Origin of the sequence: Pararhizobium sp. DWP3-4 (assembly GCF_049898205.1) — a bacterium.
In the GTDB taxonomy this organism is placed as follows: domain Bacteria; phylum Pseudomonadota; class Alphaproteobacteria; order Rhizobiales; family Rhizobiaceae; genus Pararhizobium.
The window spans coordinates 281,010-338,457 of record NZ_JAFCXF010000007.1 but is presented as its reverse complement, the minus strand read 5'-3'; the positions used below and the strand labels follow the sequence as shown (position 1 = coordinate 338,457).

Annotated in this window: 53 protein-coding genes (2 of these 53 only partly in view); 21 read left to right on the top strand and 32 right to left on the bottom strand. The window is 59.6% G+C overall.

Features of this window, described 5'->3' with window-relative positions; translation table 11 throughout:
- From addB to trxA, 3 genes are all read left to right on the top strand, one after another.
- Positions 1-2,597 carry the 3' portion of a double-strand break repair protein AddB gene (gene addB, locus ACP7E6_RS20020; protein WP_426231459.1) on the top strand. The gene continues 595 nt to the left of window position 1, outside the view, so the window shows 2,597 of its 3,192 coding nt (coding positions 596-3,192); its start codon lies beyond the left edge, outside the window; its stop codon occupies positions 2,595-2,597.
- The gene (gene addA / locus ACP7E6_RS20015) at positions 2,587-6,153 is read left to right on the top strand and encodes a double-strand break repair helicase AddA (protein WP_426231458.1); all 3,567 of its coding nucleotides are present in this window, start codon (positions 2,587-2,589) and stop codon (positions 6,151-6,153) included. Before addB ends, addA begins: the two co-directional genes overlap by 11 nt.
- 90 nt (positions 6,154-6,243) lie before the next feature.
- A complete protein-coding gene (gene trxA / locus ACP7E6_RS20010; RefSeq protein WP_060640366.1) occupies positions 6,244-6,567 on the top strand; it encodes a thioredoxin in 324 nt (107 codons plus the stop codon).
- Between the two features lie 59 nt (positions 6,568-6,626).
- On the opposite strand, the gene ACP7E6_RS20005 is transcribed toward trxA, so the two are convergent.
- The 6 genes from ACP7E6_RS20005 to ACP7E6_RS19980 form a co-directional block, all read right to left on the bottom strand.
- Positions 6,627-7,256 (bottom strand): GNAT family N-acetyltransferase, encoded by a 630-nt coding sequence (locus ACP7E6_RS20005; RefSeq protein ID WP_426231457.1) that lies wholly within the window; start codon positions 7,254-7,256, stop codon positions 6,627-6,629.
- A gap of 44 nt (positions 7,257-7,300) precedes the next feature.
- On the bottom strand, positions 7,301-8,644 hold the full coding sequence (locus tag ACP7E6_RS20000; RefSeq protein WP_426231456.1) for a bifunctional folylpolyglutamate synthase/dihydrofolate synthase: 1,344 nt from the start codon (positions 8,642-8,644) through the stop codon (positions 7,301-7,303).
- Between the two features lie 129 nt (positions 8,645-8,773).
- A complete protein-coding gene (accD, locus tag ACP7E6_RS19995; protein WP_113247428.1) occupies positions 8,774-9,688 on the bottom strand; it encodes an acetyl-CoA carboxylase, carboxyltransferase subunit beta in 915 nt (304 codons plus the stop codon).
- Positions 9,689-9,738: 50 nt separating this feature from the next.
- Complete coding sequence (gene trpA, locus ACP7E6_RS19990) at positions 9,739-10,578, bottom strand: tryptophan synthase subunit alpha (protein ID WP_426231455.1); 840 nt, start codon at positions 10,576-10,578, stop codon at positions 9,739-9,741.
- 4 nt (positions 10,579-10,582) lie between these two features.
- Positions 10,583-11,803, bottom strand: a complete 1,221-nt coding sequence (gene trpB, locus ACP7E6_RS19985; protein ID WP_426231454.1) for a tryptophan synthase subunit beta — start codon at positions 11,801-11,803, stop codon at positions 10,583-10,585.
- Positions 11,800-12,486, bottom strand: coding sequence for a phosphoribosylanthranilate isomerase (locus ACP7E6_RS19980; RefSeq protein ID WP_426231453.1), 687 nt, complete (start codon positions 12,484-12,486; stop codon positions 11,800-11,802). The genes trpB and ACP7E6_RS19980 overlap by 4 nt, the downstream gene beginning before the upstream one ends.
- 128 nt (positions 12,487-12,614) lie before the next feature.
- Here ACP7E6_RS19980 and ACP7E6_RS19975 point away from each other — a divergent pair, with 128 nt between their 5' ends.
- From ACP7E6_RS19975 to ACP7E6_RS19965, 3 genes are read left to right on the top strand one after another with little or no spacing between them, the layout of a single operon-like run.
- Positions 12,615-12,830: a CopG family transcriptional regulator gene (locus ACP7E6_RS19975; protein ID WP_426231452.1), complete on the top strand. Its 216-nt coding sequence runs from the start codon at positions 12,615-12,617 to the stop codon at positions 12,828-12,830.
- On the top strand, positions 12,824-13,189 hold the full coding sequence (locus tag ACP7E6_RS19970) for a type II toxin-antitoxin system VapC family toxin (RefSeq protein ID WP_426231451.1): 366 nt from the start codon (positions 12,824-12,826) through the stop codon (positions 13,187-13,189). Before ACP7E6_RS19975 ends, ACP7E6_RS19970 begins: the two co-directional genes overlap by 7 nt.
- A gap of 56 nt (positions 13,190-13,245) precedes the next feature.
- Positions 13,246-13,446 carry a YqaE/Pmp3 family membrane protein gene (locus ACP7E6_RS19965; protein WP_426231450.1) on the top strand — a complete coding sequence of 67 codons (201 nt, stop codon included), beginning with the start codon at positions 13,246-13,248 and terminating at the stop codon, positions 13,444-13,446.
- Positions 13,447-13,482: 36 nt separating this feature from the next.
- Here ACP7E6_RS19965 and ACP7E6_RS19960 read toward each other — a convergent pair whose 3' ends face one another.
- The 10 genes from ACP7E6_RS19960 to ACP7E6_RS19915 all read right to left on the bottom strand — a co-directional run bounded on the left by ACP7E6_RS19960 (position 13,483) and on the right by ACP7E6_RS19915 (position 24,538).
- The gene (locus tag ACP7E6_RS19960; RefSeq protein ID WP_426231449.1) at positions 13,483-14,241 is read right to left on the bottom strand and encodes a M48 family metallopeptidase; all 759 of its coding nucleotides are present in this window, start codon (positions 14,239-14,241) and stop codon (positions 13,483-13,485) included.
- A 131-nt stretch (positions 14,242-14,372) separates the two neighbouring features.
- Positions 14,373-14,801, bottom strand: a complete 429-nt coding sequence (locus ACP7E6_RS19955; RefSeq protein WP_426231448.1) for a DUF2852 domain-containing protein — start codon at positions 14,799-14,801, stop codon at positions 14,373-14,375.
- Positions 14,802-14,946: 145 nt separating this feature from the next.
- Complete coding sequence (phaZ, locus tag ACP7E6_RS19950) at positions 14,947-16,221, bottom strand: polyhydroxyalkanoate depolymerase (protein WP_426231447.1); 1,275 nt, start codon at positions 16,219-16,221, stop codon at positions 14,947-14,949.
- Between the two features lie 254 nt (positions 16,222-16,475).
- Complete coding sequence (locus ACP7E6_RS19945) at positions 16,476-17,495, bottom strand: zinc-binding alcohol dehydrogenase family protein (protein ID WP_426231446.1); 1,020 nt, start codon at positions 17,493-17,495, stop codon at positions 16,476-16,478.
- Between the two features lie 88 nt (positions 17,496-17,583).
- Entirely contained in the window at positions 17,584-18,558 is a 975-nt protein-coding gene (locus tag ACP7E6_RS19940) for an ABC transporter permease (RefSeq protein WP_426231445.1), read from the bottom strand.
- Between the two features lie 42 nt (positions 18,559-18,600).
- On the bottom strand, positions 18,601-20,151 hold the full coding sequence (locus ACP7E6_RS19935) for a sugar ABC transporter ATP-binding protein (protein WP_426231444.1): 1,551 nt from the start codon (positions 20,149-20,151) through the stop codon (positions 18,601-18,603).
- Between the two features lie 122 nt (positions 20,152-20,273).
- Complete coding sequence (locus ACP7E6_RS19930; protein WP_426231443.1) at positions 20,274-21,263, bottom strand: ABC transporter substrate-binding protein; 990 nt, start codon at positions 21,261-21,263, stop codon at positions 20,274-20,276.
- 241 nt (positions 21,264-21,504) lie between these two features.
- Positions 21,505-21,951, bottom strand: a complete 447-nt coding sequence (locus ACP7E6_RS19925) for an RbsD/FucU family protein (protein ID WP_426231442.1) — start codon at positions 21,949-21,951, stop codon at positions 21,505-21,507.
- A 30-nt stretch (positions 21,952-21,981) separates the two neighbouring features.
- Positions 21,982-23,001 (bottom strand): aldo/keto reductase, encoded by a 1,020-nt coding sequence (locus tag ACP7E6_RS19920; protein WP_426231441.1) that lies wholly within the window; start codon positions 22,999-23,001, stop codon positions 21,982-21,984.
- 31 nt (positions 23,002-23,032) lie between these two features.
- Entirely contained in the window at positions 23,033-24,538 is a 1,506-nt protein-coding gene (locus tag ACP7E6_RS19915) for a UxaA family hydrolase (RefSeq protein ID WP_426231440.1), read from the bottom strand.
- A 269-nt stretch (positions 24,539-24,807) separates the two neighbouring features.
- Between ACP7E6_RS19915 and ACP7E6_RS19910 the strand changes: the two genes are divergently transcribed.
- Positions 24,808-25,686: an FCD domain-containing protein gene (locus tag ACP7E6_RS19910; RefSeq protein ID WP_426231439.1), complete on the top strand. Its 879-nt coding sequence runs from the start codon at positions 24,808-24,810 to the stop codon at positions 25,684-25,686.
- Positions 25,687-25,702: 16 nt separating this feature from the next.
- Positions 25,703-26,794, top strand: coding sequence for a mannitol dehydrogenase family protein (locus ACP7E6_RS19905; protein WP_426231438.1), 1,092 nt, complete (start codon positions 25,703-25,705; stop codon positions 26,792-26,794).
- Here ACP7E6_RS19905 and ACP7E6_RS19900 read toward each other — a convergent pair whose 3' ends face one another.
- Positions 26,795-27,598, bottom strand: coding sequence for an aldolase/citrate lyase family protein (locus ACP7E6_RS19900; RefSeq protein ID WP_426231437.1), 804 nt, complete (start codon positions 27,596-27,598; stop codon positions 26,795-26,797). It abuts the gene before it with no gap.
- 93 nt (positions 27,599-27,691) lie between these two features.
- The gene (gene gabD / locus ACP7E6_RS19895; protein ID WP_426231503.1) at positions 27,692-29,146 is read right to left on the bottom strand and encodes an NADP-dependent succinate-semialdehyde dehydrogenase; all 1,455 of its coding nucleotides are present in this window, start codon (positions 29,144-29,146) and stop codon (positions 27,692-27,694) included.
- 259 nt (positions 29,147-29,405) lie between these two features.
- Between gabD and ACP7E6_RS19890 the strand changes: the two genes are divergently transcribed.
- A complete protein-coding gene (locus tag ACP7E6_RS19890; protein WP_426231436.1) occupies positions 29,406-30,008 on the top strand; it encodes a nitroreductase family protein in 603 nt (200 codons plus the stop codon).
- Positions 30,009-30,092: 84 nt separating this feature from the next.
- Here ACP7E6_RS19890 and gyrB read toward each other — a convergent pair whose 3' ends face one another.
- From gyrB to ACP7E6_RS19865, 5 genes are all read right to left on the bottom strand, one after another.
- On the bottom strand, positions 30,093-32,528 hold the full coding sequence (gene gyrB, locus ACP7E6_RS19885; protein WP_426231435.1) for a DNA topoisomerase (ATP-hydrolyzing) subunit B: 2,436 nt from the start codon (positions 32,526-32,528) through the stop codon (positions 30,093-30,095).
- A gap of 150 nt (positions 32,529-32,678) precedes the next feature.
- Positions 32,679-33,053, bottom strand: coding sequence for a helix-turn-helix domain-containing protein (locus ACP7E6_RS19880; RefSeq protein ID WP_426231434.1), 375 nt, complete (start codon positions 33,051-33,053; stop codon positions 32,679-32,681).
- Positions 33,050-33,628 (bottom strand): Smr/MutS family protein, encoded by a 579-nt coding sequence (locus ACP7E6_RS19875; RefSeq protein ID WP_426231433.1) that lies wholly within the window; start codon positions 33,626-33,628, stop codon positions 33,050-33,052. The genes ACP7E6_RS19880 and ACP7E6_RS19875 overlap by 4 nt, the downstream gene beginning before the upstream one ends.
- On the bottom strand, positions 33,621-34,730 hold the full coding sequence (gene mltA / locus ACP7E6_RS19870; RefSeq protein WP_426231432.1) for a murein transglycosylase A: 1,110 nt from the start codon (positions 34,728-34,730) through the stop codon (positions 33,621-33,623). Before mltA ends, ACP7E6_RS19875 begins: the two co-directional genes overlap by 8 nt.
- 29 nt (positions 34,731-34,759) lie before the next feature.
- Positions 34,760-35,458 carry a Tim44/TimA family putative adaptor protein gene (locus ACP7E6_RS19865; RefSeq protein ID WP_426231431.1) on the bottom strand — a complete coding sequence of 233 codons (699 nt, stop codon included), beginning with the start codon at positions 35,456-35,458 and terminating at the stop codon, positions 34,760-34,762.
- Between the two features lie 138 nt (positions 35,459-35,596).
- Here ACP7E6_RS19865 and ACP7E6_RS19860 point away from each other — a divergent pair, with 138 nt between their 5' ends.
- Positions 35,597-36,124, top strand: coding sequence for an FxsA family protein (locus ACP7E6_RS19860; protein WP_426231430.1), 528 nt, complete (start codon positions 35,597-35,599; stop codon positions 36,122-36,124).
- Positions 36,125-36,202: 78 nt separating this feature from the next.
- Positions 36,203-36,691: a protein-export chaperone SecB gene (gene secB / locus ACP7E6_RS19855; RefSeq protein WP_426231429.1), complete on the top strand. Its 489-nt coding sequence runs from the start codon at positions 36,203-36,205 to the stop codon at positions 36,689-36,691.
- A gap of 54 nt (positions 36,692-36,745) precedes the next feature.
- Here secB and dnaQ read toward each other — a convergent pair whose 3' ends face one another.
- Genes dnaQ through ACP7E6_RS19830 form a run of 5 tightly spaced genes read right to left on the bottom strand, consistent with a single transcriptional unit; the run spans position 36,746 to position 40,347 of the window.
- Positions 36,746-37,450, bottom strand: a complete 705-nt coding sequence (dnaQ, locus tag ACP7E6_RS19850; RefSeq protein ID WP_426231502.1) for a DNA polymerase III subunit epsilon — start codon at positions 37,448-37,450, stop codon at positions 36,746-36,748.
- Entirely contained in the window at positions 37,450-38,043 is a 594-nt protein-coding gene (gene coaE / locus ACP7E6_RS19845) for a dephospho-CoA kinase (RefSeq protein ID WP_426231428.1), read from the bottom strand. The genes dnaQ and coaE overlap by 1 nt, the downstream gene beginning before the upstream one ends.
- Positions 38,040-38,900 (bottom strand): shikimate dehydrogenase, encoded by an 861-nt coding sequence (locus ACP7E6_RS19840; protein ID WP_426231427.1) that lies wholly within the window; start codon positions 38,898-38,900, stop codon positions 38,040-38,042. The genes coaE and ACP7E6_RS19840 overlap by 4 nt, the downstream gene beginning before the upstream one ends.
- Positions 38,893-39,492 carry a Maf-like protein gene (locus ACP7E6_RS19835; protein WP_426231426.1) on the bottom strand — a complete coding sequence of 200 codons (600 nt, stop codon included), beginning with the start codon at positions 39,490-39,492 and terminating at the stop codon, positions 38,893-38,895. Before ACP7E6_RS19835 ends, ACP7E6_RS19840 begins: the two co-directional genes overlap by 8 nt.
- A 30-nt stretch (positions 39,493-39,522) precedes the next feature.
- Entirely contained in the window at positions 39,523-40,347 is an 825-nt protein-coding gene (locus ACP7E6_RS19830) for a pyruvate, water dikinase regulatory protein (RefSeq protein WP_426231425.1), read from the bottom strand.
- A 404-nt stretch (positions 40,348-40,751) separates the two neighbouring features.
- Here ACP7E6_RS19830 and hemE point away from each other — a divergent pair, with 404 nt between their 5' ends.
- The 8 genes from hemE to ACP7E6_RS19790 all read left to right on the top strand — a co-directional run bounded on the left by hemE (position 40,752) and on the right by ACP7E6_RS19790 (position 49,602).
- Entirely contained in the window at positions 40,752-41,786 is a 1,035-nt protein-coding gene (gene hemE / locus ACP7E6_RS19825) for a uroporphyrinogen decarboxylase (RefSeq protein ID WP_426231424.1), read from the top strand.
- On the top strand, positions 41,783-42,322 hold the full coding sequence (hemJ, locus tag ACP7E6_RS19820; protein ID WP_426231423.1) for a protoporphyrinogen oxidase HemJ: 540 nt from the start codon (positions 41,783-41,785) through the stop codon (positions 42,320-42,322). The genes hemE and hemJ overlap by 4 nt, the downstream gene beginning before the upstream one ends.
- 194 nt (positions 42,323-42,516) lie before the next feature.
- A complete protein-coding gene (gene rho, locus ACP7E6_RS19815; protein WP_112408863.1) occupies positions 42,517-43,782 on the top strand; it encodes a transcription termination factor Rho in 1,266 nt (421 codons plus the stop codon).
- Positions 43,783-43,932: 150 nt separating this feature from the next.
- Positions 43,933-45,252 (top strand): tRNA uridine-5-carboxymethylaminomethyl(34) synthesis GTPase MnmE, encoded by a 1,320-nt coding sequence (mnmE, locus tag ACP7E6_RS19810; protein ID WP_426231422.1) that lies wholly within the window; start codon positions 43,933-43,935, stop codon positions 45,250-45,252.
- A 91-nt stretch (positions 45,253-45,343) separates the two neighbouring features.
- Positions 45,344-47,227, top strand: coding sequence for a tRNA uridine-5-carboxymethylaminomethyl(34) synthesis enzyme MnmG (gene mnmG, locus ACP7E6_RS19805; RefSeq protein WP_426231421.1), 1,884 nt, complete (start codon positions 45,344-45,346; stop codon positions 47,225-47,227).
- Complete coding sequence (gene rsmG, locus ACP7E6_RS19800) at positions 47,224-47,862, top strand: 16S rRNA (guanine(527)-N(7))-methyltransferase RsmG (protein WP_426231420.1); 639 nt, start codon at positions 47,224-47,226, stop codon at positions 47,860-47,862. Before mnmG ends, rsmG begins: the two co-directional genes overlap by 4 nt.
- Before the next feature lie 14 nt (positions 47,863-47,876).
- A complete protein-coding gene (locus ACP7E6_RS19795; RefSeq protein WP_426231419.1) occupies positions 47,877-48,671 on the top strand; it encodes a ParA family protein in 795 nt (264 codons plus the stop codon).
- A 43-nt stretch (positions 48,672-48,714) separates the two neighbouring features.
- Positions 48,715-49,602 carry a ParB/RepB/Spo0J family partition protein gene (locus ACP7E6_RS19790; protein ID WP_426231418.1) on the top strand — a complete coding sequence of 296 codons (888 nt, stop codon included), beginning with the start codon at positions 48,715-48,717 and terminating at the stop codon, positions 49,600-49,602.
- Between the two features lie 55 nt (positions 49,603-49,657).
- Here the strand turns inward: ACP7E6_RS19790 and holA are convergent, their stop codons facing one another.
- Genes holA through leuS form a run of 3 tightly spaced genes read right to left on the bottom strand, consistent with a single transcriptional unit; the run spans position 49,658 to position 53,868 of the window.
- Positions 49,658-50,692, bottom strand: coding sequence for a DNA polymerase III subunit delta (holA, locus tag ACP7E6_RS19785; protein ID WP_426231417.1), 1,035 nt, complete (start codon positions 50,690-50,692; stop codon positions 49,658-49,660).
- A gap of 25 nt (positions 50,693-50,717) precedes the next feature.
- Positions 50,718-51,251: an LPS assembly lipoprotein LptE gene (gene lptE / locus ACP7E6_RS19780; RefSeq protein ID WP_426231416.1), complete on the bottom strand. Its 534-nt coding sequence runs from the start codon at positions 51,249-51,251 to the stop codon at positions 50,718-50,720.
- On the bottom strand, positions 51,238-53,868 hold the full coding sequence (gene leuS / locus ACP7E6_RS19775; protein WP_426231415.1) for a leucine--tRNA ligase: 2,631 nt from the start codon (positions 53,866-53,868) through the stop codon (positions 51,238-51,240). The genes lptE and leuS overlap by 14 nt, the downstream gene beginning before the upstream one ends.
- A gap of 212 nt (positions 53,869-54,080) precedes the next feature.
- On the opposite strand from leuS, the gene ACP7E6_RS19770 reads away from it, so the two are divergent.
- Both ACP7E6_RS19770 and ACP7E6_RS19765 read left to right on the top strand, forming a co-directional pair.
- Positions 54,081-54,740, top strand: coding sequence for a YggS family pyridoxal phosphate-dependent enzyme (locus ACP7E6_RS19770; RefSeq protein ID WP_426231414.1), 660 nt, complete (start codon positions 54,081-54,083; stop codon positions 54,738-54,740).
- A 115-nt stretch (positions 54,741-54,855) separates the two neighbouring features.
- Positions 54,856-56,763, top strand: a complete 1,908-nt coding sequence (locus ACP7E6_RS19765; protein WP_426231413.1) for a propionyl-CoA synthetase — start codon at positions 54,856-54,858, stop codon at positions 56,761-56,763.
- A gap of 140 nt (positions 56,764-56,903) precedes the next feature.
- Here ACP7E6_RS19765 and ACP7E6_RS19760 read toward each other — a convergent pair whose 3' ends face one another.
- Positions 56,904-57,448, bottom strand: partial view of a DUF1013 domain-containing protein gene (locus ACP7E6_RS19760; protein WP_426231412.1) — the 3' portion only. 154 nt of this gene lie beyond the right edge of the window; 545 of the gene's 699 nt are visible here — the last part of the coding sequence; its start codon lies beyond the right edge, outside the window — the gene reads right to left on this strand; its stop codon occupies positions 56,904-56,906.

Below are 57,448 nucleotides of genomic sequence, written 5' to 3'. Positions count from 1 at the left end.
CCCGGCTGGAGGAGCTAAAACAATCCTCGCCGGCCCGCCACCGCAACGCCATCCTTGAAGCCGAGGCCATGCGCATCGCCAACGGCAAGGTGACCGGCCCGATCATTATTGCCGGCTCAACCGGCTCGATCCCGGCAACCGCCAAGCTGATCGCTGCGGTCCAGAAGCTTTCGAACGGCACGATCGTCCTGCCCGGCCTCGACCAGACGATGAGCGATGCCGAGTGGATGATGATCGCCCCGGAATCCGGAACGCTGACCGGCCGGCCGGATCCGGCAAGCCGCAGCCATCCGCAATACGGGTTCTTCCGCCTGCTGAAGCGCATGGAGGTCTCCCGGCAGGAGGTTGCGGTACTCGGCGCTCCGGACCCTGATCTCGATTACCGGGCAGAGCTGATCTCCCATGCCCTTCTGCCGGTCCAGGCGACCAGCAGCTGGACGGCCTTGCGCGGCGGGGTCGATCCCACCCGGCTGACCGCAGCGTTCTCCGACGCGGCGCTGATCGAAACGGCCAATGAGCGCGAGGAGGCAACGGCGATCGCCATTGCGCTTCGTCTGGCGCTGCACGGCAATGAGGAAAGCCAGGCAGCCCTTATCACCCCCGACCGTGACCTTGCCCGCCGGGTGGCGGCAGAACTGATGCGCTTCGGCATCGAGGCCGACGATTCCGCCGGCACGCCGCTCTCGTCCACCGGACCCGGCAGCCTGACGCGTCTGCTGCTCGAAGCATCGTTGCGGCCGGGCGATCCCGTCTCCATCGTGGCGCTTCTCAAACATCCGCTCGCCCGTTTCGGCCTTTCATCCGAAGCGATGAACGCGGCGGCCACGACGCTGGAGCTGATGGCGCTGCGCGGCGGCACCGGCAGCGCCGATATTTCCGAGCTTGAAACCCTTCTCGACCAGACGCTGCAGCATGAGATCGGCAAAAAGCATCTGCCGGAATGGCGCGGCCGGATCGATGACGAGGCCATCGAGCAGGCCCGCGATCTTGCCCGGCGCATTGCAGCAGCAGCCGAGCCTCTGGCGGGAACCCTGGTGCGCCACCACCGAAGCGGCCGGGGGCTGACGGCAGCCTTGCCGCTCTCGCAATGGGCAGAGAAAACCGGAGCCGCGCTGGAAGCGGTCGCCATCGATGAGCAAGGCAGCCTTGCCGGGCTGTGGTCGGGTGAAGCCGGCGAAGCACTGGCGACGCAGCTGCGCTCCGTCATCGACACCGAAGGCCAGCTGACGGCGCATGGGCCGCAATGGAGCGATATCGTCGAAGCCTTGTCGGCGAGTGAATCGATCAAGCCGCGCTCGATGCGCCATCCCCGCGTGTTCATTTTCGGTGCACTCGAATCCCGCCTGCAAAGCGTCGATCTGGTGGTTCTCGGCGGCATGAACGAAGGCACCTGGCCCGGCCAGACGGCCAATGATCCATTCCTGTCGCGCACGATGAAGACGACGATGGGGCTTGAGCCGCCGGAGCGGCGGATCGGCCAGCTGGCGCATGATTTCCAGATGGCCTGCGGCACGCGCAAACTCATTCTGACCCGCGCCATGCGCAAGGGCGCAACCCCGACCGTCGCTTCCCGCTGGCTGCAGCGGCTTCTGGCAGTCGGTGGCAAGCCCTTTGCGGCAACGTTGCGCGACAATGGCAGGGATTATCAGCAATGGGCTGGCATGCTGGATCAGGGTGTCACCCAGCCGCTGGCCAAAAGGCCGGAGCCGAAACCATCGGCGGAACACCAGCCGCGCAGTTATTCCTTCAGCGAGGTGAGCCGGCTGCGCCGTGACCCCTATGCCGTCTATGCGCGGCGTATCCTGCGCCTGCAGCCGATCGATCCCTTCAACCGCGATCCGGGCGCTGCCGAGCGCGGCACGCTGTACCACAAGATCGCCGAGCGTTTCGTGCGCGCCGGCCTGGATGCGGCATCGCCGCAGGCGCAAGTGGAGATGAGCCGGATTCTCAACGAGGCTTTTGACGAGCAGGCCCTGCCTTCCCATATCGATATCGTCTGGCGGCCGCGCTTTGCCGCTGTCGGCAAGGCTTTCATCGATTGGGAAATCAGCCGCCAGGGCGATGTCCGCAAGAGTTTCACAGAACTCTACGCCTCGATGGAACTTGGGGTTTCCGACATCAGGCTGACCGGCATTGCCGACCGGATCGATATTCTCGGCGATGGAAGCGCCGTGATCGTCGATTACAAGACGGGATCGAACCCCTCGATCAACGAGGCCCGCGCCCTGCTCGATCCACAACTGGCGCTGGAGGCGGCAGCGCTCAAGGCCGGCGCCTTCCAGAAAGCTGGGGCAAAACACCCGCAATCGCTGCTGTATGTCCGCCTGAAACCCGGCGAACGGTTTGCCGTTCAGGAGGTCAACAACGAGCATGCCAAACCGCGCGCCAATGTCGAAAACAAGTCGGCCGAGCAATTGGCCGAGGATTCGCTGAAGGAGCTCACCGGGCTTCTCGCCGCCCTGATGAGCGGCAAATACGGTTTTGCCTCCCGGTTGATCGTGCAGAAGGAACGCGATTACGGCGGCGAATACGACCATCTGGCCCGCGTTGCCGAATGGGCAACGGCGGAAGGCGAGGATGACAGCAATGAAGGATGACGATTTCGGCCCGCTAGAGCCGACGCCGCAGGCCTGGCTCGACTGGACCTCGGCCAAGCAGGCACTTGCCTCCGACCCCGCCCGCTCCGCCTGGGTTTCCGCCAATGCCGGCTCCGGCAAGACGCATGTGCTGACACAGCGCGTTATCCGGCTTCTTTTGTCCGGTTGCCGGCCCTCGGCGATCCTTTGCCTCACCTATACCAAGGCCGCGGCATCGGAAATGTCCAACCGCGTGTTCGAGCGGCTGGCCGAATGGGTGACCCTGGATGACGACGCCCTGGATGACCGGATCGCGGCGATCGAGGGCGAGAGGCCTGACCTGTTGAAACGCCAGGAGGCCCGCCGCCTGTTTGCGCGGGCGCTGGAAACGCCCGGCGGCTTGAAGATCCAGACGATCCACGCCTTCTGCGAAGCGCTGCTGCACCAGTTTCCGCTCGAGGCCAATGTCGCCGGTCATTTCTCCGTGCTCGACGACCGCGCCTCCGCCACGCTTCTGGCCGATGCACGGCGGGCGCTATTGACCGCCACTGCAAGCGAGGACGACCGCGAACTGACCGAGGCGTTTGCGACGGTGCTCGACCTCGCCGACGATACCGGGCTTGAAAAACTGCTGTCTGCCATCGTTGCCCAGCGCACGCCGATCCAGCTTTTTCTCGATGAAGCCTCCATTAAGGGGGGTATCAATCCGGCGCTTCGCCTGGCCCTGGGGCTCGGCCCAGATGAGACGACCCAAACAGCATTAGCCGGATTCTGGCCTTTGAAGGGACTGAACGGTGCGGCGCTGGAACGCTATATCGGCATGGCGCTTTCAGCCGGGGGAGCCAAGGTTACGGAATTTGCCGATGGCCTGCGCACGGTCGGCAAACTCGCCGATCCGCTGCAGCGCTACAATGCGCTGAATGGGCTGTTCTTCACCCAGGCTGGCAAGCCGAAAGCCGATTCCGCCTTCCTGTCCAAGGGCATGCGCGACAAGGCGCCGGATCTGGAAGATCTCGTCAACGCTGCCCGTGACCATATCGCTGCCGCCACCGACCGGCTCAACCTGATTGCGATGTTCGAGGCCACCAAGGCGGCACTGGTGCTCGCCGACCGGCTGAACGACGACTACGAGGACATCAAGAAAAGCCGCAGCCAGCTGGATTTCGATGACCTGATCAACCGCACGGCGATGCTTTTGTCACGGGGCGATGTCAGCCGCTGGATTCACTACAAGCTTGACCAGGGCATCGACCATATCCTTGTCGATGAGGCGCAGGACACCAGCCCGGTGCAATGGACGATCATCCAGTCTCTCGCCGAGGATTTCTTCTCCGGCGAAACGGCGCGCGGTGGCAACCGGACGATGTTTGCCGTCGGCGATGAGAAACAGTCGATCTATTCGTTCCAGGGCGCCCGGCCCGAGCGGTTTTCCAACGAGAGTATCGAGACCGAACGGCGGGTCCGCGATGGCGGCAAGGCCTTCAGCCCGATCCGGCTGCAGCTGTCGTTCCGCTCTACCGAGGACGTGCTTTCGGCCGTCGATACCGTGTTTGAAAATCCGCTCCACGCCCGCGGCCTCAGCGCCCGCAACGATGCCGTGGTGCACGCGTCCAACCGCATCGGCCATCCCGGTGTCGTCGAGGTCTGGGATGCGATCGCGCCGGCCGACAGCATCCAGGAGGACGACTGGACGGCCGCCTTCGACGCGACGCCGGAGGATGCGCCGGCCAATATCCTGGCACAGCGCATCGCCTCTATCCTGGCCGACTGGATAGGCCAGGAAACGGTGATCGAAAAGGGCGTTAAAAGGCCAATGCAGCCGGGCGATATCATCGTTCTCGTTCGCAAGCGCGATGCCTTCGTCAACGCGCTGACCCGGGCCTTGAAGACAAGGCAGAACATTCCCGTTGCCGGCGCCGACCGGCTGGTGCTGACCAATCATATCGCCGTGCAGGACCTGATGGCGCTTGGCCGTTTCGTGCTTCTGCCGCCGGATGACTTGTCGCTGGCTGCGGTTTTGAAAAGCCCGCTGTTCAACCTTGGCGAAGACGATATCGCCGCTTTGGCCGTGGGCAGGCCGGCATCCGTCAGCGTCTGGAAAAACCTTCTGGATTTCGGCGCCGACGAGACGAGCCGCTACCATTCCATCCTGAGAAAGCTGCAGCGCTACAGATCGCTGTCACGTACCCTGCCCGTGCATGATTTCTACGCGCAGATTCTTGGCCAGGACGGCGGACGCGCGGCCTATCTTGGACGGCTCGGCACCGAGGTCAGCGACATCCTCGACGAATTTCTAACCTTTGCGCTCGACCACGAAAAAAACGGCCTACCCGGCCTGCAGGCGTTCATTTCCGGGCTGGAAATGGAAGCGCCGACGGTCAAGCGCGAGCAGGACAAGGAGCGCAACGAGGTCCGCATCATGACGGTCCACGCGGCGAAGGGCCTGGAAGCGCCGGTGGTCTTTCTGGTCGATGGCGGCGGCAAGGCATTTAACTCCCAGCACGTGTCGGGCCTGCGCATGATCAAGCAGGACGATCATCCAGGCACGATGCCGCTGCCCGTCTGGCGCCCGCCGGGTGCTGCATCCACCATCCTGGTCGATGCGGATACGGACCGGCTGAAGACGGCAGCCGAGGAAGAATACCGCCGCCTGCTCTATGTCGGCATGACGCGTGCCGCCGACCGGCTGATCGTCTGCGGCTATCAGGGCAAACGCGGCAATCCTGAAAGCTGGCATGCAATGGTCACCGCCAGCCTGTCCGTCGATGAGCGCGGCCGCAGCGCGCCGATGACATTTGCCGCCGGAGATCAGGAGTGGACCGGCTATCGCTGGCAGGTTTCTGTGGTTGGCCGCGATCTGCAGACGCAGCAACGGGGTGAGGATACGGCGGAAGCGCAACGCGTGGGCCTGCCGCCGGCACTGCTGCAGCCTCTGCCGCCGCAGAAACATCTGCCCCGGCCTCTCAGCCCTTCCGGCGCGGGTGCCGTGATCGATGAGGAAGAGAGCGGCTCCATCATGGGCTCCGCCCTGTTCTCGCAAAAGCCAGGTGCCGATACGTCGCTGCTGCGCGGTGCGATCCTGCACCGGTTCCTGCAGGTGCTGCCTTCGATCGCACCGGAGGAACGACGGACTGCGGCCGAGCGTTATCTGCTTCGCTCCGTTCCGCGCTGGTCTCCTGGCCAACGGCAGGCACTGACCGAATCAGTCCTGAAAGTGATCGAGCATCCCGAGCTCTCAACGCTGTTTTCCGAAGGCAGCCGGGCGGAAGTGTCCGTCATGGGTACGCTCAAGCTCGGCGCCAAGGACTTTGCGGTGTCCGGCCGGATCGACCGGCTGGCCGTATCGGAAAAGACCGTCATCATTGCCGACTTCAAGACCAATCGTGATATCCCTGCGTCCGCTGAAGCGGTCCCCTTCGTCTACCGGGCGCAGCTGGCCATTTATCGCGCCCTGCTGCAGCCGCTTTACCCGGATCACTACATCCAGTGTGCGCTGATTTACACCGGCGGACCCACCGTTCTTACCCTGCCGCAGGCGATGCTGGACAGCAGTCTTGTGGAGCTCGCGACAAAGTGAGATAGGAATGGGATTGAAAAGCTGACGCTCAACCATCACATGATGGACAACCGTTCGAAGAACGCCGATTTCGAAACCAAGGAGCAGCCTATGGCTACCGTAAAAGTCGATACTTCCAATTTTCAGGACGAAGTCCTGAACTCCGTCGAGCCAGTCATCGTCGATTTCTGGGCCGAATGGTGCGGCCCGTGCAAGATGATTGCTCCGAGCCTGGAAGAAATTTCCGTTGAAATGGCCGGCAAGGTCAAGGTCGCCAAGGTCAATATCGACGAGAACCCGGAAATCGCCGCCCAGTATGGCGTGCGTTCGATTCCGACACTCGCCATGTTCAAGGCCGGTGAAGTCGCCGACATCAAGGTCGGTGCTGCGCCGAAGACGGCTCTCACTTCCTGGATTTCCAACGCTGCCGCGTAAGTGGCGTTCAGATTGACTTAAAAAGCCCGGGAAACCGGGCTTTTTTCGTTTCTGTCCAATCATTCAGCCCCGGATACAGGTTCCAGCAATGGAACATGCGGGGCGGCGGTTTTCGGCATCAGGCCGATCACACGCGGGTCGTCATGAACCTCGACCATCAGCTTGTAAGGCTTGAAGCCGGAACGCTGGTAGAAGCCGACGGCGGCCGGGTGATCGAATGTGCAGGTGTGCAGCCAGAACCGTTCGATCGGCTGCGCCCAGGCCTTGGCGATCGCCTGGTTCATCAGGAAGCGGCCGGTTCCCTTACCGATCGCGTCCTTGACGATGCCGAAATAGACCACTTCGCATTCACCGGAAATGCGGAAATCGAGCTCCAGCAAGCCGATATCGCGGTCACCGTCGCACAGCGCATAGGTTTCCATCGACGGATTGGACAGGATGTCCCGCACCTCGTCATCACCCGCACCGAGCATCGACCCCCACAGCCAGTCCTCGCCGACATCGCGAAACAGACGCCGGTAGACATCGAGGTTCTGCGGACCGAGGCGTTTCAAGGTGAACGGCAATTCCGGCAATCCAGCCGTTTCCGGCGGGCGCTTTCGCATTTCCAGAAACGTCACGACATTGGCAACCTTGCCGGCCGGGACGGGCGAATAGCCCTCTGGCAATTCAGGATTATTGTCGTACATGGGCTCTCTCTGATCAGGAATGCACTTGGCCACGCCGTAGCGCTTTACTTCGGCGGCGTACCGTTGTCGGCCAGAACATCGCCGACCAGATAGAGCGAGCCGCCGATCAGGATACGCGGTGCCACCGGATCATCGTCGAACATCGCCGTGATCGCTCCGAGCGCTTCGGCAACCGTTGCCATCGCGCCGGCCTCGAAGCCTGCCGAAGCTGCATCGTCTGCCAGCGCCACCGCATCTATCCCCGCGTCCGAGCCACGGATCGGCACGGTGAACACCTGTTCGGCCAGCCCCTTGAAGGCCTGAAAATAGCCGACCGGATCCTTCGTGTTGATCATGCCGATGATCATGAACAGCGGTCGCGGGTCACGCTCTTCCAGATTGGCCATGGTTTCGGCAATAACCTGACCGGCGCCTGGATTATGCCCGCCATCAACCCAGATTTCCGATCGCGCCGGCGCCAGGCGCGCCAGATTGCCTTCGGTCAGTCTCTGAAGGCGGCCCGGCCATTCGACGGTAACCAGCCCCTTGTCGATGACGGCATCGGATATATCGAAACCAGCGGCCTTTACCGCGCGGATGGCGGCGGCGGCATTGGCATATTGATGGCGGCCGGGCAGGCGCGGAACCGCCAGGTCGGCAAGGCCAAATTCATCCTGATAGACCAAACGGCCGAATTCCTCATGCGCCATGAAGTCTTGTCCATAGACCGAAAGCGGGCACTTCAGCCGTTCCGCGATAGAGATCAGCACGTCGCGCGCCGTGTCTTCCTCCTGGTGGCCAATCACCACCGGGCAGCCGCGCTTCATGATCCCGGCCTTCTCGGCTGCGATCAGTTCAACGCGATCGCCGAGATAGGCCTGATGATCGAGCGAGATCGGCATGATGACGGAAACGGCGGGGGTCTTGATGACATTGGTGGCATCGAACCGTCCGCCGAGGCCAACTTCGATGATGACGACATCGGCCGGGTGCTCTGAAAACAGCACGAAGGTGACCGCTGTCAGGATTTCGAAGACGGTGATCTTCTGGCCGGCATTGGCCTCGCCGACGCGGCGAACGGCATCGGCCAGCACGGCATCGCTGACCAGCGCGCCGCGTTCGCCCTTTTTGCCGAGGCGATAACGCTCGTGCCAATTGACCAGGTGCGGAGACGTATGGACATGGACGGCGAGGCCGGCGGCCTCGAGGATGGCGCGGGAAAAAGCGGTGACCGAGCCCTTGCCGTTGGTGCCGGCCACATGGATGACGGGTGGCAGCCTGTCCTGCGGGTTGCCAAGCACAGCGAGAAGCCGCGTGATCCTGTCCAGCGAAAGGTCGAAGCCCTTCGGGTGAAGTGCGAGCAGCTTGTCGATTTCCTGCCCAGCTTCGGACACCTGCACCGTGCTCATCACCGCTCCTCCAACTGCCGCCGGAGCGCCGGGCGCTCATTCAAGCGCGCTCAAGACGCGCCAATCCCAAATGATCTCATCGCTTGCGGGCGACCGGGGCAATCCCGAGCGCCCTTCGTATTTTTAAGCTCAGGCGCTGGCGGCCATGGGGACCGCAGCGATCGCGGTGCTGCCATTCAGCTTGGCGGCATCGACGGGCTTCTTCATCAGGATCTTCAGGACACGGGCCAGCGTGTCTGGAATATCGTGACGCTTGATGACCATGTCGATCATGCCGTGTTCCATCAGGTATTCCGACGTCTGGAAACCCTCCGGCAGCTTTTCGCGAATGGTCTGCTCAATGACGCGCTTGCCGGCAAAGCAGATCTCGGCACCGGGCTCGGCCAGATGCAGGTCACCCAGCATGGCATAGGACGCGGTCACGCCACCCGTGGTCGGGTTGGTCAGCACGACGATATAGGGAAGTCCTGCTTCCTTGAGCATCTGCACGGCAACAGTGGTGCGCGGCAGCTGCATCAGCGACAGGATGCCTTCCTGCATGCGGGCGCCGCCCGAAGCCGGGAAAATCACCAGCGGGCATTTTTCCGCGATTGCCTTTTCGAACGCCTTGACGATCGCCTCTCCGGCGGCCATGCCGAGCGAGCCGCCCATGAAGTTGAATTCATGCACGACGCCGACCAGCTTGACGCCACGGCAGCGGCCGACACCGGCGACGATCGTGTCTTCAAGATCGGTCTTGATGCGGCTGTCGCGCAGGCGATCGACATATTTCTTCGAATCGCGGAACTTCAGCGGGTCCTGCGCCACCTTCGGCTGCGGCAGAGCTTCGTAGACGCCGTCATCGAACAGATCCTTCAACCGCGCCTTGGCCGGCATCTTCATATGGAAGCCGGATGCGGGGATGACCCATTTGTTTTCCTCGAGATCGCGGTGAAACACCATCTCGCCGGTTTCCGGGCATTTGATCCAGAGATTTTCCGGAACTTCCCGGCGACCGAGCATCGAGTTGATCTTCGGTCGAACGTAATTTGTGATCCAGTTCAAATCCAAACTCCTGAATAGTCAAAACCGGTCGTGGCCCAGAATATGGGCATTTATTCGGCCGCGACAAGTTTCGCGGAACGAACGCCGGCCGCGAGGCCGCGAACCAGCGTTTCCACGCCCGGTACCGTTGCCCCTGTTGATTGTCCGTCTTCTGTCAGGCTGGACGCCACCTGGTTGATGATAGCGGTGCCAACGACCACACCATCCGCCGATGCGCCGATGGCACGGGCATGCTCAGCCGTCTTGACGCCGAAGCCGACGCAGACCGGAAGTTTCGTATGGCCCTTGATCCGCTGTACGGCACCGCCGATAACAGTGGGATCAGGCAGAGCCGAGCCGGTGATGCCGTTCATCGAAACATAATAGACGAAACCGGACGTATTTTCGAGAACCTTCGGCAACCGCTTGTCGTCCGTGGTCGGCGTCGCCAGGCGAATGAAGTTGATATCCTTCTTCAACGCTGGAATGCACAGCTCATCATCCATTTCGGGCGGCAGATCGACAACGATCAGGCCGTCGATACCGCACGCCAAAGCGTCGTCGAGAAAACGCTCGACGCCATGGATATAGATCGGGTTGTAATACCCCATCAGAACGATCGGCGTGTGCTGATCGCCTTCGCGGAAAAGTCGGGCGATTTCCAAGGTCTTTGCCAAAGTCTGGCCGCCCTTCAGCGCGCGCTGACCTGCCAGCTGGATTGCCGGACCATCGGCCATCGGGTCGGAAAAGGGCATGCCGAGCTCGATGATATCGGAACCGGCAGACGGCAGGGCCTTCATGATTGCCAGCGATGTGTCGAAATCCGGATCGCCAGCCATGAAATAGGTGACCAGCGCCGGCCGGCCTTCGGCAGCCAGATCGGCAAATCGTTTGTCCATGCGTGCGGTCATGCTGTTACAGCCCCATTCCAAGCAATTTGCCGACAGTGAAGATATCCTTGTCGCCGCGGCCCGACAGGTTCATCAGGATGATCTCGTCCTTGCCCATCGTCGGCGCCCGCTTGATCACTTCGGCAATCGCGTGGCTCGGCTCCAGTGCCGGAATGATCCCCTCAAGCCGTGTGAGCAGCTGGAACGCTTCCAGCGCCTCATGGTCCATGATCGGCACATAATCGACACGGCCGATGTCGGCGAGCCAGGAATGTTCGGGACCGATGCCGGGATAATCGAGGCCGGCCGATATCGAATGGCCTTCCTTGATCTGGCCATCGCTGTCCTGCAGCAGGTAAGTACGGTTTCCGTGCAGCACGCCCGGCGAGCCCGCCGTGATCGACGCACAGTGCTCGTCGCCTTCCAGGCCCTTGCCGCCGGCTTCGACGCCGACGATCTTGACCGATTCGTCGTCAAGGAACGGATGGAAGATGCCGATCGCATTCGATCCGCCACCGACGGCAGCAATGACCAGATCCGGCAGGCGGCCTTCGGCCTCGAGCATCTGCTGCTTGGCTTCGATGCCGATCACCGACTGGAAGTCGCGGACCATTTCCGGATAGGGGTGCGGACCGGCAGCGGTGCCGATCAGGTAATAGGTATCGTCGACATTGGTGACCCAGTCACGCAGGGCCTCGTTCATCGCATCCTTCAGCGTCCCGGATCCGGCCGTGACCGGCTTGACCTCGGCACCGAGCAGCTTCATGCGGAACACGTTCGGCGCCTGGCGCTCGACATCGGTCGCGCCCATATAGACGACGCAGGGAAGACCGAAGCGGGCGGCAACGGTGGCGGACGCCACGCCATGCTGGCCGGCACCGGTTTCGGCGATGATGCGGGTCTTGCCCATGCGCTTGGCCAGAAGGATCTGGCCGATGCAATTGTTGATCTTGTGCGAACCGGTATGGTTCAGCTCTTCGCGCTTGAAGTAGATCTTGGCGCCGCCAAGATGCTCCGTCAGGCGTTCGGCGAAATAGAGCGGGCTGGGGCGGCCGATATAATGGGCACCGAGATGTTTCAGCTCGGCCTGGAATTCCGGATCGGTCTTGGCCTTGTCCCACTCGGCCTGCAGGTCGAGGATAAGCGGCATTAAAGTTTCGGCGACGAAACGGCCACCGAAAATACCGAAGCGGCCATCTTCGTCGGGTCCGGTCTTGAACGAATTCAGGTTTGGCTTCTCGTTCACTTGCTTCTCCCTGCCAATGTTCTGGCTCCGGCCATATCCGCTTGCGCGCGGGAAACAGCCTCGAAAAACTCTTCCATACGCGCCAGATTCTTGACACCCGGCGCGCTTTCCACACCTGAGGACGTATCGATGGCCTTGGCGCCGGTCAGAGCCAGGGCTTCACCGATATTCTCCGCATTCAAACCACCGGAAAGCATGTAATCGACGCTTTCGTCAAGCGCATGCAAGAGCTTCCAGTCGAAAGACACGCCGTTGCCACCCGGCAGCTCCGAGCCCTTCGGGGGCTTGGCGTCGAACAGGAAGCGGTCGGCTATTCCTATATAGGGTTCGATCCGCCGGAGATCATCAGCCTCACGAATCGAGAGCGCCTTGATGACCGGCAATCCGTAGACCGCCTTGACGTTCAGGACACGCTCGGGGCTCTCATTGCCGTGAAGCTGGAGAATGTCGGGCGACAGCGCCGAGACGATCTCGTCGAGATCATCATTATCGGCATCGACGGTGACGGCGACGATCTTCGCCTTGCCACGAATGCGCTCGGCCAGCCGGCCGGCATCATCGGGCTCGATATTGCGTGGGCTCTTGGGAAAGAAGATGAAACCCGTATAGCCCGCACCAAGCGCCACGGCCCGATCCACGGCCTCTTCAGTCTTCAGCCCGCAAATTTTGACTTCCGTTTTCATGCACAGCGACCTGACATGAAATATCGTCTGAGTCGAGCTTAAAACCGACAAATGCGGGCTTTCGAGGGCATGCAGATGACAAGGTTTCGATGAAATGATATCATATATCGATATATAGGATATCGATTATGAGAACCTTGATCGACATTACCGAGCTTCAAGTTCAGGCACTTGAAGACATTGCAAGGACGGAAAAGCTGTCGCGCGCAGCGGTGATCCGGGCGGCGATCGATGATTACATCCAGCGCCGCCAGCGCATCGACATCAACGACGCCTTCGGGCTCTGGGGTGAAAGCGCAGTGGACGGCTTGTCTTATCAGGAGAAAGTTCGCAGCGAATGGTGAAGGCACTGTTCGATACCAATATCCTGATCGACTATCTCAATGGTATTGCAAAGGCTCGCGACGAGCTTGCTCTCTATGAGGAAAAGGCCATCAGCATCATTTCATGGATGGAGGTGATGGCCGGCGCACGCGAGGAGGCTGAGGCGGGAACGCGCGCTTTTCTCAATGGTTTTAACCTGGTCGGGCTGACCGCACCGATTGCCGATCTTGCTGTGACGCTTCGCCGCAAGCGGCGCATCAAGCTGCCGGACGCGATTATCGAGGCTTCGGCACAGGCAAACGGCATGTTGCTCATTACGCGAAACACCAAGGATTTCGCGGCCGATTCGCCCTTCGTGCGCATGCCCTATACGATATAGACCCGTTGCATGGCTCCTGAGGCTTCCTATATCCCAGCAGACACACGGAGAACATCATGCGCCTCCTGCTTGCCATCATCCTGCCCTGGCTTCAGTTTTTCACCATCGGCCGGCCCATTGCGGGCATCATCTGCCTTATCCTGCAGGTGACTCTGATCGGCTGGATTCCCGCCGCGATCTGGTCGGTCTACGCTCTTAGCCAGTATAAGACCGACGAGAAAATCAGGGATGCGCTGGGCAATCAATACCGGCGTTGAGCCGCAGACCGTAAACGAGCGATAAGCTCGACAGACTCAATCAAAATCGATTGCGTGGAGCATGGTGCCATTGCGCTTGAGCCAGCGCTTGGCATCGTCCATTGCCGGGCAGAGCTCTTCGCACAGGTCCCAGAAATCCGGCCCGTGATTCATCTCGCGCAGATGTGAAACCTCGTGGGCGGCGAGATAGTCGATCACTTTTGGCGGCGCCATGACGATCCGCCAGGAAAAGCTTAAGGCACCATCAGCAGCGCAGGAGCCCCAGCGGCTGCGCGTATCCTTGAAACTCAGCGACTTCACCTTGCGGCCGACCATCCGGGCGTAGATCGACACCAGCTGTTCCAGGTCCTTGCGGGCCTCCTTCTTGAGGAAATCCGCAATCCGCCGGCGCAGATGTTCCTCGGCACCGCTGACAAGCAGCACCGGCTCGTCATCGATGATTACCGCCTCCGTCAGGCCGCGCAGCTTGCCGGTGCGTTCGATCCGGTGCGCCACGCCGCGCAAAAGAATGGTGCCCCCCTCCTCCAGCACGCTCTCGCCGGAAAACCGGGCGAGCTTAGTCATCAGCCATCCCTGATGGCGATCGAGGAAGGCAGTGATCTCGCGCTCGGGCAATCCGGCTGGAATGGTCATCTTCAGCGCGCGGCCGCCCGGTTCGATGCGCAGCGTCATCCGTGTTGCCCGGGCATTCTGGCGAATGGTCAGCGGCATGACCTTGCCCGCAACGTCGATCGTCCGCGTCACTGGTGGTGGCGGAGATTTGGGCTGACGCGTCTTTCGAAGCAGGGAGAACATGAGTGTCTTGATAACCGATTCGTTTGAAGGACGCATGATCCCGAACGCGCGGAACCCTGTTGAAAAGAAAAACCGGCATCTGGTGGGATGCCGGTTTTATCGTTTGGGTGACCTTATCGATCAGCGCTAGATCAGTTGGCCGGAAAGCCCGGGACCGAACCGGCACCACCGGGATTGCGATCGCGCATGAAACGGTCAAAATCTTCCTGGTCCTTGGCGCGGCGCAGTTCGCGGGCATAGTCGTCGAACTGTTCGCGCATTTCATCAAGCTTGCGGCGTTCCTCGTCGAGGCGGGACAATTCGGCATCGCGCCAGTCGTCGAAAGCAACATTGCCGGTGCCGAAGCTTGAACGGCCATACCGCTGGCTCTTGCGCTTGAACGACGAGCAGAAGCCGTCAACGGTGTTGTTGGCATCCTTCTTGAAGCTTTTCAGCCGTTCGCCGAAAATAATATAGGCAAGCATGGCAAGCCCAAGCGGCCAGAAAATCACGAAACCGAGCACCATCATGGCAATGGTCGCTGGCGTCCAGTCCGGACGGATCAATGCAGATTGGTTCATGTTCAGAAGTCCTCGCTAAAAGTGGGCCTCTCCTTCGGGCCCGCTTATTACGAGATGGGAAGAGGCCTGCCGGTCTGCAAGACAATTGTCCGCAAATTCCTGCAAGCCTCTGATATCGATCGATGAAATCGATATGTTTTGGGGATCAGGCGGTCTTGCCGCCTTTGATCACCCGGCGCACCGGCTTGGCGCTGCGGGCATGCTCGCGTTGGAACGCGGCAATGCGCGGAGCGATTTCGCGGCGGAAACGCGAGCCGTTGAAAACACCGTAATGGCCGACATCCGGCTGCATGTAGTGCAGGCGCATGTTGTCGGGGATGTTGGTACAGATCGTTTGGGCCGCCTGTGTCTGGCCAACGCCGGAAATATCGTCGTTTTCACCTTCCACCGTCAAAAGCGCCACCTTGCGGATCGCAGTCGTGTCCACCTTCTGGCCGCGATGCATCATTTCGCCCTTTGGAAGCGCATGCTTCATGAAGACCACATCGACGGTCTGCAGGTAGAATTCCGCCGTCAGGTCCATCACCGCCATATATTCATCATAGAAATCGCGGTGTTTTTCGGCCGCATCGCCGTCGTTTTTGACGAGATGCTCGAAAAAATCCTTAGTGGCTGTGACATGGCGGTCGAGATTCATCGACATGAAGCCGGACAGTTGAAGAAAGCCTGGATAGACCGGCCGCAGGAATCCGGACTGCGGAAATGGAACCGGCATGACGACGTTGTCACGGAACCAGCTGAGCGGTTTTTCCTTGGCAAGCTTGTTCACCGCTGTCGGATTAATGCGCGTATCGATCGGACCACCCATCAGTGTCATCGACGATGGCGATAGCGGATCGTCATTGGCTTCCATGACGGCAACGGCGGCCAACACAGGCACGGCGGGCTGACAGACGGCGATCACATGCGTGTCGGGGCCAAGGAAATGCAGGATATTGATGATGTAATCGACATAATCCTCGAGGTCGAAGGTACCCTCCGTCAGGGGCACCGTGCGCGCATCAATCCAATCTGTGATGTAGATATCCGACTGCGGCAACAGCGCCTCGACGGTGCCGCGCAACAACGTGGCATAATGGCCGGACATCGGTGCAACGATCAGTACCTTCGGATCGGATGCCCTGCCCTTAGGCAAATCACGCTGGAAATGGATGAGATTGCAGAACGGTTCGCGCCAGACGATGCGCTCCCGGACTGCAACCGGAACACCATCGATAACGGTTTCAGGCAGGCCGAACTCCGGCTTGCCGTAACGGCGCGTGGTGCGTTCAAAGACTTCGAGGCCGGCAGCGGCGGCCCTGCCCATATAGGTATGCGCAATCGGATTGAGCGGATTGGCATAGGCGAGCCGCATCGCATCGGCGGCCGCCCGCCAGGGGGCCATCATCGCATGATTGAGCTCGTAAAGCTGGTAGAACATCGGAAGCGTTCTCCTTGTTACCGTAAACGACAACGCCGCTCCCAACCGGACGCAACCTTGCAATTGTTGTTCTTTGCGTCCGCAAGTGAGGCCAACACTAGCACTTTTCTTGTGCGACGCAATAAATATGCCTCAACGCCTCTGTGACAAGACCTTCACAAGCGTGCCACAGAGGGCTTGATAGTAGGTAAAGGCGCTTGCGCGAAGCTGCTTGCGGACAGCGATGCCGGAGACTGCACCGCCGAGCTATCCGGCTACCGGGAGACCTTGACCACGGCCTTGATCAACCCGGTCTTTTCATGCGCCCAGCGTGGCAGATCGACGACGACGGCGTCCAGCGTCGTGCGGTGCGTGATCAGCGACGACACCGGGACATGCCCGGCGCGGATCGATGCCGCCACATGCTCGAAATCCTGCCGCGTCGCATTGCGGCTGCCGACCAGCATCATTTCCCGCTTGTGGAATTCGGGATCGGAGAAACGGATATCGTCCTTCACGACGCTGACGAAGACCAGGCAGCCCCCATGGGCAACAAAGGAAAAGGATTTCTCCATCGAACCACCAAAGCCGGTGGCATCGAAGACCACATCGAAACCATCGCCGCCCGTCGCCGATAAGACGGCCTCCAAGGCGCCGTCCCCGGCCAATATTCCTGCATCAAAATCGAGCCGTTCGGCCGCCATCTGCAGGCGTTCGGCACTTGTATCGAGCAGCGTCACCTGATGGCCGCCGATGCGCGAAAAGAGCGCGGTCCCGAGGCCGATCGGTCCGGCGCCGATGACCAGAGCCCTCGACCCAGCAGGCGCTTGCGAGCGGCGCACCGCATGGGCGCCGATGGCCAGGAATTCGACTGTTGCCGCCGCCTCCAGCGAAAGATCGCCGGCCGGATGGAGATTTTCCTCGGGCACGAGGATTTCCTCGCACAGCGCGCCGTCGGTATGAACCCCCAGAACCTTGATCGCCGTGCAGCAGTTCGGCTTGTCCTTGCGGCACGCGACGCAGATTCCGCAGGACAGATACGGATTGACGATGACCGGCGTGCCCGGAGCCAAGGACACCCCTTCGCCGGGCTCGATTACCGTCGCCGAGATTTCGTGTCCCATGATTCTTGGATATTCGAGATAAGGGTGTTTGCCCTCGAAAATATGATAGTCGGTGCCGCAGATGCCGACATGGCTGACCGCCAGCCGCGCCCAGCCTTTTGGCGGCGAACCCGGGGCTGGTCTGTCGATGATATCCAGGCGCCCGGGCTCGGGGCAGATGGCCGCTTTCATGGCAGGCGTTCCTTGCAGTCTCAATTCGCAGAGGGGTTAATGGCAAAGGCATCCGGCCGGCTTAGAACCGGCAGGACATCCGCGATGATCAGCGCGAACCGCGGCGGCGCAGCTGGTCGAAATAGACGATGACGATGATCAGCACGCCGGTGATGATGCGCTGCACGAAGGCATCGACGTTGAGCAGGTTGGCGCCGTTGTTGATGGTCGCCAGGATGAAGGCGCCGAGCAGCGGCCCATGCACCGACCCGACAGCGCCGAACAGACTGGTGCCGCCGATGACCGACGACGCGATCGCCTGAAGTTCCCATCCTTCCGCTTGAGTCGCATTGCCGATGCCGATGCGCGAGGCGAGCAGCAGGCCAACAAAGGCGGCGCAGGTGGAAGACAGGATATAGGCAAGATAGATCGTACGGTTGACGTTGACGCCGGACAGGCGTGCCGCCTCGCTATTGGAACCGACGGCAAAAAGATAGCGGCCCCAGCGGCTCAGATGCAGAAAGATATAGGCCGGTATGGCAACAACAATGACCATCCAGAACAAGCTGGGAATGCCAATGAACTCGGCACGGGAAAAGTTGGTGAAGCTTTCATCGCTGATGGAAATCGTCGAACCGTGAGTGACGAGCAGGCCTATGCCACGCAACGAGGTCAGTGTTGCCAGCGTGATGATGAAAGGGGGCAGTCCCATGCGGACGATGGCGAAACCGTGAAAGGCGCCGATCAGAACTCCAATCAAAAGTGTAATTGCCATGGCCGGCCAGAGCGGCACGCCATGCTGCAAAAGCCAGGCGACGGTGACGCTGGAGAAACCGACCACGGCACCGACAGAGAGGTCGATACCGGCGGTGATGATGACGAAGGTCTGTCCGACAGCGAGGATCGCCGTCATCGACCCCTGACGCAGCAGGTTGCTGATATTATTGGAGGTCCAGAAACTCGTCGTCGATATGCCGAGCAGCAGCCAGAGGAACAGCAACAGCCCGAGCAAGGTCAGGCCGAACAGGATGTTCATACCCTTCTTCGGCACCGGGGCGGTTTCCGTTGTGGTCTCTACGCTCATGATTGTCCTCCACGCATTTTCTTATCCGGTCTTTTCATCATGCTAGACGCCGATCGCCTGGGTCAGCACTTCCTCATGAGAGGCACTGCGATAGGTGTGGCTGGCGACAAGCTTCCCCTGGCGGAACACGTGCAGCCGGTCCGAAAGCTCGTAGACTTCAGGCAGATAGGACGAGATCAGGATGATGCCGGCCCCCTGTTCCAGAAGCCTGGCAAACAGCCGGTAGATTTCCGCCTTGGTGCCGACATCGACGCCGACGGTCGGTTCGTCGAAGATGAACAGCTTGGCGCCATGGCTCAGCCATTTGCCGATGACGATCTTCTGCTGGTTGCCGCCGGACATGGCCGAAGCCAAAACACGCCGCGTCGGCGTCTTGATCTTCAGGTCGTTGATCTGCCGATCGGCATTGTCGATTTCACTGCGCCGATTGATCGTCAGGCCGCGTGACAGCCGGTCGAACACCGGCAGATTGATGTTAAGACCGATCGGCAGGTTGAGGCAGAGCCCCTGGTCGCGGCGGCTTTCCGGCGCAAGCGCAATGCCGAGGTCCATGGCATCGCGCTCGTTGCGGATCTTGACCTTGCTGCCCTGCCAATGGACTTCTCCGGCGCTCAATGGCTGGCGGCCATAGAGACCGAGCGCGAATTCGCTGCGTCCGGCACCGATCAGCCCGTAGAGCCCGACGATTTCCCCGGCCCGCACCGACAGCGAAACATCCAAGAAGCCGGGGCCTGACAGACCGCGCGTCTCGACGATGGTGGCGCCGATCGGCAGCGTTTCCTTGTGATAGATTTGCTCGATGGTGCGGTTGATCATCATCGAAATCAGCTCTGCATCATTGGTCTCGGCGATCTTGCGCGTGCCGATATGGGTGCCGTCGCGCAGCACCGAAACCCGGTCGGCCAGCTCGAAAACCTCTTCCATGCGATGGCTGATATAGACGATGGTGACGCCTTCGGCCTGTAGCCGGCGAATGAGCCGGAAGAGCTGTGCCGATTCCTGGCGGGTCAGGTAAGCGGTCGGCTCATCGAAAATCAGGAACTGGGTGCCGCGCATCGCCGCACGCGCCGTCGCCACCAGCTGCTGCTGGCCGATCGTCAGGTCGCTGAGAAGGACGGCGGCCGGTAGATTGAAGCCGAGGTCGTTGAGCACGGCCTGGGCTGCATCGGTCATGGCGCGCTTGCGCATCAGGCCGTTCTTGTTGATCTCGTCGCCCAAAAACATATTGGCCGCGACGGACAGGTGGCGGCACAGCACGACCTCCTGATGCACCGCATTGATGCCGCGCGAAATCGCCTCGTTCGGCGTGGCTAGCTGCACCGCATCGCCGCACCAGAAGACCTCGCCAGACGTTCGCCGGATAACCCCGGTTAGAAGCTTGATCAGCGTCGATTTACCGGCGCCATTTTCGCCGACGATCGCGTGGACTTCGCCTGAAAGAAAGGTGATGTTTGCCGGCTTCAGGGCCTCGACGGCACCGTATTTTTTCTGCAGGCCGCGCAGTTCCAGGATCGGTTCGCCCTTGGGAACGGGGTGTTTGGCAATCGTCGCCGCGCCCTCGTGCCGGTGGCTGACATCGTGAAGTCCGGTCATGGCGACTCTCCTCCCAATCCGAAATCGGTTTCAGCACAGCCAAGCCATGCTGAAACAAATCTGGATCGCGTTATGCGACAGACGGCAGACCGTCATCGGAACGGCCTGCCGTGTTGTTTCGATCAGTTAACCTTCGGGTTCAGAAGAGCGTCGATCTTCGGATCGGCCATGTTGGCCTTGGTCACCAGGTTTGCGCCGGTATCGACGTTGGCCTCGACCTTTTCCTTTTTCGAAGCAGCCAGAGCGGTTTTGATGCCGTCATAGCCCATGCGATAAGGATCCTGCACGACGAGGCCGGCGAGAACGCCTTCCTTGAGGAAGCCGACCGTCTTTTCGTCGCTGTCGAAACCGATGACCTTGATCTTGTCGCCGAGCTTGTTTTCAGCGATCGCCTGGCCAACGCCCTGCGCCATGATCAGGTTGGACGCGAAGACGCCAACGAGGTTCGGGTTCGCGGTGATCAGGTCGGTCATCATGTTGAGGCCGGTGGTTGCCTGGCCGTCGGCATATTTGTCGGCAACGACCTTGAGGCCCGGATATTTGGCAGTGATGACTTCGACGAAGCCTTCGTGGCGCTGATCCAGCGACCCGACACCCGGCAGGCTGGTGATGATGGCGATTTCGCCTTCTTCCTTGCCCGTTGCTTCCTTGATGGCAGCTGCAAGACCGTCGGCTGCGATGCGGCCGCCCTGGACGTTGTCGGTGGTCAGGAATGAGGTGAAGGCCTTCGAGTCGGCACCGGAGTCGATGCCGATGATCGGCACGGTCTTGGCAGCTTCATCGATCGGCTTGCCGAGCGCCTTGAATTCCGTCGGCGAGATGACGACAGCGGCCGGAGCACCAGCAACGGCATTTTCCAGAATGGTGATCTGGCCGTTGATGTCGGATTCCGACTGGGCGCCGAGTTCCGGCACGTTGACGCCGAGATCCTTGCCGGCAGCGCGGGCGCCGGCCAGAACGATCTGCCAGTAGAACGACGTGGTATCCTTGACGATGATCGGGATTGTGACATCCTGTGCGAACGACGCCATCGGCATCATCGTTGCGAAAACAGCGGCACCGGCCAGGCTGGTAAAGTCGCGGCGCGACAGGATATTCTTCATAAGAGTCATGGTGTTGTTCTCCTCCAACAACGTCTTGTTCAGTTCTCCTCAGACCGGGCCGCAAGACGCAAACGGCTCGATCTTTTATCCATAAAAAACATTTTGCCTTGGCAAGCTATCTCAGCAATTTCGAAATTGCAAGCGGTCCAGCATTTCCTCGAACATTGCTTGCCTCCCAGCGCCAAGCCTTTGTTTTTTCATCGCGAAGATGAACCGGCCCGCCTCCATGGGCCGGGTTCCGCTGCCCGTGTCAGACGCGGTAGAGTTCCTGCGGATGCACGACACCCTTTTTCAGGATGATATTTCCGTACAGCCGGAATTCCGTCGTCGCGACGATATAGGCAGCCTTGCGCGAGCGCTCGTAGAAGGCAAAGCGCTCGATCGGCACCACCTTGAAGTCGCCGGCAAGTTTTTTGACCAGGCTCTGGAACTTGACGCAGACATCCGGCACCGCCTGCGGATCGCCGACGACTTCCATGCGCCAGGCGGATTCATCCACGAACGTGTCGAGCGGCATATGGGCGAGGATAGCCTCGAGAATGCTCAGCGCATCGACCCCGTCTGCCCGTACCACCTTCGGCCCCATCGTGCTGACCGGAAAGTTGGCATCGGCAATCACGATCTCGTCCCCATGCCCCATGGTGCGGATCGCATGCAGCAATTCCGGACCGAGCAATGGATGTATTCCCTTCAGCATTCCGTTTTTCCTTTGTCTCTTGAAAGTCGGCTAAACCCGAACAGCGTCTGCGCCGAGTTCGGGGGCTACCAACGTATGCGCTTCGTAAGCCTTGAAATCGTCCGGCTGCAGACGCCGCTCGGTCAATTCCATATTGCGGGTCAGGCTCGACGGTTTGGCTGTTCCGAGAAGAACCGAGGCAACTGCCGGGCTTTGCAACGGAAACTGGATCGCCGGTGCTGCCAGCGGCAGTCCTTGAGATCGCGCAATCGTCTCCATTGCTCTCACCTTGTCGAGAACGTCCGGGGTCGCCGGCATATAGTCGAAATGCGATCCCTCCACCGGACCGGTGGCCAGAATACCCGAATTGAAAACGCCGCCAACCACCAGCGAGGTTTTCTTTTTCTCGCAGAGCGGCAGCAATTCGGCGGTGGCGGTGCGATCAAGAAGCGTATAGCGCCCGGCCAGAAGGATGCAGTCGATATCCGCCTTAGCCATCACATCGAGGCAAACCGGCACTTCATTGACACCCAGACCATAGGCAGCAATGGCACCGCTCGATTTCAGCTGGTCCAGCGCCTTCAGCCCGCCATCCAACAACTGGCGAAGATAGACCGCGTTGCGCTCGGCGCCATGCGTATAGACACCGATATCGTGGACGAAGAGAATATCGATGCGGTTGAGCCCGAGGCGGGCATAGCTGAATTCGACCGAGCGCATGATACCGTCATAGGAATAGTCGTAATCCGTATCGAATGGCAGCGGATCGACGAAACCGTAGCTTGGCACCTCATCGTCGGCGACCGGCCGCTGCAGCCGGCCAACCTTTGTCGACAGAACATAACTGCCCTTGGGCTTGTCACGCAGGAAATCGCCGATGCGACGCTCGGCAAGACCAAACCCGTACCAGGGTGCCGTATCGACGAACCGCAGGCCGGCGGACCAGGCCGCCTCCAGCGTTTCCATGGCCGCTTCGCGCGGGCAGGCCCGGTACATGCCGCCGAGCGGCGCCGTTCCAAAGCTGTATTCGGTGACGGAAAGGTCCGTCTGGCCGATTTTGCGTGTCTGCATCAATTCTCTCCTCCGCTCCAACGGCCGCCCGTCAGAGTGTCGCACCCAGGTGCCAGGGCACGAATTCATTGTCGCCGTAACCGAACAGCTCGCTCTTGGTTTTCTTGCCGGACGCCGTATCGATGATCAGATCGAAGATCTCGCGGCCCATGCCGGCTATCGTCGCGTCACCCGTAGCAATGGTGCCGCAATCGATATCCATGTCTTCCTCCATGGCGCGATACAGTGCCGTGTTGCTGGTCAGCTTGATCGACGGACATGGACGCGAGCCAAAACAGCTGCCTCGACCGGTCGTAAACGTGATGACATTGGCACCGCCCGCGACCTGTCCTGTCGCAGAGACCGGGTCGTAGCCGGGCGTATCCATGAAGACGAGGCCGTGTTCCGTCACCCGCTCGGCATAATGATAGACCGCCGTCAGCGGCGAGCGGCCACCCTTGGCGACGGCACCGAGCGATTTTTCCAGGATCGTCGTCAGGCCGCCGCGCTTGTTGCCCGGCGAAGGATTGTTGTCCAGCGAAGCGCCGTGCATGGCGACATAGTCTTCCCACCAGGAAATCAGGCCGTCGAGTTTTTCCGCGACGCCATCATTGACGGCCCGGCTGCGCAGCAGATGCTCAGCACCGTAGATTTCCGAGGTTTCCGACAGGATGGCCGTACCGCCGGCACCGGCCAGAATATCGACCGCTGCCCCCAAAGCCGGATTGGCCGTAATGCCCGAAAGCCCATCCGAGCCACCGCATTGCAGCCCGACGATGATTTCGCTGACCCGGATCGGAATTCGCTTGGCCGTTCCGATTTCCGCCGCAATCTCCTCAAGCACGCCCAGCGCGCGGGCAACCGCGCGGCGCGAGCCGCCGGCATCCTGAATGTTGAAATGCCGCTTGCCGGCACCGGCGCCCGACTGGCCGTAGAGCGTCAGCTGGTTGACCTCGCAGCCAAGCCCGACCATCAGCACGCCGCCGAAATTCACATGGCGCGTATAGCCGGCAAGGGTCCGGTGCAGGTTCTTCATGCCGTCGCCGGTCGAACTCATGCCACAGCCCTGATCGTGGACGATCGGCACGAAACCGTCGATGCCTTCATAACGCGGCAGAATGACCTTGTTGGCTTCCTCCGCGATGGCACGGCAGACGGTGGTGGAACAGTTGACGCTGGCGATGATGCCGATGAAATTGCGGGTCGCGGCGCGCCCGTCGGCGCGGCGGTAGCCCATGAAGGTTCGGGCCTTGTCGGCGATGCTGGCCGCTTCCGGCGGGACCGGCGCACCGATCGACAGGCGGTCCTGATCGAAGGCCAGATTGTGCGAATGAACGTGGTCGCCCGCAGCGATCTCGACGGTCGCCCGGCCGATCGCCTGGCCGTATTTCACCACCGGTTCGCCGACATGAACGTTATGGATCGCCACCTTATGGCCGGGGTCGATCTTGCCGTTTGCGCGCACGCCGCCCGGCAGTTCACCACCCGCCTCGATGGCCAGCGATGCGACGGCGACATTGTCGTCCGGCGACAAAACGATGAAGGAAGGTGCGGTCACCCTTGGTATCTCCCTGGCAATTCTTATGCGAATGAGCCTCTCATTCATTTTGTCTTTTATCCACAATAGACAGTTTATCGTCAATGGGTATTATGGGATGCGGCTGGAGGGCACGAAGCAAGCACCGCACCAAAAACAAAATCAGGGACGAAACACAATGAACCCGCAGAGCAAAATCGAAGACAGGATCAAACCGGTCGGATAGAGCACGTTAAAAAAACCCCGCCCACGCTTTGGGCTTACAGAACTCATATCCGGTCGATACAGCCATGGCGAAACAGAATACCGTCTTCAAGGACGCCTTCAACCGTTGCCTCAAGCTCCTGGCGGAAACCTCAAGCCTGCCGTCCGAGCCGGAACTGGGCACAACGCTCGGCGTCAGCCGCACGACCATCCGCGCCATTCTGACGCGTATGGAAGAGCTACAGCTGCTGGCCTGGGACAAGCGGGCAAAGGTTGTCCTGCGCCAGCCGAAGCCGGAGGACTATTACCCCGCGGAAGAAACCGATTCGCTGTCCGACATCATCGAGCGCAGTTTCATGCGCCGGATTCTGGCCGGCGGTGCCGAGCCCGGCATGCAGATCAACGAGCTGGAACTGGCGCGCGATATCGGCACCGGCACCACCAGCGTGCGCGAATTCCTGATTCGCTTCAGCCGCTTCGGCCTGATCGAGAAGCGGCCGAACAGCCACTGGATCCTGAAGGGTTTTACCCGCGAGTTTGCGCTGGAACTGACGGAAGTGCGCGAAATGTTCGAACTGCGTTCTGCTGCAAGCTTCACCGCCCTTGCGCCGGAACACACGGCCTGGGCCGATCTCGACCGGATCGAGGCCTTACACTGTGAAATTCTCGCCGATATCGACAATCGCTACAAGGAATTCTCCGAACTCGACGAGCGCTTCCATCTGTTGGTGCACACGTCATCGAGCAACCGGTTCATCATCGATTTCTACGACATCATCACCATCGTCTTTCACTACCACTACCAGTGGAACAAGACGAATGCGCGCGAGCGCAACGCCCGGGCCTTGGAAGAACATCTCGACTATATCGCCGCCCTTCGCTCCCGCGACCCTGTAAAAGTGGAGGCTGCATGCCGCAGACACCTCAAGTCTGCGCGAGAAACCCTGCTCCAGTCCATTCAATAGCCGGATTCAAGATATCATGATCACGCCCATCGTTCAGTTTGGAACCAGCCGATTCCTGCAGGCTCATGCCGATCTTTTCGTCAGTGAGGCACTGGAAAGGGGCGAAGCCATCGGCAAGATCACGATCGTGCAGACCACCGGATCAGTGGAGCGTGCCGCACGCTTAACGGCTTTGGCGGCGCCGGACGGTTTTCCAGTCATCATCAGGGGGCTTGTGGATGGCGCCGAAGTCGATCGCACCCAGCAGGTCAAAAGCGTCTCCCGGGCACTGTCTACTTCGGCCGACTGGGACGAGATCAAGCGGATCGTGGGCACGGAAGCCGAAGTGCTGATCTCCAATACCGGCGATACCGGCTATGCGATCGGGCCAGATGATCTTGCCATGGACATTCCGGCCTCGTTTCCCGGCAAACTGCTGATCCTTTTGCACGAGCGCTATCGCGCAGGCGGCAAGGCGCTGACGGTTCTGCCCTGCGAACTCGTCGCCCGCAACGGTGACACGCTGAAAACGGTAATGCTCGATCTTCAATCTGCTCGTATGGCCGGCGCAGGTTTCAGGGACTGGCTGGAAAACGAAATCATCTGGGCCAACACATTGGTGGACCGGATCGTCTCCGAACCATTGGAGCCTGCCGGAGCGGTGGCAGAGCCCTATGCACTGTGGGCGATAGAGGCGCAGCCCGGGTTAAAACTCCCCTGCAGGCATCCGTCCATTCTGCTGGTCGAAAACCTCTCCCCATACGAGAAGCTGAAGCTACATATCCTCAACCTCGGCCATACGGTGCTGGCCGATATCTGGCTGAAAACCGGGCGGCCGCAGAATGAGACCGTCAAAGCCATCCTGAAAGAACCGGACGTCTTCTCTACGCTGATGGATATCTATGAAACCGAGGTCATCCCCGGCTTTGCCGCAAAAAACCTCGGCGATGAAGCGACCCGCTATCTGGCGCAGACGCTAGACCGGTTCCGGAATCCATTCCTGGAACACCGAATCCGCGATATCGCCAACCATCACGCTGAGAAAATCACCCGGAGGATTGCCGATTGCAAGGCCTGGAGCCCAGATGTGGCGATGCCCAGACTGACAGCGATCATTGAAAGCCGCTGATCAGTAGCCGGCAACCGGCTTGGCATCGCCCTTTTCGCCGGAGAGGAAGTCGTCCCGCAACTTCGTCGTGGCGCTGACCAGCAGCGTCACATCGGTGCCGATTGCCATGAAGTCTGCGCCCATTGCGCGGTACATATGGGCCTGGTCGAGGCTCAGCGTCATGATGCCTCGTGCCTTGCCCGCCTTGCCGATCCGATCGAATGCGTCCTTGATCGCCGCTGTCACTTGCGGATGCCCGGGCTGGCCGAGATATCCCATGTCTGCGGCGAGGTCGGACGGGCCGATGAACAGGCCGTCAACGCCATCGAGCGCCGCGATATCGTCCAGCGCCGCCAAACCGGCACGGCTTTCGATCTGTACGATCAGGCAAATCTCGTCATTGGCGGTTTCAAGGTAGTCAGCGATCCGGCTGAACTGCGATGCCCGGCCAAGGGCGGCACCGACGCCACGTACGCCATGCGGCGGATAGCGCACGGCGCGCACCAATGCCTGCGCCTGTTCAATACTTTCCACCATCGGGATCAGCAATGTCTGAGCGCCGGTGTCGAGGATCTGCTTGATCAGCCAGGTTTCACCGATCGGAAGCCGGACCATCGGATGGCTGCCGGAGCGGGCCACAGCCTGGATTTGCGCCGACAGAAGCGGAATATCGTTCGGCCCATGTTCGCCATCGATCAGCAGCCAGTCATAACCGCTGCCCGAGACGATTTCCGCTGCATAGGGACTGGCCAGCGCTACCCAGAGACCCAGCTGAAAACGATCCTCGCGGAGCGCGGCTTTGAAGGTGTTTTTCGGGGCGGGCATGGCTGTCTCCTGCTGTCTTAGGCGTTTGTACCGTCAAACGAAAAAACCGGCCAGAACTATCCAGCCGGTTCTCTTCAAAACCTGATTGGCAGATCAGGAAATGCCGCCGAGGCAGACATATTTGATCTCGGTGAATTCCTCGATGCCGTATTTCGAGCCTTCGCGCCCAAGGCCGGACAGCTTGACGCCGCCAAACGGTGCCTCGGCCGTCGAAATCAGGCCGGTATTGACCCCGACCATGCCGTATTCCAGCGCTTCGGCAACGCGGAAGACGCGTGACAGATCCTTGGCATAGAAATAAGACGCCAAGCCGAATTCGGTGTCGTTTGCCTGCTCGATGACATCCGCCTCGGACTTGAAGCGGAACAGCGGCGCAAGAGGACCGAAGGTTTCTTCGCGGGCAACAGCCATGTCCTTGGTGACATCGGCCAGAATCGTCGCTTCGAAAAACGTGCCGCCGAGCGCATGCGGCTTGCCGCCCGCCAGGATGCGTGCGCCCTTTTTCAAGGCGTCGGCAATGTGCTCCTCAACTTTGTTGAGGGCTGCCTTGTCGATCAACGGTCCGAGAATCACACCTTCATCGAAACCATTGCCAGTCTTCAGTTTACCGACAGCCGTTGCCAGCTTTTCAGCAAAGGCATCGTAGACGCCGTCCTGAACATAGATGCGGTTGGCGCAGACGCAGGTCTGGCCGTTGTTGCGATATTTGGCGATCAGCGCACCTTCGACGGCCGCGTCGAGATCGGCATCATCAAAAACGATGAAAGGCGCATTACCGCCGAGCTCGAGGCCGAGCTTCTTGATGGTCGGCGCGCTCTGCTTGTAGAGTTCGGTGCCGATTTCGGTCGAACCGGTAAAGGTCAGCTTTCGCACCGTGGGATTGGACGTCATTTCGGCGCCGATCGCTGCGGCCGAGCCGGTGATGACGCTGAACAGACCCTTCGGCAGGCCGGCGCGTTCGGCCAGAACCGCAATGGCAATCGCCGAAAATGGCGTCTGCGAGGCCGGCTTCAAAACCATGGCGCAGCCGGCAGCAAAGGCAGGACCAGCCTTGCGGGTGATCATCGCATTCGGAAAGTTCCACGGCGTGATTGCTGCGACGACGCCGATCGGCTGCTTCATCACCATGATACGCTTATCCGGCTGATGACCGGGAATCATGTCACCGTAGATGCGGCGGCCTTCTTCGGCAAACCATTCGATGAAGCTGGCGCCGTAGACGATTTCGCCGGTGGCTTCCGCCAGCGGCTTGCCCTGTTCGAGCGTCAGGATGCGGCCGAGATCGTCCTTGTTCTCGATCATCAGGTCGTACCATTTGCGCAGCACGGCGCAGCGCTCCTTGGCTGTTCTTGCGGCCCAGCCCTTCTGCGCAATGCGTGCTGCCTCGATGGCTACCTTGGTTTCAGCTGCGCCGAGCTTGGGGACGCGGCCGATGATCTCGCCGGTGGCCGGATTGTTCACCTCGATGGCATTTGTCGGATCTGCTTCGATCCAGTGTTCGCCGACAAGTGCGGCCTGGCGGAACAGCGAAGGGTCTTTCAAGGTCACGGTCATCGGCGGCAGGTCCTTTGCTTCGAAAAAAACTACAGAACTTATACAACTTTTTTCTGGCGTTGGACAATAACCCTGAAGAACGTTTCTGCGGTCAATCCCGTCGCGCAACCGGCCGTCACCGGCTCGCCTGGCGGTTGTCGTCAAATTGGAAACAGTCCATCTCTAAACCGGAGTCTATTCTCGCCGATACAATCGCCATATGCGGACTGCGTCCGCTGAAAAAAATTCCGACCTCCCAAGACAGGAACAAACCATGACAACCGCCAGCAACTACCGCCAAGCAGATTATCCGATCGAGCCGAGCTTCCTCAACCGTTGGTCGCCGCGCGCCTTTACCGGCGACACCATTTCCGAAACCGAACTGCTGACCATTCTGGAAGCTGGGCGCTGGGCGCCTTCCGCCTATAACTCGCAGCCGTGGCGCTTCGTCTATGCCTTGCGCGGCACCGAACAGTGGGACAAGATCTTCCCGATCCTCAACGAATTCAACCAGGGTTGGGCAAATTCGGCATCGGCACTGGTCATCCTGGTTTCGAAGACCCACTTCGCTGCACCGGGCGCAACCGAAGAAACGTCATCCTACAGCCATAGCTTCGACACGGGCGCCGCTTGGAGCTCGATCGCCCATCAGGCACAGCTGCTCGGCTTCCAGGCACATGGCATGACCGGCCTGCATTTCGACAAGGCGATCGACATCCTCGGCATTCCCGAAGGTTACCGCGTCGAAGCCGCCGCCGCTATCGGCCGCCTTGGCGACAAGACGCAGCTGCCGGAATACCTGCAGGCGCGCGAAACACCGAGCCCGCGGCGTCCGCTTTCGGAAGTTGCCTTCAACGGCACTTTCATCGCCGACTAAACCAAAAAGAAAACCACGCCCTCCAGACGGAAGGCGTGGTTTTGATGGATACGAAATGTGCCGACTCTAACGCAGCAGCGCCGATCAAATGTCGAGATTGGCGACGTTCAGGGCGTTTTCCTGGATGAAATCGCGGCGTGGCTCGACTTCATCGCCCATCAGGCGCGAGAACAGGCCATCGGCATCGGTGGCATCCGGCACGCGAACCTGAAGCAACGAGCGGACGTTCGGATCGAGCGTCGTTTCCCAGAGCTGCTCGGCATTCATTTCGCCAAGACCCTTGTAGCGCTGCATCGACAGGCCCTTGCGGCCGCTGGCGAAGATGGCATCGAGAAGCGCGCGCGGCCCGCTGATTTCGATTGCGCCGTCCTTGCGCTTCAACAGCGGCGGAATGGCATAGATTTCCTTGAGGCGCGGGGTCATCAGATCGATATGACGTGCGTCCTGCGAGCCGATCAGCGCCATGTCCAGCGAGGCGACTTCCTTGACGCCGCGCACCATGCGCTCGAACTTCAGGCCGCCATCGCTGGCGACCGCCACGGCCCAGCCGCGCTCGGTTTCTTCGGCGATCAGGTCCAGCCGCTTGGCCACTTCAGCAGCGGTCGCTTCCGACTGCGCCTGGTTGTTGTTCAGTTCCGGATTGAGAGCGCCGGCAATCGCCGCCTGCTCGACGACGGAGCGGCTGTAGCGCGAATGCAGGGATTCGACCAATGTCCGTAACCGCAGCGCATCGATGATGACTTCGCGCAAATCCTGCCCGACCCGGACTTCGCCGGAACCAAGCTCCAAGGCTGCATCTTCCAGACCGGTGGAGATCAGATATTCCTCCAGCGCCTTTTCATCCTTCAGATACTGCGCCGACTTGCCGCGTGCCACCTTGTAGAGCGGCGGCTGGGCGATGTAGAGGTGTCCGCGCTCGATCAGTTCCGGCATCTGCCGGAAGAAGAACGTCAAGAGCAGCGTGCGAATATGGGCGCCGTCGACGTCAGCGTCGGTCATGATGATGATCTTGTGGTAGCGCAGCTTGTCCGGGTTGAACTCGTCCTTGCCGATCGATGTGCCCAGCGCCGTGATCAGCGTACCGATTTCCTGGCTCGACAGCATCTTGTCGAAGCGGGCCCGCTCGACATTGAGGATCTTGCCGCGCAGCGGCAGGATCGCCTGGTTTTCACGTGAACGGCCCTGCTTGGCGGAACCGCCGGCGGAATCCCCTTCCACCAGGAAGAGTTCGGACTTGGCCGGATCGCGCTCGGAGCAGTCGGCAAGCTTGCCGGGCAGCGAGGAGATATCCAGTGCACCCTTGCGGCGGGTCAGTTCGCGGGCCTTCTTGGCGGCTTCGCGGGCAGCGGCGGCTTCGATCACCTTGCCGACCAGGATTTTCGCGTCGCCGGGATGCTCTTCAAGCCAGGTGCTGAGCGCTTCGTTGACGAGGCTTTCGACGACCGGGCGAACCTCGGAGGAGACAAGCTTGTCTTTGGTCTGGGACGAAAATTTCGGATCGGGAACCTTGACGGAGAGAACGGCGGTCAGGCCTTCGCGGCAATCTTCGCCGGTCAGCGTCACCTTTTCCTTTTTCATGATGCCGGAGCTGTCACCATAGGAAATGATCTGGCGCGTCAGGCCGCCACGGAAGCCGGCCATATGCGTACCGCCGTCGCGCTGCGGGATGTTGTTGGTGAAGCAGAGAACATTCTCGTGATAGCTGTCGTTCCACCACATCGCCACTTCGACGGTGATGCCGTCCTTTTCGCCGCGGATGGCGACTGGCCTGGAGACTAGCGGCTTTTTTGCCCGGTCGAGATAGGCGACGAAGGCCTCGAGGCCGCCGTCATACATCATCTCGGTCTCGCGGATATCGGAATGCCGCTTGTCGGTCAGGAGAATGCGAACACCCGAATTCAGGAAGGCGAGCTCGCGCAGGCGATGCTCCAGCGTTCCGTAATCGAACTCGATCATCGTGAAGGTATCGGTGCTCGGCAGGAAGGTGACTTCCGTACCTGTCTCGCCATTGCTGTCGCCGATCACCTTCAGGGGTGCGTCGGCAACGCCGTGGGTGAAGTTGATTTCGTGGATCTTGCCCTGGCGCTTGATCTTCAGCTGCAGCTTGACCGAAAGCGCGTTGACGACCGAGACGCCGACGCCGTGCAGACCGCCGGAAACCTTGTAGGAATTCTGGTCGAACTTACCGCCGGCATGCAGCTGCGTCATGATCACTTCGGCCGCCGAAATGCCTTCACCCGTGTGGATATCGGTCGGGATGCCACGGCCGTTGTCGGTCACCGTCACCGAGCCGTCGGCATTCAGCGTCACCGTGACGATATCGGCATGACCAGCCAGCGCCTCGTCGATCGCATTGTCCACCACTTCGTAGACCATGTGATGCAAGCCGGAGCCGTCGTCGGTATCGCCGATATACATGCCCGGCCGCTTGCGGACGGCATCGAGACCCTTCAGAACCTTGATGGAATCGGCACCATATTCGGCGCTTGCGCCGGCTTCGGTTTCAGGCAAATCGGTCATTCGGCTATAAGTCTTTCCAGGTTTCGATGCCATGTCTTCGGAGATGAGATTCCGTGCGAATCACCCCTCGATGGCGCTCCCCGAATATAGGGATTTTGTCCATAGTTCCAAATCCCGTGCAGCCTGAAAGCTGCAGAAATCAGGGGATCATCAGAGTTCCTTATCAGGAAAGCGGCCTTTTTCCAAAACATCTTCAAGGATGCGGATGGTTTCGGCGGATAAGCTGCGAATACGGCCTGCAAGCCGGTTGGCAAACGCCGTATGTGCCGCCGGCAGGCCGGATGTATCGAGAACCACTTTCGGGTCGGAGATCGCCGCAATCCCGAACAATTCGTCGGCATCGTCCCAGATCACATTGAAATAACCAGCGACCCTTTGCAGGAATTCAAAGCTCGGCGCACCGCGCTTGCCATGCTCGAGCGCCGAGAGGTAGGCGGGCGACACCCCGATCGCCGCAGCCATCTGCTTTTGCGAGACACCCTTCTGGCGCCGCAGCCGGTGCACCGCTTCCCCGAACGGGGTCATGGCGTACCCCTTGGCCGCGACAGGCGGACATAAAGCGCGCCGTCACCACCATGGTTGCGCGCGGCGGGCTCAAAGGACGAGATCAGCATGCGGAATTCCGGCAGCGAAAACCACATCGGTACCGCCCGCTTGAGGGCCCCGTCGCTGCCGAGCGACGTTCCCTTGCCGGTAATGACGAGCACATGCCGCAGGCCACGATCATAGGCCCGCATCAGGAAATGCAGCAGCAGACCATGCGCCTCGCTCTGAATCATTCCATGCAGATCGATCCGCGCTTCGATCGCCAGATGGCCTTTGGCGAGCTTGCGCTTCACCGGTTTTTCAAGCGGATGATGCACACGCGCTATCTTCTTCGGCGCTTCCGGTGGAGCAAAACCAAAGGCTTCCGCGAGCGACTTGCCTTCCTTGATGACCGGCATCGGCAGTTTTTCCGGCAAGGGTTCGGGTTTGGGCTCGGGTCTGGGCTCTTCGAACTCCGCAAGCTCATCCATGCGTCCCGGGAGTGGGCGGGTGGTGCGGGCAACCTTGCCCCAGAGGATGCGGTCTTCGCTGGTCAGCTTCTTTGTCTTAGCCATGACCGTATCTTGCCGCCGCGGCCTTCGGGATGAAAATGAAGAAATCGGCCTCGTTGCGCACCGCGCCGGCCAGCTGTCCGGCTTCATCACCGGAGCCGGTGAAGATATCGCCGCGCGCGGGACCGACGATGGCCGATCCGGTATCGAGCGCCAGCATCAGCCGCCGGAAGGGACGGCCGCCCTCGATCGAGGTCAGGCTGTCGCTTGAGATGAAAAAGGGAACGCCAAATGTATGGATGAGCCGATCGACGGCCAGCGAGCGGCCGGGCTCCAGCGCCACTTTGGCGGCCGCAACCGGTCCAAGCCCGGAATCATCGACCTCGGCCTCACGGAAAAAGATGAAGGAGCGATTGTGCCAGAGCACCTCATCCGCTTCGTCCGGATGATCATCCAGCCATTGTTTGATCGTTTGCATCGAGACATCAGCGGCTTCGATCTTGCCGCGTTCAATCAGGAGCTTACCGGTGGCGGAAAAATAATGACCGGTCTTGGCCCCATACGTCACCCGCTTCATAGACCCGTCAGGATAGACCAGGCGGGCTGCACCTTGGACATGAGCGAAGAATACATCGGTCTTCGATTTCGCATAGGCGATTTCCAGCCCGCGACCGGCAAGATATCCCTGCTCGATCGCCCTGCGGTCCGGATATTCGGAAATCGTGCCATTCGTCTGCTGCCCAAAGGCAAAATACGGGTCCATGCCGTCAGGACGGTTGTGGTCGCCGATATCAACGAGATCGTCCGGGCGGCGATAGAAGGGGAAGCGAAAGGTCTCGTTCCGTGTCGCACTGACCAGAACTTCGGGCTCGAAGAAAGCCGTCACAAAGCCAGGCTTGCCATCGTGCCGGACGATCTTGAACGGAATGAAATGGTCTTCGAAAAAGACGCGGGCCTCGCCCGCATCCTGCGGCCGGGTGTCTTTCGCCGCTTCATAGGCCGGCATCAGGTCGGCGGTGGAAATGCCCAATGATGCGGTCTTGTGCGGCTTAACCGCAGTGACCTGGCGACGACAGCGCTCAAAGGCTGGCAAAAGCGCGGATGGATCGTCGGTCTGCCAACCGGGAAGGTCGGAAAAATCGACCCGTTGCAAATCGAAATCCATCGCCGCTCGTCCCGTGCCTCATGCCCCGATCAGTTTTCCGATTCCGTCGCGATCAGCTTCCAGTTCGGATCGCGGGAACGGGTATCGCGCGAGAAGGTCCAGAGGTCGTTGACCTCGGAAACTGCTTCGGCATCGCCATCGACGATCGCCCCGGCCTTGTCATAGGTCGCCGAAATCAGCTGGCTGATGATGCGCAGCGTAATGTTGGCTTCGCTGTCCTTGATCTCGGCATGCACCATGTCGGCCTTTTCGATGCCGACGAAGGTGGACTTGACGACTTCACCCTTGCTTTCGCGTTCGGAAATCGCTGCGTCGAAACCATCATAGACGTCGCGGGACAAAAGGCCTTTGAGCGTCTTGCGGTCGCCATCGGCGAAAGCCATCACGATCATCTCATATGCCATCTTGGCGCCATTGACGAATTCCTTCGGATCGAAGGCCGGATCGGCATCGAACATGCGGCGCAGTGCATCGTTCAGCGGCGTACCTGCCTTGGTAAAGGCATCGATCGCCGCATAACGGGAAATCTCTTCGCCGGCACCGTCGCGTCGTGGCAATTGCACCACTTTACCGGAGGCTTCAGGCCCGTCGGCTGCATCGCGCTGCGAATAGGGGTCGACCGGCGGACGTTCGTTGCCGGTCCGCTTGCCCAGAACGCTGCGCAGTTGGAGGAAGATGATCACCGCGGCGACCAAGAAAAACAATGTGATGAAGTCGAAAGAGCCCATTTCCACCCAGAACCGCTGTTAATATGCCGTGCGATCATCCCATATAGTCTGCATGGCACGATCATTCAAATGGCTATATCACTTCTTTGCAATTGCCGGTGCGGTTCGGCTCCATCACTTTCACCTGAGTAGATCATAATGCGCTCCCTGATCATCCCGATCCTTTTTCTGCTGATGCCGATCGCAGAGATCGCGGCCTTCATCGTCGTCGGCCGCGAAGTCGGTGTCGGCATGACACTTCTTCTCGTTGTGGCCAGCGCCGTCGCCGGTGCGGTTTTGTTGCGTGTTCAGGGATTTGGCGTTCTCAGAAAGATTCAGCAGGCTTCGCAAACCGGCACCGATCCGGGCCGGCAACTGGTGCATGGCGTGATGATCGTGATCGCCGGCCTCCTGCTGATCATTCCAGGTTTCATCAGCGACATCATCGGGCTGCTACTCTTTATACCGGCTGTCCGGGACCTCGGCTGGTCCTTCGTCAAGAATCGCCTGACGATTGTCACGACCGGCATGGGGGCTGGCGGACGTGGCTTTTCGCGCGGTCAGGAACCGGACCGTGACGCCGGTCGCCGCGCAGACCCCCGCGTGATCGACCTCGACGACGACGAATTTTCGCGCAGCGATGGCCGGGGCCGCACCGACCCGAACGAGCGTGATCGCCTCAAGTGAACGGCCGCACCGGGTTGTAAGCCCGGGTACGAAATGCTAGATGCCTCACCAAATTTCATGTCCGAAGGAAATGGCCTTATGACCGATACCGCATCCCCGACAAACGGCGCTACCGAGAGCCCGTCCCTGAACATTCTGGCCCAGTACATCAAGGACCTCTCGTTTGAAAACCCGGGCGCTCCACGTTCGCTTCAAGCGCGCGACAAGGCTCCGGCGATCAACATCAATGTCAACGTCAACGCCAATCCTTTGTCGGATGCGGAATTCGACGTCATCCTGACGCTGAATGCAGAAGCCAAGGACGGCGACAAGATGCTGTTCAATGTCGAACTGTCCTATGGCGGCGTCTTCCGCGTCACCGGTTTCCCGCAGGAGCACATGCTGCCGCTGCTCTTCATCGAGTGCCCGCGCCTGCTCTTCCCGTTCGCCCGCCAGATCGTTTCCGACGCGACGCGCAACGGTGGCTTCCCGCCGCTGATGATCGACCCGATCGATTTTGCCCAGATGTTCACCCAGCGCATGGCTGAGGAAAAGGTTCGTTCGCAGGTTTCGACGACCGCGAACTGATCCGCCTTTTCCTGAACGTGAATATTTCAATGCCCGGTTCTCGACCGGGCATTTTTATTTGGCGGCTTCGTATTTGGCCCAGATGGCTTTTGTGCCCATCTGCGCAACAAGCGCTGCATGGGCTTCCGCTTCGCCGCCAGTCAGGCGAGACACAAGCGGATGCGGCCTTTGGCCGGCGATCACGATGACATCATCCAGATCCGACGCCTGGCCGCGATTATCGCTGGAGTGCAGGCCGAAAGTCGTCTGCCGGCCGCCGATCAGCTCGATATAGACCTCCGCCAAAAGTTCGGAGTCGAGCAGAGCGCCGTGCTTCGTGCGGTGCGAATTATCCACTCCGTAGCGCCGGCATAGCGCATCGAGCGAGTTCGGCCCCATCGGATGTTTGCGGCGCGCCAGCGCCAACGTGTCGGTGACCACATCATTGGTGATTGCCGGCAGGCCAAGCCGGGCAAATTCGGCGTTCATGAACCCCATGTCAAAGGTGGCGTTATGCGCCACCCAGCGCGCATCGGCGAAAAATTCTAGCAGCTCATCAACGATGCCGGCAAAGTTCGGCTTGTCCTTCAGCGATTCGTCCGAGATTCCATGGATCGCCAGCGCATCCGGATGCACCTTGCGGTCGCCCGGATTGATATAGACATGGAAGGTGCGGCCGGTCGGGAAATGATTGTCGAGCTCGATACCGCCGATTTCGATGACCCGGTCGAGTTTGTTGTCGAGGCCTGTCGTTTCCGTATCGAAAATGATTTCGCGCATCATGGCCTCTTCTGGCTTGTCAGCCCTTGGACGATCGCCGCCACCTGGTCGCGGGCCGAATCAAGTCCATGGCCCGTATCGATGATGTAATCCGCTTTCGCACGTTTTTCCTGGTCGGGGACCTGACGCGACAGGATGAGAGCGAATTTTTCCTCCGTCATCCCCGGTCTTTTCAGCACCCGCTGCCTTTGGATCTCCGGATCACAGGTGACGACCGCAATCGCATCGACGCGGCTTTCTCCCTTTGTCTCGAACAGAAGCGGGATATCGAGCACGACGAGGGGGGCGCCAGCGGCGCGATGATGATCGAGAAACGTCCGCTCCTTTTCGCGCACCAGCGGATGGACGATCGCTTCCAGCACCTTGAACAGGGACGGATCTTTGGCGAGCTGGCGGGAAAGCTCCGCGCGGTCAACGCTACCCATCGTCGCCGTTCCGGGAAATGCCGCTTCGATCGGCGCCACGGCTTCGTCCTGATAAAGCGCATGCACAACAGCATCGGCATCGTTGACCGGCACACAGATATCCGAAAACATCGCTGCCGTGGTCGACTTTCCCATGCCGATAGATCCGGTGAGCCCGAGAATGATCATGCGTGGCTCGCCATGTCATCGATAATGATCTGTCTTAGCGCCGCATCGACCGTCGGCCGCTTGCCGAACCATTTTTCGAACCCAGGTGCGGCTTGGTGCAACAGCATGCCGAGCCCATCGACCGTGACAAAACCCTGCGCTTCTGCCTGTGCGAGGATCGGCGTTTTCAAGGGAACGTAAACAATGTCGGTCACGATGCTTTGCGCAGCCATGACGGTGAAGTCGATCTGCGGCACTTCCGCCCCATCCATGCCAAGCGACGTGGTGTTGATGAACAGGCCGGCCCCAGCCATCACCTCGGAGAGTGCCTCCAGCGGCTGTGCATGAACCGCCGGGCCGAACCGGTCGGCCAGTTCTTGCGCGCGTGTGGTCGTGCGGTTGACGACATGGATCGTCCTGACACCGCGATCACGAACGGCCTGGATTACCGCGCGGCTGGCGCCGCCGGCGCCGAGAATAACGGCGGTTTGACAGTGGTCCCAGCCAGGTGCGCGTTCATCGAGGTTGGCGCTGAAGCCATGCCCATCGGTATTGGTCGCGTGAACGAGGCCATCCTCGACCCATAACGTGTTGGAAGCGCCAAGCTCGGTGCTTAGTTGATCCGGCCGGTCGGAAAGGGCAAAAGCCCACTCTTTGTGAGGAATTGTAACATTCCCACCAACGAAGCCAGATTCGCCCTCCCTCAAGGAGGTCATGAAATCAGGAAACTCTTCCGGCGGCACAGCGTGAGCCTTGTAGGTTCCCGGCAATCCAAGCTGTTTCAGCCAATATCCATGGATCAGAGGCGAGCGCGAATGCTTGACCGGATAGCCTGTGACGAAGGCGTGGTTAACAAATGTTTCACGTGAATCACGCATCGATCACCCGTAGATCCCTGAGTTTTGCGAGGAGCGGCAGCATGGGCAGCCCGAGAATGGTGAAATAGTCGCCATCGATTTTATCGAAAAGCTGAATTCCCTCGCCTTCGAGCTGATACGCACCGACGCTGGACAAAGCCTTCGTTCCGACGCGTGCGAGATGCGCGTCGATAAAGTCGGGACGCAAAACCCGCACCGACATCCGGGCCGAAGACACATGTCTCCAAAGAATGTCATTGCCGCGCGTCAACACGATGCCGCTGTTCAACTGGTGAACCTGACCGGACAGCGACAAAAGATGATCCCGCGCCTCGTTCATGTCGCGCGGCTTGTGATAGACCCGCGCACCCAGCGACATCGTCTGGTCGGAGCCGATGATAATGCTGCCGGGAAAAGCCTGCCCGACATTGCGGGCCTTGGCTTCGGCCAGGATCAACGCGACCTCTTCCGGTGACGATCCTTGCCGCTCAACCTCATCTTCAATCGCCCGCTCATCAATATCGGCCGCCTTTGCCTGGAAGGCGATGCCGGCATTTTCCAGCAGCATGCGCCGGAACGGGCTCGCCGAAGCGAGGACAAGAGAACCTGTCATTGTCATATATCCTGATTAACCGGATTCGCCTTAACGCAGCCGGGGCCGCAGGGCAACGATTGCTGCGGCGGTTTCCTCGATCGAGCGGCGCGTCACGTCGATCATCGGCCAGTTGTTGCGCGCGCAGATCGAGCGCGCATATTTCAGCTCTTCGGTAATGGAGGCGCGATCGACATAGTCCTCTGCGTGATAACTGTGGGTCGCCGTGCCCAGAATGCGATTCTGGCGAACCTGCGAAATCCGGTCAGCCGTGGCGATCAAACCGACCACCAACGGCTTGGTCGCTTCCATCAACCGGTCCGGCAGGGCGACGCCCGGAACGATCGGGATGTTGGCTGTCTTGATGCCGCGATTGGCAAGATAGATGCTGGTCGGCGTTTTCGATGTGCGGCTGATACCGATCAGCACGACATCCGCATCGTTGAAATCCGCCGGCAATTGGCCGTCGTCATGGTCCATCGTAAAATTCAGCGCGTCGATACGGGCGAAATAATCGGCATCCATCACATGCTGCGCGCCCGAGCGCCGCCGCGAGGTGGCGCCGAGATAGGACTGGAAGAGATCGATGATCGGTTCCAGCACCGAGACGCAAGGGAGCCCCATCTCCTTGCAGGTTACATTGATGATATCGGCAAGCTCGCGATCGACGATCGTATAAAGCACGATCCCCGGCGCGCCATCGACCGCCTCCATCACCTGCATCAACTGCTTGCGATTGCGGATCAGCGGATAGACGTGCTCGAGCGCATGCGCCGACTGGAATTGCGATGCCGCCGCCCTGCCCGCCGCGATCAGCGTTTCGCCGGTCGAATCGGAGATCAGGTGCAGGTGGAAATAGTTTTTCTGGTTCTCCACGCTATTCTCCGAGGGCTGTTGATAAACCGGGACAGCGACAGCTAAGGACCGGCGGGGTTCGAAGGCAAGGGGAAAACCTGCCGGTTATGCACAATCTGGATTCCGGGGAGCGGAATTGCCGGCGCATGTGGAGAAGACTCATCACCCTTGGAAGCCTTGACGTTATCCACAAGCTGTCCACATCCGTCCCAGACCTTTGATGAAGGACGAAGCTTCTGACTCTTCATGGTTTTTTGAAATCGTCCCCGCTCCTATCTGTCGCATGGCAAAATCGGCCAGGAGATTCTATTGAACGGGCCAGCATGTGGAAAAGAGTCGGATGGCCTTTAATCCTCGATAGTCACAGACTCTAAGAAATAGAATCCTTAGATATAGATATCTTTTATAGTGGGAGAACGTGTCCGGTGACTGCGCAAAGCCGAAAGGTGCTACAGGTGTTGAAGGGTGAAACGCTCTCACCTCCCCCAATTTGGCTGATGCGGCAGGCAGGCCGGTATCTTCCCGAATACCGGCAGACCCGAGCCAAGGCCGGCAGCTTTCTCGATCTCTGTTATTCGCCCGATATGGCTGTGGAAGTGACCCTGCAGCCGATCCGGCGATATGGCTTCGATGCAGCCATCCTGTTCTCCGATATCCTGGTTATTCCCGATGCCCTGAAGCGCAATGTTCGCTTTGAGGAAGGGCATGGACCAAGGATGGATCCGATCGACGTTTCGGAGATAGCCACGCTCGACGTTCGCCCCGTATCCGCCCATTTGCAGCCGGTCATGGAAACGGTTCGACGGTTGCGACGGGAGCTGCCGGACGAAACGACACTGCTTGGCTTCTGCGGCGCACCCTGGACGGTCGCCACCTACATGATTGCCGGGCACGGAACGCCTGACCAGGCACCGGCGCGGCTTTTCGCCTACCAGCACCCCGAAGCGTTCGATCGTCTGCTGGCGGTGCTTGCTGAGGTCTCTGCGGACTATCTGGTCGAGCAGATCGATGCTGGCGCCGATGCGGTGCAGATCTTCGATTCCTGGGCGGGTGTTTTGGGCGAAGAGGAATTCCGCCGCTACGCCGTCAATCCGGTGCGCCGGATCATCGACAGTGTTCGTGCCCGCCGGCCGGACGCGAAAATCATCGCCTTTGCCAAGGGCGCCGGAATTCTCTTGAAGGATTACCGGCAGGCAACCGGTGCAGATGCGATCGGCCTTGACTGGTCGGTGCCTTTGTCCTTTGCTGCAGATCTCCAGAAGGACGGCCCGGTTCAAGGCAATCTCGATCCGATGCGGGTCGTGGCAGGCGGACAATCGCTGGATGATGGCATTGACGCGATCCTGCAGAAGCTCGGAAATGGCCCGCTGATTTTCAATCTGGGTCACGGCATTACGCCGCAGGCCAATCCAGACCACGTCACACAACTGGTCGCCCGTGTTCGTGGGACCGGCCGATGATCGAGCGCCAGACGGATATCCAGCCCGGGAAAAAAGCGCGCGCCCGCGCCTTCATCGCGATCGGCCTGTTCGTCGCGCTGCTTGCCGGGCTGTTCGTCTGGCAGCCGGATAATCTCTATCTTTGGATCAAGGCGCTGCACATCATTGCGGTGATGTCCTGGATGGCCGCCCTGCTCTACATGCCGCGATTGTTCATTTACCACACCGATGCAGCGCCCGGCTCCGAGCAGTCGGAAACCTTCAAGATGATGGAGCAGCGGCTTTTGAAGGTGATCATGAACCCGGCGATGATGATCACCTGGGTGCTCGGGCTCTATCTCGCCTGGAGCGTCTACGGTTTTCAGGGCGGGTGGCTGCACGCCAAGCTTCTGCTTGTCGTTCTGTTGACCGGCGTCCACATGCTGTTCAGCCGTGCGGTTAGAGCTTTTGCGCGGGATGAAAACACCCGTAGCGCCCGGTACTGGCGGCTGATGAACGAAGCTCCGACGCTGCTGATGATCCTCATCGTCATCATGGCGGTAGTGAAACCTTTTTGAGCTTTGAGCGTTGAAGAAGGAAACTTCCGGTAATTTCCGTTGCCCCCTTGCGGCGCAACGAGTGAGTCGCTATTTTCCCGCCATCTCCTCTTTCGTGGCATGTGTAAACGTTACGAGCCTGCCCCTTCCGCTGCAGCTCCCCTTACATCAAGCACGCCGACTTTCCTTTCCGATTTCCAAGTGTGGTCCCCTTCATGGCTGAAATGAAGCTACAAGAACTCAAAAACAAATCCGCTACCGACCTGCTGGCATTTGCCGAATCGGTCGAGGTCGAAAACGCCAGTGTCATGCGCAAGCAGGAACTGATGTTTGCGATCCTGAAAATGCTGGCAAGCCAGGACGTCGAGATCATCGGCGAAGGCGTTGTCGAAGTGCTGCAGGATGGCTTCGGCTTCCTGCGCTCGGCAAATGCCAACTACCTGCCGGGCCCGGACGACATCTATATCTCCCCCTCGCAGATCCGCCGTTTCTCGCTGAAGACCGGCGATACGGTCGAAGGCCCGATCCGCGGTCCGAAGGAAGGCGAACGGTATTTCGCGCTTCTCAAGGTCAACACGATCAATTTCGAAGATCCCGAAAAGATCCGTCATAAGGTCCATTTCGACAATCTGACGCCGCTCTATCCAAACGAGCGCTTCAAGATGGAACTCGAGGTTCCGACCTCCAAGGACCTGTCCGCTCGCGTCATCGACCTGATCGCGCCACTCGGCAAGGGCCAGCGCGGCCTGATCGTCGCCCCGCCGCGTACCGGTAAGACCGTTCTTCTGCAGAACATCGCCCATTCGATCACAGCCAATCATCCGGAATGCTATCTGATCGTGCTTCTGATCGACGAGCGGCCGGAAGAAGTCACCGACATGCAGCGTTCGGTGAAAGGCGAAGTGGTTTCCTCGACCTTCGACGAGCCGGCAACGCGACACGTCCAGGTCGCCGAAATGGTCATCGAGAAGGCCAAGCGCCTGGTCGAACATGGCCGCGACGTCGTTATCCTGCTCGATTCGATCACTCGCCTTGGCCGAGCCTACAACACCGTTGTTCCGTCATCGGGCAAGGTCTTGACCGGTGGTGTCGATGCCAATGCCCTGCAGCGCCCGAAGCGCTTCTTCGGTGCCGCCCGCAATATCGAAGAGGGCGGTTCGCTGACGATCATCGCGACAGCCCTGATCGATACTGGCAGCCGCATGGACGAAGTCATCTTCGAAGAATTCAAGGGTACCGGTAACTCCGAAATCGTGCTCGACCGCAAGGTCGCCGACAAGCGCATCTTCCCGTCGATGGATATCCTCAAGTCCGGCACCCGTAAGGAAGACCTGTTGGTACCGCGTCAGGATCTGCAGAAAATCTTCGTTCTGCGCCGTATCCTTGCCCCGATGGGAACGACCGATGCGATCGAGTTCCTGATCGACAAGCTGAAGCAGACCAAGACCAATGGCGATTTCTTCGATTCGATGAACACCTGATCGATCGTCACAATGTTGCGCGGAGCCCAGGTCTATCCTGGGCTTTTGCGTTTCTGCCGGAAATTATCTAGCCGGATTCTTTCTCCGGATTCTGACTCTATGAATTAATAGGCAATCAAGGACTGAACGGTGAACCAACCGCAACAGCCAATGTCCGACACGATCTATGCACTGTCTTCCGGCGCCTTGCCGGCCGGCGTGGCGGTTATTCGCGTCAGCGGGCCTCATACGTCAGAGGTGTTGAGGGAACTATGTGCTTGTGTGCCCTCGCCGCGCCAGGCTGTTTTGCGATCGATTCGCAATCGAAACGGTGATGTCTTGGATCAGGGCCTCATTCTGTATTTCAAGGCTCCGGCGTCGTTTACAGGAGAAGACTGCGCCGAACTGCAGGTTCACGGCGGCCGTGCCGTGGTCAATGCCATCCTTGCCGAACTTGGGGACATTCCAGGTTTGAGACATGCCGAAGCCGGCGAGTTTTCAAGGCGTGCTTTTCACAATGGTAAACTGGATCTTGTCGAGATCGAAGGTCTGGCGGATTTGATTTCTGCAGAAACCGAGATGCAGCGGCGGCTGGCGCAGGAACATTCCAGCGGGCATCTATCAAAGATCTACGAAGGATGGGCGCGCCGGCTGACCCACGCACGGGCGATGATCGAGGCGGAACTGGACTTTGCCGACGAAGACGATGTTCCAGGCTCCGTCGCCGAGAAGATCTGGGCGGATATGCGGACGTTGAAGGGCGAAATCTCGGAACATCTTGATGGCGCCGGCATTGCCGAGATCATCCGTGACGGCTTAAAGATCGTCATTGCCGGCGAGCCCAATGCTGGAAAGTCCAGCCTGCTCAACCATCTGGCACGCCGCGATATTGCCATCGTCACCGATATCGCCGGAACGACACGTGACATTCTGTCGGTCGATTTATCCTTAGCCGGATTCCGCGTTCAATTGTTCGATACAGCGGGCCTGCGGGAGACAGATGACAAAGTCGAGCAGGAAGGGATACGCCGCGCCTATCTTACAATTGATCAGGCCGACATCATCCTCTTGCTTTCGGATACGCCGGAAGGTTTCGTTGAACTTGGGACATCCCAGCCGGAAAAGCCGGTTATTCGGGTCGGTACCAAGATTGATCGGTCACCGCTTTTATGGGATAAGGCCAGCGTTGACGTGTTGGTGTCAACGGAGACCGGCGCTGGTATCGATCGCCTTCTGGACGTGCTCGTGGATCACCTGCCGGATCTGTCCGGTCAACATGCGTTGTCTCTACCGACACGCAAGCGGCATGTAAGTTGCCTGCAACAAACACGTGCAGCGATCGAGATGAGTTTGGCGCAATCAAATCGTGGACTTGATATTCAGGCTGAATATTTGCGGCAGGCGGGCGATGCCCTTGGACGCATTACCGGCCGGGTTGATGTCGAGGATTTGCTGGGTGTAATCTTTTCGGAATTTTGCATCGGCAAATGAGATGCAAATTCGAATACAACGCTTGCGAGTCCTGCGTGATGTTTCACGGAAACGATTCGCATCCGTAACACCGTGATGGAGACGGTTTAAAATGTTCGATTACGATGTCATTGTCATTGGCGGTGGCCATGCAGGGTGCGAGGCGGCCAGTGCCGCCGCTCGCATGGGCGCCAGAACGGCCTTGGTAACGCATAAGCGCGATACAATTGGCGTCATGTCTTGCAATCCAGCCATTGGTGGTTTGGGAAAGGGCCATCTCGTGCGCGAGATCGATGCGATGGATGGCCTGATGGGCCGCGTGGCTGATGCCGCCGGAATTCAGTTTCGCCTTCTCAATCGCCGGAAAGGCCCGGCCGTGCGTGGCCCTCGCACCCAGGCAGATCGCAAGCTCTATCGCGCGGCGATGCAATTGGAAATCCAGGCGATCGACAACCTCGATGTCATTGAGGGGGATGCGTTCGATCTCAAGCTCGAGGGTGGTCTCGTCAGTGGTATCATCCTCGCAGATGGCCGGGCGTTCTCCTGCCGCGCTGCGGTGCTGACGACCGGGACCTTCTTGCGCGGGCTTATCCATATCGGTCACCGCAAAATCCCTGCCGGCCGTGTTGGTGAAAATCCGTCGCTCGGATTATCGGGAACGCTCGAACGGTTTGGCTTGTCGCTTAGGAGATTGAAGACCGGTACCCCGGCACGCCTCGATGGCAAGACCATCGATTGGCAATCGGTCGGCCGTCAGGGTGCTGATGAAGACCCGGTCCCCTTCTCGTTCATGACCGATACCATCGCGAACCGGCAGATTGAATGTGGCGTAACGCGCACGACGGAAGCGACCCATAAGATCATCTCGGACAATCTCATGAAATCGGCCATGTATTCCGGACAGATCGAAGGTGTTGGCCCGCGATACTGCCCTTCGATCGAAGACAAGATCGTCAAGTTCGGCGAACGCGACGGCCACCAGATTTTTCTGGAGCCGGAAGGCCTGGATGACGACACGGTTTATCCCAACGGAATTTCGACCTCGCTGCCCGAGGACGTTCAGCAGGCCTTCATTCAAACAATTCCAGGACTAGAAAACGTCACAATCCTCCAGCCGGGCTATGCAATCGAATATGATCATGTCGATCCACGCGAATTGTCCCTGTCCTTGGAAGCTCGCAAGATCCCTGGCCTGTTTCTGGCGGGTCAGATCAACGGCACGACAGGGTATGAGGAAGCCGGCGCGCAGGGGCTGGTGGCCGGCCTGAATGCAGCCCTCCTCTGCGCGGGCAATGCACCGCATGTGTTTAGCCGCACCAATTCCTACATCGGGGTGATGATCGACGATCTTACCTCGCGTGGCGTAACAGAACCTTACCGGATGTTTACATCGCGTGCCGAGTACCGGCTATCACTGCGGGCGGACAATGCCGATGTCCGGCTGACGCCAGAAGCCATGGCACTCGGGTGCGTTTCAGCTGAGAGAACTGCGAAGTTCACCGCATGGGTTGATGATATCGACACTAAGAGGCAGCTGTTGAAGGCGCTGACTGTCACGCCGACGGAAGGCCGAAGCCATGGTTTGAAACTAAACCTCGATGGTCAGCGCCGGTCCGCGTTCGAGCTTCTCTCCTATGCCGACCATTCCATACAGTCGCTCAGCCTTGTTTGGCCGGAATTAGAAGGCATTGACAGCAAGCTAGCGGAGGCGCTTGAGATCGATGCCACCTATGCTGTTTATATGGACCGCCAGGCTTCGGACATTGCCAGCGTGCGCAGCGAGGAAAGCCGGGTCATTCCTGAGGATTTCGACTTTCAGGTCTTGTCTGGGCTTTCAAATGAGCTGAAGCATAAACTGCGCGTTGCCAAACCGCGCAATCTGGCGCAAGCCATGAAGGTAGACGGAATCACACCGTCCGCAATATCCCTGATCCTCGCGCATATGCGCAAGGGTAATCACAGCCAGACAGAGCATCTTAAGCAGGCGATTCAATGATTGCGAGTCCTACCCGTGAGCTGAACGGATTGCGTGTTTCACGTGAAACGTCAGAGAGGTTCGAACATTTTGCCGCCCTTTTCCAGAAATGGGCAAAGTCGATCAACCTCGTAGCGCCCTCCACACTCTCGGATTTATGGCAACGCCATATCGCCGACAGTGTTCAAATTTTTCAGCTGTCACCCGGTCCCAAACGATGGGTCGATCTCGGCAGCGGCGGCGGGTTCCCAGGAATCATCACTGCCATCCTTCTAGCCGAGCTAGCTGATGGATGGGTGCATCTGATCGAAAGCAACAATAAAAAGGCCGCGTTTCTGCGTGTTGCGCTGAGCGAAACCGGCGCGCGTGGCGCCGTCCACCCGATTCGAATCGAGGATGCGGCCAGTGTCATTCCCCAATGTGATGCGATCTCCGCCCGAGCCCTTGCCGATTTGAGCCAACTTCTTGATTATTGTGCGCCTTGGATGACGTCAGGCAACAAAGCACAGGCATTTTTCCATAAAGGCCGGGATTATCAGCAGGAAGTCGACAAAGCCGTTAGTCGGTTTCAGTTTGATCTGGTAAAACATGCAAGCGTCGTCGAGCCGGACTCTGTGGTTCTCGAAATCGCAAATCTTTCGCGGAAAATTCAATAACGGCGGAATGCGGCATGAGAAGCGAAAAGAACAGAATCATCACCATTGCCAATCAGAAGGGCGGCGTCGGAAAAACCACGACGGCTATCAACCTTGCAACCGCTTTGGCTGCCATCGGTGAAAACGTCCTGATCGTCGATCTGGATCCGCAGGGCAATGCGAGCACCGGCCTTGGCATCCAGCGCCGCGACCGCAAACTGTCCTCCTACGAGTTGATGATCGGTTCGCATAATATATCGGAAATCGTCCAGGATACGGTCGTTCCCAATCTCTCCATCGTGCCGTCGACCATGGATCTGCTCGGCGTCGAGATGGAAATTTCAGCCGCAAGCGACCGGGTATTCCGGCTGCGCAAGGCGCTGGCCTCGCCCGAGGCGCTCGCCTATTCCTACGTGCTTGTCGATTGCCCGCCGTCCTTCAATCTCCTGACCATGAACGCAATGGCCGCAGCGCATTCAGTCCTCGTGCCGCTGCAGTGCGAGTTCTTTGCCTTGGAAGGGTTGAGCCAACTGCTGGAGACCGTCGATCAGGTCCGCCGTTCGGTCAATCCGACCTTGGATATTCAGGGCATCGTTCTGACCATGTTCGATTCGCGCAACAATCTGGCGCAACAGGTGGTCAACGACGTACGGACTCATTTGGGTGAGAAGGTCTATCATACCCTGATCCCCCGCAATGTCAGGGTTTCGGAGGCACCTTCCTATGGCAAACCCGCCATCCTGTATGACCTGAAATGCGCCGGTAGCCAAGCCTACCTCCAGCTGGCATCCGAAGTGATTCAGCGTGAACGGCTGCGGAAGGCGGCCTGAGGCAATCGATTCGACATCGTAACGATAACTGTGAGTACCAACGATGAATGACGACAATTCAAGAAGAAGACTGGGGCGCGGTTTGGCGGCGTTGATCGGCGAGATGGATCAGCCACTCCAGGCGAGCAGCCCTGTAGCGCCTGTCAATGCCGACCGGCGCATTCCGATCGAGTTTGTCGCCCGCAACCCGCGCAATCCCCGCCGGACCTTCGACGAAGCCGAATTGCAGGATTTGGCAAGCTCTATCCGTCAGCATGGCATCGTCCAGCCCGTCGTCGTTCGCACGATCGCCGATCAACGCTATGAAATCATCGCCGGCGAGCGCCGCTGGCGTGCCGCCCAGTTGGCGGGCTTTACCGATATCCCCGTCATCGTCCGCGATGTCGACGACCGTACGGCCCTGGAAATCGCGATCGTCGAAAACGTTCAGCGTTCCGATCTCAATCCGCTGGAAGAAGCGCTGGGTTACGATCAGCTGATTGCAGAACACGGCTATACGCAGAACGATCTCGGCGAAATCATCGGCAAGAGTCGCAGCCATGTTGCCAATAGTCTGCGGCTGCTGAAGCTGCCGGAGCCTGTCAGGGACATGCTGTCGTCGGGAACCCTGTCGGCCGGTCATGCACGTGCGTTGATCCCGACCTCAGATCCCGTCACGCTGGCCCGCTCTATTATCGCCAAGGGGCTTTCGGTGCGCGATACCGAGCGGCTGGCCCAGAACGATATTCGCGCCCAGAACGATCCAAACTATGGCAAGCCCTCGCCCAAAGAGGAAAAGGACGCCGATACACTGGCGCTGGAGCGCACCCTCTCCGATAGTCTGGGGCTCGACGTCACCGTCAATCACAAGGCGTCGGGCGGACAGCTGCGGATTTCCTATAAGACGCTCGATCAGCTCGAAGAAATTTGCCGCCTGCTCGAACGGCGCTAATCCGATTCGGATCCGAAACAAATAGAAAAATATAATTATGTCAGGCAGATAAATTCTATCTGCGCGCTGATTGCAAGGTAATCGCCAGCAAGGTCTGCATGGCGATGCTGTCTTCAAGGCTCTGCCGCGTGCGGCTTTGCAGAATGGCCGCTTGCAGGCGGCCAAGTTCGCGCCGGATCGCCGTGAGCGTCCATGTCTTCAACGCAGCTTCGATCAAGGGCTTGCGGCGGAAATGCAGATGGCGGCCGAGCGTCGCCACGACCTGGCTGGGTTGCTGCCGTTTCTCGTCCATCTCAGCCCGCATCAGGTCGAGCAGTTGAAACTGCTTCAGGCAGGCCTGAAGCACCAGGAAGATAGCGGTCTTTGACGCCACGATCTTGCGGATGGCGTGCTGAAGACTGTCGGCATCGCCCTTGAGAACAGCATCGATCGCGTCGTCCACCGAAACGGCGCTAGCGTCACCGACGATTTCCATGACATGCTCTTCTTCGATCAAACTTATACCACGGCAATAGAGCGCCAGTTTGCGGATTTCGTTGCGCGAGGCGATCCGGTCGCCACCAAGCGCTTCATTGAGCCGCTCCCGCGCTGCCGGGGATATACGCAGGCCTTCCAGCCCAAGCTCCTGGTCGATAAGTGCATTCAGCGCCCGGGCGTCGTCGCTGTAGCAGGCAATCGATGTCACCGACCGGCTGGTTTCCCCGGTCTTGCGGAGGCCAGTGCCCTTTTTGAGATCCCCTGCCTCGATGATGACATAGCTCGCCTCCGGAGGCTGCTTTGATAGCAGGGCGAGGCTATCGACGAGTGTTTTCTCAGTCCCCGCCGCGCGGATCCAAACCAGTTTTTCGCCGCCGAACAGACCGATCGTATTGACTTCGTCCAGCAGCCGTCCCGGGCTGTGCTGGAGATCGGTGCCATCCAGCCGGATCAACGAAAATGGATCGTCCAATGCGACGCCGCTTTTGCCGGCGATTTGCGCCGCGCGTTCGGAAACCAGGCCGCGGTCAGGGCCGTAGATCAGATAGATACGATTGTCTCGCAGCGGGCGCTGCAGGAACTGATCGAATTCGTGCGATTTGATCTCGGTCATACCGCCACCTTAAGCTGCTGATCGTTCAGCGGCCGAGCGCCGCTGCAAGATCGGCTCGGATGATCTCGGCAAGTTCCCTGGCAGCCCGTTTTTCGCCATCGCGTCTGGCGCGAACCTTGGAAAACTCCTGGCCGGGAAAATCGACCAGCGAAACGGCACTGCGATTGCCGGAGCGAACGGTTTCACCCGTATCGGCGCGCGTCAAGTTATAGTCGGCCATGACCACAATGCGCGCGGCACTGGCCGTATCGGTATCGTCGTCAGTGGTATTCTGATCGTACAGAACGCCCTGAATCTCGCTTGTGACGTTCAGAGCCAGCTTGTATTGCGCGTTCTTCGGTTCGCCAGCGCCGCCAGATGTCAAGAAGATCAACGCATTGCGTACTTCCTGCTCGACACGGTCATCAGCCTCGGAAATCTCGATCGAGGCGAGCGCCTTTGCAGGCTTTCCCTGAGGCCCGTCCGAATAAAGTGGCTTGACCTGGCAGCCGGCGAGAACCGCGAGCGTGCTGAAAGCCAGAAGCTGCGCGTATCTTTGAGCTTTTTCAGACAACGACATTCACGATCCTCTGCGGCACGACGATGATCTTCTTAGGGCTTTGTCCGTTCAATGCGGTCTTGACGGGCTCAAGCGCCAGAACGGCGCTCTCGATTGCAGTCTGATCCGCATCGCGCGCAATTGTCAAATCAGCGCGCTTCTTGCCGTTGATTTGCACAGGCATCGTCACTTCGTTTTCGGCCACCAGCGCTTCTGAGTAGACTGGCCAAGCGGTCTGAGCGACCAGGCCTGTTCCGCCAATCTCCTGCCAGCACTGCTCGGCCAGATGCGGCATCATCGGGGCAACAAGACTGATCAGGATCGACACGGCATCCTTGACGGCAGCCGTCGTCGCTTGATCCGCCGTTCCGGCCGCAACCTGCGTCAGAGGATTGGCAAGGGCATTGACGAGCTCATAGAGCCGCGCCACGGCCTTGTTGAAGGCGAGCTTGTCATAATCCGCTTGAACGGCTTTCAGCGTCTTGTGGGCGAGCTGCGAGATCGCCAATGCCGAACCGCTCGACGCGGGCGTCGCTTCGCTCGCCTTCAGCGCGGTGGACGCTTCGGCGACCAGCCGCCACAGGCGCTGGACGAAACGATGGGCGCCTTCGACGCCGGCTTCCGACCAGATCACATCGCGATCGGGCGGCGAGTCCGAGAGAACGAAGAAGCGCGCGGTATCAGCGCCATAGGAGGCGATGATATCGTCGGGGTCGACAACGTTCTTCTTCGACTTCGACATTTTCTCAATCGAGCCGATAGTGATCGGCTCGCCGGTCTCGATCAGGGTCGCCTGCCGTTTGCCGTCATTCTCGACGATGATGATTTCAGCCGGCGTCACCCATTCGCGCTGAGCAACCTGCCCGCGGCTATAGGTTTCGTGCACGACCATGCCCTGCGTGAACAGGCCCTTGAAGGGCTCGTCGAGGCCGGCATGGCCGGTGGCCTTCATGGCCCGGGTGAAGAAGCGCGAATAGAGCAGATGCAGGATCGCATGCTCGATGCCGCCAATATACTGATCGACGGGCAGCCAATGATCGACCGCGGCCGGATTGGTCGGCGTCTTCTCCCAGGGTGCGGTGAAACGGGCGAAATACCAGGAGGAATCGACGAACGTATCCATCGTATCGGTTTCGCGGCGCGCGTCTTTGCCGCATTGCGGGCAGGATACGTGACGCCATGTCGGATGCCGGTCGAGCGGATTGCCCGGCTTGTCGAAGGTAACGTCGTCGGGAAGCTTGACCGGCAGGTCGGCTTTTGGCACCGGAATGACGCCGCAATCGTCGCAATGGATGACCGGGATCGGGCAGCCCCAATAGCGCTGGCGGGAAATACCCCAGTCGCGCAGACGGAAATTGACCTTGCGCTCAGCCTGCGGTGCATTGCCGATCGAGGCTTGCTCCAGAGCCGAGGCTACGTTTTCAAAGGCTTCTTCAATTGTCAGGCCGTCGAGATGGCGCGAATTGATCATCACGCCATCGCCGACATAGGCCTCATCGCCAATGGCAAAGCTCGCGGCGTCGCCGTCTTTCGGCATCACCACGGCAACGACCGGCAGGCCGTACTTGCGGGCGAAGTCGAGGTCGCGCTGGTCGCCCGACGGGCAGCCGAAGATCGCGCCGGTGCCATAGTCCATCAGCACGAAATTGGCGACGTAGACGGGGAGTTCCCAGCTTGGATCGAGCGGATGCTTGACGCGAATGCCGGTGTCGATGCCCTTCTTCTCGGCCGTCTCCAGCGCTGCCAACGACGTGCCGGCGCGGCGGGTTTCCTCGCAGAAGGTTTCGATGTCCGGGTTGCCTGCAGCCGCCTGGCGGGCCAGCGGATGATCGGCGGCAATCGCCAGGAACGACGCGCCAAACAGCGTATCCGGGCGCGTCGTGTAGACAGCGACCTCGGTGGCATCAGCCGCACCCGTATCCGGAACGATTTCCCAGCGGATCGTCAGGCCTTCGGAGCGGCCGATCCAGTTCTTCTGCATCAGACGGACCTTTTCCGGCCACTGATCCAGCGTGTCGAGCGAATCGAGCAGGTCCTGGTTGAAATCGGTGATGCGGAAGAACCATTGCGTCAATTCGCGCTGTTCCACCAGGGCACCGGAACGCCAGCCGCGGCCGTCGATCACCTGTTCGTTGGCCAGAACGGTGTTGTCCACCGGGTCCCAGTTGACCTTCGATTGCTTGCGGTACACCAGGCCCTTCTCCAGGAAATCCAGAAACAGGTGCTGCTGGTGCTGGTAATATTCGACGTCGCAGGTGGCGAACTCGCGCGACCAGTCGAGCGACAGGCCCATCACCTTCAACTGCGCCTTCATCGTGGCGATATTCTGATAGGTCCAGGCGGCCGGGTGCACGCCGCGCTCCATGGCGGCATTTTCGGCCGGCATGCCGAAAGCGTCCCAACCCATCGGATGCAGGACGTTATAGCCGCGGGCGCGCTTGTAGCGTGCGACGACATCACCCATGGCGTAATTGCGCACATGGCCCATATGGATCCGGCCCGACGGATAGGGAAACATTTCGAGCACGTAATATTTTTCACGCGGGTCGTCATTGTCGGTGGTGAAGACGTTGTTCCGGTCCCATTCCTGTTGCCAGCGGGGTTCAGAATCGCGCGGATTGTAACGTTCGGTAGCCATATGATCGATGTTCCGGAAAATTGGCGAGGGGAAATCAGTCCCCTGGATATTTGGCGTGACCTTCACCATGAAACAAGCGTAGCGTCAAGTTTTGGAAGGCTTTGAGGCAAAACTTTCAGGCGTTTGGCTGGCATCGGGTGATTACCACTTGGCAGTCCCATTCAGTTTGACTATTGCGCCCTTCAGGCCGGAACGTGATGGAGATGATGGCGATGAGAGTGGAAGAACGGTTGAATGATGTCCTGAGCCGGATTCGCGCTGCGGAGGATGCCGCTGATCGTCCCTCCTGCGCCACAGCGCTTGTTGCGGTCTCCAAAACCTTCGATGCCGCAGCGATCGGTCCAGTGATCGCGACGGGGCAGCGGATTTTCGGCGAAAACCGCGTTCAGGAAGCGCAGGGGAAGTGGCCGGAGCTGAAAGCGGAATCCGCTGATATTGAGCTTCATCTGATTGGCCCGCTGCAATCCAATAAAGCAGCGGATGCTGTGGCTCTGTTCGACGTTATCGAGACCATTGATCGTGAAAAGATTGCCCGCGCCGTTGCTGCGGAAATCGCCCGGCAGAGCAAGCCCGTTCGCCTTTATGTCCAGGTCAATACAGGGCTTGAGCCGCAAAAGGCAGGGATCGCACCGGATGATACGGTGGCTTTTGTCACATTGTGCCGTGAGACAATCGGCATTCCAGTCGAGGGACTGATGTGCATCCCGCCGGCGGATGAAAATGCCGGTCCGCATTTTGCGCTACTTGCCAAGCTTGCCGCACGCTGCGGTCTGAAAAAACTCTCCATGGGCATGTCCGGCGATTTCGATATTGCCGTGCAGTTCGGCGCCACCAGCGTTCGCGTCGGCTCGGCGATCTTTGGAACGCGCTGACCTTCCGGCCCTCAAAAGGGTCTAACCCTTTGGTCTGGCTTCTCCGGGCGCCGTCAATCTCCTATGGTCCTTTCCGGAGGCCGGGTTCGCCCGGTATGGAGTGGAGGAGACGGCAATGGCAAGCAGCTATTCCGGCGTTTACGATGCGTGGAAACAGAATCCGGAAGCCTTCTGGGCTGACGCGGCCCGGGAGATCGCCTGGTTCCGGCCGTTCGATCAGGTTTTCGATCCCGGCCAGGGCGTTTACGGCCGCTGGTTTCCCGGCGGCCAAACCAATACCTGTTTCAATTGCCTGGATCGCCAGGTTGCGGCGGGGCTCGGCGATCAGAACGCCTTGATTTACGACAGCCCGGTGACCGGCACTATCGAGCATTGGACCTACCGCGCGATGCTGGATGAAGTCGTCGCGCTTGCGTCGGTCTATCGCGATCTGGGCATCGCCAAGGGCGATCGGATCATCATCTATATGCCGATGATCCCGCAGGCTGTGTTCGCCATGCTGGCCGCGGCCCGCATCGGTGCCGTTCACTCCGTCGTCTTCGGTGGTTTCGCGGCGAGCGAACTGGCGACGCGCATCACCGACTGCGAGGCAAAACTGGTCGTCTCGGCCAGTTGCGGCATCGAAGGCGGAAAAACGATCGCTTATAAACCCTTGCTCGACGCGGCCATCGAGATCAGCCCGCATAAGCCGGCTCACTGCCTTGTTTTCCAGCGGGAAGCGCTGACATCCGATCTGCTGGCTGGCCGCGATATCGACTTTGCCGCAGCTATCGCCTCAGCAAAACAGCGAGGCGTTACCATCCCCTGCACCCCGGTTCTGGCAACCGATCCGCTCTATATCCTCTATACGTCGGGAACCACCGGCCAGCCGAAGGGGGTGGTGCGCGACAATGGCGGCCACATGGTCGCGCTCAAATGGTCGATGCAGCATTTCTTCGGCATAAGGCCGGGTGAAGTCTTCTGGGCAGCGTCCGATATCGGCTGGGTGGTCGGTCACTGCTACATCGTCTACGGCCCGCTGCTGAATGGCAGCACCGCAATTCTGTATGAGGGAAAGCCGGTCGGCACGCCCGATGCCGCCGCCTATTGGCGGGTAATAGAACAGCATGGCGTCACCACGCTGTTCACCGCCCCAACCGCCTTTCGTGCCATCCGCAAGGAGGATCCGCAAGGCGATCTCATCCGCCACCATGACCTGTCGAAATTCAGGGCGCTGTTTCTTGCCGGGGAGCGTGCCGATCCGGACACGGTGGTCTGGGCCGAAGACAAGCTCGGTGTTCCCGTCATCGATAACTGGTGGCAGACGGAAACCGGCTGGCCGGTTGCCGGAAATCCGATCGGGCTGGGTCTGCTGCCGGTCAAGTATGGCTCCGCCGCCGTGCCCTTGCCGGGATATGATGTCCAGGTGCTCGATGATGCCGGCCATCCCGTCGATTCCGGAATGCTCGGCAATGTCGTCATCAAGTTGCCGATGCCGCCAGGCTGCCTGCCGACATTCTGGAACGCCGATCAGCGGTTTCGCGACACCTGCCTTGCCGAGTTCCCCGGCTACTATCGCACCGCAGACGCCGGCTATATCGACGAGGACGGCTACATCTTCATCATGTCGCGAACCGACGACATCATCAATGTCGCCGGCCATCGCCTGTCCACCGGAGCGATGGAGGAAATCTGCGCCAGCCATGCCGATGTCGCCGAATGCGCCGTCATCGGCATCGCCGATCCCATCAAGGGCCAGGTGCCCGCCGGCTTTCTGGTGATCAATGCCAATGTTTCCCGTGAAACAGGAGATATCGAGAGGGAGGTTATCGCATTGGTACGCGACCGCATCGGGCCTGTCGCCGCGTTCAAGACGGCACTCTGCGTCAAGCGCCTGCCCAAGACGCGATCCGGCAAGATTTTGCGCGGCACCATGCAGAAAATCGCTGATCGAGAGGACTGGAAGATGCCGGCAACGATCGACGATCCGGCTGTGCTCGACGAAATCGCGGTGGCTCTGCGGACGCGCGGGATTGGCGTGTAATCTGCCTTGGAAAATCCTTAGCCGGAGTCCTTGCACAAGGCGCATAACAGGAGCTTTTCCGAAGAATTGCTTTGAAGCAGAAAAAACCCGGATCGACGGAAGCCGATCCGGGTTTTGCCGTGGTAAGCGATAGGCTCCAATCAGAACGTGTCGTCGTCCTCGTCCTTGCGATCGGACTTGAGGGCCTTGAGCTTGGAGAAGACGGCGTCGGCGTCGATTTCCTTCTCTTCCTCGCGCTCGTAGGAGAACGGCAGCTTTTCCGTTTCCTTCGAGGCTTCCAGCGTGGCGCCCAGTTCGGCTGCGGTCGGCAGAGGGCGGCCCTTGGACGCGCGTTCGACTTCAAGGTCGAGATCGATCTGCGTGCAGAGACCCAGCGTAACCGGGTCCATCGCCGTCAGATTGGTCGAATTCCAGTGGGTGCGCTCGCGGATCTGCTCGATCGTCGACTTGGTAGTGCCGACGAGACGCGAGATCTGGGCATCCTTCAGTTCAGGATGATTGCGCACCAGCCACAGAATGGCGTTCGGGCGATCCTGGCGCTTGGAAACCGGGGTATAGCGCGGGCCCTTGCGCTTGTTGTCGGGAACGCGAACCTTCGGTTCGGAAATCTTCAGCTTGTGGTTCAGATTGCCTTCGGCGCGGGCGATTTCGTCGCGCGACAGCTGACCGGTGGCGATCGGGTCGA

Coding starts and splice junctions, on each gene's coding strand:
- addA (WP_426231458.1), top strand. CDS start 2,587: ATGAAGGATGACGATTTCGGCCCGCTAGAGCCGACGCCGCAGGCCTGG.
- trxA (WP_060640366.1), top strand. CDS start 6,244: ATGGCTACCGTAAAAGTCGATACTTCCAATTTTCAGGACGAAGTCCTG.
- ACP7E6_RS20005 (WP_426231457.1), bottom strand. CDS start 7,256: ATGTACGACAATAATCCTGAATTGCCAGAGGGCTATTCGCCCGTCCCG.
- ACP7E6_RS20000 (WP_426231456.1), bottom strand. CDS start 8,644: ATGAGCACGGTGCAGGTGTCCGAAGCTGGGCAGGAAATCGACAAGCTG.
- trpA (WP_426231455.1), bottom strand. CDS start 10,578: ATGACCGCACGCATGGACAAACGATTTGCCGATCTGGCTGCCGAAGGC.
- ACP7E6_RS19980 (WP_426231453.1), bottom strand. CDS start 12,486: ATGAAAACGGAAGTCAAAATTTGCGGGCTGAAGACTGAAGAGGCCGTG.
- ACP7E6_RS19975 (WP_426231452.1), top strand. CDS start 12,615: ATGAGAACCTTGATCGACATTACCGAGCTTCAAGTTCAGGCACTTGAA.
- ACP7E6_RS19970 (WP_426231451.1), top strand. CDS start 12,824: ATGGTGAAGGCACTGTTCGATACCAATATCCTGATCGACTATCTCAAT.
- ACP7E6_RS19965 (WP_426231450.1), top strand. CDS start 13,246: ATGCGCCTCCTGCTTGCCATCATCCTGCCCTGGCTTCAGTTTTTCACC.
- ACP7E6_RS19960 (WP_426231449.1), bottom strand. CDS start 14,241: ATGTTCTCCCTGCTTCGAAAGACGCGTCAGCCCAAATCTCCGCCACCA.
- ACP7E6_RS19955 (WP_426231448.1), bottom strand. CDS start 14,801: ATGAACCAATCTGCATTGATCCGTCCGGACTGGACGCCAGCGACCATT.
- phaZ (WP_426231447.1), bottom strand. CDS start 16,221: ATGTTCTACCAGCTTTACGAGCTCAATCATGCGATGATGGCCCCCTGG.
- ACP7E6_RS19945 (WP_426231446.1), bottom strand. CDS start 17,495: ATGAAAGCGGCCATCTGCCCCGAGCCCGGGCGCCTGGATATCATCGAC.
- ACP7E6_RS19940 (WP_426231445.1), bottom strand. CDS start 18,558: ATGAGCGTAGAGACCACAACGGAAACCGCCCCGGTGCCGAAGAAGGGT.
- ACP7E6_RS19935 (WP_426231444.1), bottom strand. CDS start 20,151: ATGACCGGACTTCACGATGTCAGCCACCGGCACGAGGGCGCGGCGACG.
- ACP7E6_RS19930 (WP_426231443.1), bottom strand. CDS start 21,263: ATGACTCTTATGAAGAATATCCTGTCGCGCCGCGACTTTACCAGCCTG.
- ACP7E6_RS19925 (WP_426231442.1), bottom strand. CDS start 21,951: ATGCTGAAGGGAATACATCCATTGCTCGGTCCGGAATTGCTGCATGCG.
- ACP7E6_RS19920 (WP_426231441.1), bottom strand. CDS start 23,001: ATGCAGACACGCAAAATCGGCCAGACGGACCTTTCCGTCACCGAATAC.
- ACP7E6_RS19910 (WP_426231439.1), top strand. CDS start 24,808: ATGGCGAAACAGAATACCGTCTTCAAGGACGCCTTCAACCGTTGCCTC.
- ACP7E6_RS19905 (WP_426231438.1), top strand. CDS start 25,703: ATGATCACGCCCATCGTTCAGTTTGGAACCAGCCGATTCCTGCAGGCT.
- ACP7E6_RS19900 (WP_426231437.1), bottom strand. CDS start 27,598: ATGCCCGCCCCGAAAAACACCTTCAAAGCCGCGCTCCGCGAGGATCGT.
- ACP7E6_RS19890 (WP_426231436.1), top strand. CDS start 29,406: ATGACAACCGCCAGCAACTACCGCCAAGCAGATTATCCGATCGAGCCG.
- gyrB (WP_426231435.1), bottom strand. CDS start 32,528: ATGACCGATTTGCCTGAAACCGAAGCCGGCGCAAGCGCCGAATATGGT.
- ACP7E6_RS19880 (WP_426231434.1), bottom strand. CDS start 33,053: ATGACCCCGTTCGGGGAAGCGGTGCACCGGCTGCGGCGCCAGAAGGGT.
- ACP7E6_RS19875 (WP_426231433.1), bottom strand. CDS start 33,628: ATGGCTAAGACAAAGAAGCTGACCAGCGAAGACCGCATCCTCTGGGGC.
- mltA (WP_426231432.1), bottom strand. CDS start 34,730: ATGGATTTCGATTTGCAACGGGTCGATTTTTCCGACCTTCCCGGTTGG.
- ACP7E6_RS19865 (WP_426231431.1), bottom strand. CDS start 35,458: ATGGGCTCTTTCGACTTCATCACATTGTTTTTCTTGGTCGCCGCGGTG.
- ACP7E6_RS19860 (WP_426231430.1), top strand. CDS start 35,597: ATGCGCTCCCTGATCATCCCGATCCTTTTTCTGCTGATGCCGATCGCA.
- secB (WP_426231429.1), top strand. CDS start 36,203: ATGACCGATACCGCATCCCCGACAAACGGCGCTACCGAGAGCCCGTCC.
- dnaQ (WP_426231502.1), bottom strand. CDS start 37,450: ATGCGCGAAATCATTTTCGATACGGAAACGACAGGCCTCGACAACAAA.
- coaE (WP_426231428.1), bottom strand. CDS start 38,043: ATGATCATTCTCGGGCTCACCGGATCTATCGGCATGGGAAAGTCGACC.
- ACP7E6_RS19840 (WP_426231427.1), bottom strand. CDS start 38,900: ATGCGTGATTCACGTGAAACATTTGTTAACCACGCCTTCGTCACAGGC.
- ACP7E6_RS19835 (WP_426231426.1), bottom strand. CDS start 39,492: ATGACAGGTTCTCTTGTCCTCGCTTCGGCGAGCCCGTTCCGGCGCATG.
- hemJ (WP_426231423.1), top strand. CDS start 41,783: ATGATCGAGCGCCAGACGGATATCCAGCCCGGGAAAAAAGCGCGCGCC.
- rho (WP_112408863.1), top strand. CDS start 42,517: ATGGCTGAAATGAAGCTACAAGAACTCAAAAACAAATCCGCTACCGAC.
- mnmE (WP_426231422.1), top strand. CDS start 43,933: ATGTCCGACACGATCTATGCACTGTCTTCCGGCGCCTTGCCGGCCGGC.
- mnmG (WP_426231421.1), top strand. CDS start 45,344: ATGTTCGATTACGATGTCATTGTCATTGGCGGTGGCCATGCAGGGTGC.
- rsmG (WP_426231420.1), top strand. CDS start 47,224: ATGATTGCGAGTCCTACCCGTGAGCTGAACGGATTGCGTGTTTCACGT.
- ACP7E6_RS19795 (WP_426231419.1), top strand. CDS start 47,877: ATGAGAAGCGAAAAGAACAGAATCATCACCATTGCCAATCAGAAGGGC.
- ACP7E6_RS19790 (WP_426231418.1), top strand. CDS start 48,715: ATGAATGACGACAATTCAAGAAGAAGACTGGGGCGCGGTTTGGCGGCG.
- holA (WP_426231417.1), bottom strand. CDS start 50,692: ATGACCGAGATCAAATCGCACGAATTCGATCAGTTCCTGCAGCGCCCG.
- lptE (WP_426231416.1), bottom strand. CDS start 51,251: ATGTCGTTGTCTGAAAAAGCTCAAAGATACGCGCAGCTTCTGGCTTTC.
- leuS (WP_426231415.1), bottom strand. CDS start 53,868: ATGGCTACCGAACGTTACAATCCGCGCGATTCTGAACCCCGCTGGCAA.
- ACP7E6_RS19770 (WP_426231414.1), top strand. CDS start 54,081: ATGAGAGTGGAAGAACGGTTGAATGATGTCCTGAGCCGGATTCGCGCT.
- ACP7E6_RS19765 (WP_426231413.1), top strand. CDS start 54,856: ATGGCAAGCAGCTATTCCGGCGTTTACGATGCGTGGAAACAGAATCCG.